The 57,671-nt window shown below is 74.1% G+C and carries 44 protein-coding genes (1 of these 44 running past the window's edge); 25 read left to right on the top strand and 19 right to left on the bottom strand.

The window, feature by feature from the left end:
* The 3 genes from J7I94_RS23160 to J7I94_RS39570 form a co-directional block, all read right to left on the bottom strand.
* Window positions 1-7,493, bottom strand: partial view of a non-ribosomal peptide synthetase/type I polyketide synthase gene (locus tag J7I94_RS23160; protein WP_215169562.1) — the 5' portion only. It extends 2,002 nt beyond the left edge of the window; only the first 7,493 of its 9,495 coding nucleotides appear in the window; it begins with the start codon at window positions 7,491-7,493; its stop codon lies off the left edge, out of view.
* A 279-nt stretch (window positions 7,494-7,772) separates the two neighbouring features.
* The gene (locus J7I94_RS39575; protein ID WP_374198413.1) at window positions 7,773-8,855 is read right to left on the bottom strand and encodes an amidohydrolase family protein; all 1,083 of its coding nucleotides are present in this window, start codon (window positions 8,853-8,855) and stop codon (window positions 7,773-7,775) included.
* A complete protein-coding gene (locus J7I94_RS39570; RefSeq protein WP_374198412.1) occupies window positions 8,828-9,052 on the bottom strand; it encodes a hypothetical protein in 225 nt (74 codons plus the stop codon). The genes J7I94_RS39575 and J7I94_RS39570 overlap by 28 nt, the downstream gene beginning before the upstream one ends.
* Window positions 9,053-9,531: 479 nt before the next feature.
* Between J7I94_RS39570 and J7I94_RS23150 the strand changes: the two genes are divergently transcribed.
* The 4 genes from J7I94_RS23150 (at window position 9,532) to J7I94_RS23135 (ending at window position 13,806) form a co-directional block, all read left to right on the top strand.
* Window positions 9,532-9,858: a hypothetical protein gene (locus J7I94_RS23150; RefSeq protein WP_215169560.1), complete on the top strand. Its 327-nt coding sequence runs from the start codon at window positions 9,532-9,534 to the stop codon at window positions 9,856-9,858.
* A 110-nt stretch (window positions 9,859-9,968) separates the two neighbouring features.
* Entirely contained in the window at window positions 9,969-11,222 is a 1,254-nt protein-coding gene (locus J7I94_RS23145; RefSeq protein WP_215169558.1) for a hybrid sensor histidine kinase/response regulator transcription factor, read from the top strand.
* A gap of 139 nt (window positions 11,223-11,361) precedes the next feature.
* The gene (locus J7I94_RS23140; protein ID WP_215169556.1) at window positions 11,362-12,477 is read left to right on the top strand and encodes a CPBP family intramembrane glutamic endopeptidase; all 1,116 of its coding nucleotides are present in this window, start codon (window positions 11,362-11,364) and stop codon (window positions 12,475-12,477) included.
* 243 nt (window positions 12,478-12,720) lie between these two features.
* Complete coding sequence (locus J7I94_RS23135; protein ID WP_251075585.1) at window positions 12,721-13,806, top strand: cytochrome P450; 1,086 nt, start codon at window positions 12,721-12,723, stop codon at window positions 13,804-13,806.
* A gap of 110 nt (window positions 13,807-13,916) precedes the next feature.
* Here the strand turns inward: J7I94_RS23135 and J7I94_RS23130 are convergent, their stop codons facing one another.
* Window positions 13,917-15,161, bottom strand: coding sequence for a wax ester/triacylglycerol synthase domain-containing protein (locus J7I94_RS23130; RefSeq protein WP_215169553.1), 1,245 nt, complete (start codon window positions 15,159-15,161; stop codon window positions 13,917-13,919).
* Window positions 15,162-15,477: 316 nt separating this feature from the next.
* Between J7I94_RS23130 and shc the strand changes: the two genes are divergently transcribed.
* The 6 genes from shc (at window position 15,478) to J7I94_RS23100 (ending at window position 20,937) form a co-directional block, all read left to right on the top strand.
* Window positions 15,478-17,520 (top strand): squalene--hopene cyclase, encoded by a 2,043-nt coding sequence (shc, locus tag J7I94_RS23125; RefSeq protein ID WP_215169551.1) that lies wholly within the window; start codon window positions 15,478-15,480, stop codon window positions 17,518-17,520.
* A 48-nt stretch (window positions 17,521-17,568) separates the two neighbouring features.
* Window positions 17,569-18,969, top strand: coding sequence for a cytochrome P450 (locus J7I94_RS23120; RefSeq protein ID WP_308114665.1), 1,401 nt, complete (start codon window positions 17,569-17,571; stop codon window positions 18,967-18,969).
* Window positions 18,970-19,117: 148 nt separating this feature from the next.
* Window positions 19,118-19,897 carry an SDR family NAD(P)-dependent oxidoreductase gene (locus J7I94_RS23115; RefSeq protein ID WP_215169547.1) on the top strand — a complete coding sequence of 260 codons (780 nt, stop codon included), beginning with the start codon at window positions 19,118-19,120 and terminating at the stop codon, window positions 19,895-19,897.
* Between the two features lie 155 nt (window positions 19,898-20,052).
* A complete protein-coding gene (locus tag J7I94_RS23110) occupies window positions 20,053-20,322 on the top strand; it encodes a hypothetical protein (RefSeq protein WP_215169544.1) in 270 nt (89 codons plus the stop codon).
* 71 nt (window positions 20,323-20,393) lie between these two features.
* Window positions 20,394-20,660: a hypothetical protein gene (locus tag J7I94_RS23105; RefSeq protein WP_215169542.1), complete on the top strand. Its 267-nt coding sequence runs from the start codon at window positions 20,394-20,396 to the stop codon at window positions 20,658-20,660.
* A gap of 25 nt (window positions 20,661-20,685) precedes the next feature.
* The gene (locus J7I94_RS23100) at window positions 20,686-20,937 is read left to right on the top strand and encodes a hypothetical protein (protein ID WP_215169540.1); all 252 of its coding nucleotides are present in this window, start codon (window positions 20,686-20,688) and stop codon (window positions 20,935-20,937) included.
* 86 nt (window positions 20,938-21,023) lie between these two features.
* On the opposite strand, the gene J7I94_RS23095 is transcribed toward J7I94_RS23100, so the two are convergent.
* Window positions 21,024-22,436 carry a pyridoxal-dependent decarboxylase gene (locus tag J7I94_RS23095; protein WP_215169538.1) on the bottom strand — a complete coding sequence of 471 codons (1,413 nt, stop codon included), beginning with the start codon at window positions 22,434-22,436 and terminating at the stop codon, window positions 21,024-21,026.
* Window positions 22,437-22,483: 47 nt separating this feature from the next.
* On the opposite strand from J7I94_RS23095, the gene J7I94_RS23090 reads away from it, so the two are divergent.
* From J7I94_RS23090 to J7I94_RS23075, 4 genes are all read left to right on the top strand, one after another.
* The gene (locus J7I94_RS23090) at window positions 22,484-23,410 is read left to right on the top strand and encodes a hypothetical protein (RefSeq protein ID WP_215169536.1); all 927 of its coding nucleotides are present in this window, start codon (window positions 22,484-22,486) and stop codon (window positions 23,408-23,410) included.
* A gap of 2 nt (window positions 23,411-23,412) precedes the next feature.
* On the top strand, window positions 23,413-24,837 hold the full coding sequence (locus J7I94_RS23085) for an ATP-grasp domain-containing protein (RefSeq protein ID WP_215169534.1): 1,425 nt from the start codon (window positions 23,413-23,415) through the stop codon (window positions 24,835-24,837).
* A 278-nt stretch (window positions 24,838-25,115) separates the two neighbouring features.
* Window positions 25,116-26,588 carry an aminotransferase class V-fold PLP-dependent enzyme gene (locus J7I94_RS23080; protein WP_308114664.1) on the top strand — a complete coding sequence of 491 codons (1,473 nt, stop codon included), beginning with the start codon at window positions 25,116-25,118 and terminating at the stop codon, window positions 26,586-26,588.
* A gap of 207 nt (window positions 26,589-26,795) precedes the next feature.
* The gene (locus J7I94_RS23075; protein WP_215169531.1) at window positions 26,796-27,287 is read left to right on the top strand and encodes a DedA family protein; all 492 of its coding nucleotides are present in this window, start codon (window positions 26,796-26,798) and stop codon (window positions 27,285-27,287) included.
* 789 nt (window positions 27,288-28,076) lie between these two features.
* Here J7I94_RS23075 and J7I94_RS23070 read toward each other — a convergent pair.
* The 3 genes from J7I94_RS23070 to J7I94_RS23060 are packed head-to-tail and all read right to left on the bottom strand — an operon-like array spanning window position 28,077 to window position 31,091.
* On the bottom strand, window positions 28,077-29,573 hold the full coding sequence (locus J7I94_RS23070; protein WP_215169529.1) for a tripartite tricarboxylate transporter permease: 1,497 nt from the start codon (window positions 29,571-29,573) through the stop codon (window positions 28,077-28,079).
* A gap of 1 nt (window position 29,574) precedes the next feature.
* A complete protein-coding gene (locus J7I94_RS23065; protein ID WP_215169527.1) occupies window positions 29,575-30,111 on the bottom strand; it encodes a tripartite tricarboxylate transporter TctB family protein in 537 nt (178 codons plus the stop codon).
* The gene (locus tag J7I94_RS23060) at window positions 30,108-31,091 is read right to left on the bottom strand and encodes a tripartite tricarboxylate transporter substrate binding protein (protein ID WP_215169572.1); all 984 of its coding nucleotides are present in this window, start codon (window positions 31,089-31,091) and stop codon (window positions 30,108-30,110) included. Before J7I94_RS23060 ends, J7I94_RS23065 begins: the two co-directional genes overlap by 4 nt.
* A gap of 248 nt (window positions 31,092-31,339) precedes the next feature.
* On the opposite strand from J7I94_RS23060, the gene J7I94_RS23055 reads away from it, so the two are divergent.
* Window positions 31,340-32,125 (top strand): response regulator, encoded by a 786-nt coding sequence (locus tag J7I94_RS23055; RefSeq protein WP_215169525.1) that lies wholly within the window; start codon window positions 31,340-31,342, stop codon window positions 32,123-32,125.
* 86 nt (window positions 32,126-32,211) lie between these two features.
* Here the strand turns inward: J7I94_RS23055 and J7I94_RS23050 are convergent, their stop codons facing one another.
* The 4 genes from J7I94_RS23050 to J7I94_RS23035 form a co-directional block, all read right to left on the bottom strand.
* A complete protein-coding gene (locus J7I94_RS23050) occupies window positions 32,212-35,121 on the bottom strand; it encodes an AAA family ATPase (protein WP_215169523.1) in 2,910 nt (969 codons plus the stop codon).
* 306 nt (window positions 35,122-35,427) lie between these two features.
* On the bottom strand, window positions 35,428-36,534 hold the full coding sequence (locus tag J7I94_RS23045; RefSeq protein ID WP_308114662.1) for a (-)-alpha-amorphene synthase: 1,107 nt from the start codon (window positions 36,532-36,534) through the stop codon (window positions 35,428-35,430).
* Between the two features lie 18 nt (window positions 36,535-36,552).
* Window positions 36,553-38,034 carry a cytochrome P450 gene (locus tag J7I94_RS23040; RefSeq protein ID WP_215169521.1) on the bottom strand — a complete coding sequence of 494 codons (1,482 nt, stop codon included), beginning with the start codon at window positions 38,032-38,034 and terminating at the stop codon, window positions 36,553-36,555.
* A 197-nt stretch (window positions 38,035-38,231) separates the two neighbouring features.
* Window positions 38,232-38,813 (bottom strand): TetR/AcrR family transcriptional regulator, encoded by a 582-nt coding sequence (locus tag J7I94_RS23035; RefSeq protein ID WP_215169519.1) that lies wholly within the window; start codon window positions 38,811-38,813, stop codon window positions 38,232-38,234.
* A 248-nt stretch (window positions 38,814-39,061) separates the two neighbouring features.
* Here J7I94_RS23035 and J7I94_RS23030 point away from each other — a divergent pair, with 248 nt between their 5' ends.
* The 4 genes from J7I94_RS23030 to J7I94_RS23015 are packed head-to-tail and all read left to right on the top strand — an operon-like array spanning window position 39,062 to window position 43,863.
* Window positions 39,062-39,628, top strand: coding sequence for a (2Fe-2S)-binding protein (locus J7I94_RS23030; RefSeq protein WP_215169517.1), 567 nt, complete (start codon window positions 39,062-39,064; stop codon window positions 39,626-39,628).
* The gene (locus J7I94_RS23025; protein WP_215169515.1) at window positions 39,625-40,617 is read left to right on the top strand and encodes a xanthine dehydrogenase family protein subunit M; all 993 of its coding nucleotides are present in this window, start codon (window positions 39,625-39,627) and stop codon (window positions 40,615-40,617) included. The genes J7I94_RS23030 and J7I94_RS23025 overlap by 4 nt, the downstream gene beginning before the upstream one ends.
* On the top strand, window positions 40,614-42,740 hold the full coding sequence (locus J7I94_RS23020) for a xanthine dehydrogenase family protein molybdopterin-binding subunit (protein WP_215169513.1): 2,127 nt from the start codon (window positions 40,614-40,616) through the stop codon (window positions 42,738-42,740). Before J7I94_RS23025 ends, J7I94_RS23020 begins: the two co-directional genes overlap by 4 nt.
* On the top strand, window positions 42,733-43,863 hold the full coding sequence (locus tag J7I94_RS23015) for an XdhC/CoxI family protein (RefSeq protein WP_215169511.1): 1,131 nt from the start codon (window positions 42,733-42,735) through the stop codon (window positions 43,861-43,863). Before J7I94_RS23020 ends, J7I94_RS23015 begins: the two co-directional genes overlap by 8 nt.
* A gap of 25 nt (window positions 43,864-43,888) precedes the next feature.
* Here J7I94_RS23015 and J7I94_RS23010 read toward each other — a convergent pair whose 3' ends face one another.
* The 3 genes from J7I94_RS23010 to J7I94_RS23000 all read right to left on the bottom strand — a co-directional run bounded on the left by J7I94_RS23010 (window position 43,889) and on the right by J7I94_RS23000 (window position 46,534).
* Window positions 43,889-44,620, bottom strand: coding sequence for a polysaccharide deacetylase family protein (locus J7I94_RS23010; protein WP_215169509.1), 732 nt, complete (start codon window positions 44,618-44,620; stop codon window positions 43,889-43,891).
* Window positions 44,621-44,721: 101 nt separating this feature from the next.
* Window positions 44,722-45,636 carry a DMT family transporter gene (locus tag J7I94_RS23005; RefSeq protein ID WP_215169507.1) on the bottom strand — a complete coding sequence of 305 codons (915 nt, stop codon included), beginning with the start codon at window positions 45,634-45,636 and terminating at the stop codon, window positions 44,722-44,724.
* A gap of 37 nt (window positions 45,637-45,673) precedes the next feature.
* Window positions 45,674-46,534 carry an SDR family oxidoreductase gene (locus J7I94_RS23000; RefSeq protein WP_215169568.1) on the bottom strand — a complete coding sequence of 287 codons (861 nt, stop codon included), beginning with the start codon at window positions 46,532-46,534 and terminating at the stop codon, window positions 45,674-45,676.
* 241 nt (window positions 46,535-46,775) lie between these two features.
* Here J7I94_RS23000 and J7I94_RS22995 point away from each other — a divergent pair, with 241 nt between their 5' ends.
* From J7I94_RS22995 to J7I94_RS22985, 3 genes are all read left to right on the top strand, one after another.
* Entirely contained in the window at window positions 46,776-47,861 is a 1,086-nt protein-coding gene (locus J7I94_RS22995) for a galactosyldiacylglycerol synthase (protein WP_215169566.1), read from the top strand.
* 70 nt (window positions 47,862-47,931) lie between these two features.
* Complete coding sequence (locus tag J7I94_RS22990; protein WP_215169506.1) at window positions 47,932-48,336, top strand: DUF2267 domain-containing protein; 405 nt, start codon at window positions 47,932-47,934, stop codon at window positions 48,334-48,336.
* The gene (locus tag J7I94_RS22985) at window positions 48,333-48,824 is read left to right on the top strand and encodes a DUF1360 domain-containing protein (protein ID WP_215169504.1); all 492 of its coding nucleotides are present in this window, start codon (window positions 48,333-48,335) and stop codon (window positions 48,822-48,824) included. The genes J7I94_RS22990 and J7I94_RS22985 overlap by 4 nt, the downstream gene beginning before the upstream one ends.
* Window positions 48,825-48,843: 19 nt before the next feature.
* On the opposite strand, the gene J7I94_RS22980 is transcribed toward J7I94_RS22985, so the two are convergent.
* Complete coding sequence (locus J7I94_RS22980) at window positions 48,844-49,233, bottom strand: DUF5997 family protein (RefSeq protein WP_215169502.1); 390 nt, start codon at window positions 49,231-49,233, stop codon at window positions 48,844-48,846.
* Between the two features lie 91 nt (window positions 49,234-49,324).
* On the opposite strand from J7I94_RS22980, the gene J7I94_RS22975 reads away from it, so the two are divergent.
* Window positions 49,325-50,092 carry a LysR substrate-binding domain-containing protein gene (locus J7I94_RS22975; protein WP_215169500.1) on the top strand — a complete coding sequence of 256 codons (768 nt, stop codon included), beginning with the start codon at window positions 49,325-49,327 and terminating at the stop codon, window positions 50,090-50,092.
* 13 nt (window positions 50,093-50,105) lie between these two features.
* On the opposite strand, the gene J7I94_RS22970 is transcribed toward J7I94_RS22975, so the two are convergent.
* The 3 genes from J7I94_RS22970 to J7I94_RS22960 all read right to left on the bottom strand — a co-directional run bounded on the left by J7I94_RS22970 (window position 50,106) and on the right by J7I94_RS22960 (window position 54,365).
* Window positions 50,106-50,846: a DUF4142 domain-containing protein gene (locus tag J7I94_RS22970; RefSeq protein WP_215169498.1), complete on the bottom strand. Its 741-nt coding sequence runs from the start codon at window positions 50,844-50,846 to the stop codon at window positions 50,106-50,108.
* 116 nt (window positions 50,847-50,962) lie between these two features.
* A complete protein-coding gene (locus tag J7I94_RS22965) occupies window positions 50,963-53,755 on the bottom strand; it encodes a beta-L-arabinofuranosidase domain-containing protein (RefSeq protein ID WP_215169496.1) in 2,793 nt (930 codons plus the stop codon).
* A 130-nt stretch (window positions 53,756-53,885) separates the two neighbouring features.
* Complete coding sequence (locus tag J7I94_RS22960; protein WP_215169494.1) at window positions 53,886-54,365, bottom strand: Lrp/AsnC family transcriptional regulator; 480 nt, start codon at window positions 54,363-54,365, stop codon at window positions 53,886-53,888.
* A 216-nt stretch (window positions 54,366-54,581) separates the two neighbouring features.
* Here J7I94_RS22960 and J7I94_RS22955 point away from each other — a divergent pair, with 216 nt between their 5' ends.
* Window positions 54,582-56,078 (top strand): FUSC family protein, encoded by a 1,497-nt coding sequence (locus J7I94_RS22955; protein ID WP_215169564.1) that lies wholly within the window; start codon window positions 54,582-54,584, stop codon window positions 56,076-56,078.
* Window positions 56,079-56,617: 539 nt separating this feature from the next.
* The gene (locus J7I94_RS22950) at window positions 56,618-57,658 is read left to right on the top strand and encodes a lactonase family protein (RefSeq protein ID WP_215169492.1); all 1,041 of its coding nucleotides are present in this window, start codon (window positions 56,618-56,620) and stop codon (window positions 57,656-57,658) included.
* Window positions 57,659-57,671: the final 13 nt, after the last annotated feature.

The following is a 57,671-nucleotide window of genomic DNA, read 5'->3' as shown; positions in this document are numbered from 1 at the left end:
GTGCGCCAGGACTCGTACGCCGAGGCGAGGTTGCGGTGACTGACCAGGACCGCCTTGGGGCGGCCGGTGGAGCCGGAGGTGTGGACGACGTAGGCCGGGGCGTCCAGGCCGACGTCGGGTTCGGGGAGGTCCGGGTCTGGCGTGGGCTCCGCGGTCAGGCCGGCCGGAGTGAGCACCCGGCAGGCAAGGCCCGCGAACCGTTCGCCGCCGGCGGAGTCCGTCACGGCCCAGGCGGTGCCCGTGTGCGTGATCAGGGACGCCAGCCGGTCGTCCGGGTCCCGGGGGTCCAGCGGCAGATAGGCGGCACCGGCCCTCAGCACCGCCAGGAGGGTGACGATCAGCTCGGGCGACTTCTCCAGGCAGACGGCCACCACCGCGCCGTCGCCCACACCCAGCTCGCGCAGCCGCCGGGCGAGGGCGCGGCTGCGGACGTCCAGCTCCCCGTAGGTCATCCGCCGGGCGGTGCCGTCCTCACCGGGTGCGGAGACGGCGACGGCCCCGGGCTGCTCGGCGGCGATCCGGCTGACGAGCCGGTGCACGGGCACGTCGGGTACGGCGGTCCGCCGCCCCGCCCCGCTCCAGTCGTCGACGAGCCGCTCGCGCTCGGCCGCCCCGAGCAGTTCCAGCCGGCGGGCCGGCTCCCCGGGGGCCGCGCGCGTCAGCGCGTCGAGCAGATGGACGTAGTGGGAGGCCATCCGCCGCATCGTCTCGGCGAGGAACAGGTCGGTGTTGTACTTGAAGACACAGTGGAAGCGGTGGTCGGACTCGTCCTCGTACACCGACAGGGTGAGGTCGAACTGTCCCTCCTCCTCGGGCAGTTCGATGTACTCCAGGCTGTAGCCGTACTTCTCGGTGGCCACCTTGTGGGTGAGGAGGATGAACATCGCCTGGAAGACCGCGGACCGGCTCGGGTCGTGGGTCAGGCCCAGTTCCTCGACCAGCAGCACGAACGGGTACTCCTGGTGGTCCAGGCCCCCGAGCACGACGTCGCGGACCCGGCCGAGCAGCTCGGCGACGGTCGGCCGGCCGGCCAGGTCGAGGTGGAGCGGCAGCGGGTTGACGAAGTAGCCGTAGACCTTGGCGAACTGCTCCTGGGTACGGCCCGTCACCGGACTGCCGACGATGATGTCGTCCTGCCCGGAGTACTGGTGGAGCAGCAGGTAGTAGGCGCTGATGAGCACCATGAACACGGTGACGTCGTGTTCCCGGGCCAGGGCGTGGACGCGGGCGCTCAGGTCGGCGTCGAGGACGAAGAACTCCGACGCGCCGTTGTGGGTCTGGACGGGCGGACGGGGCCGGTCCGTCGGCAGGGCGAGGGCCGGGATGTCGGCCGGCAGGTGGGCCTTCCAGTAGTCGAGCATCCGCCGGGCGTCGCGGCCGGCGAGGAACTGGTTCTGCCAGTTCAGGAAATCGAGGTAACGGGCGGGGACGGGAGGCAGCTCCGGTGCACGGCCGAGGCGCAGCGCCTCATGGACGGCGAGCAGCTCCTCGATGAAGGTGAAGGTGGAGATCGCGTCGGAGATGATGTGGTGGACGGCCTTCATCAGCACCCAGCGGTCCGGGCCGCGCCGGAACAGGCGCAGCCGGACCAGCGGGTCGTGGGCGAGGTCGTACGGCTTGCGGTACTCGCTGACGATCAGCGCGTGGATGTCGTCCCACGACCAGTCCTGGACGTCGAAGAGCGCGACGTCCGCCCGGGAGGCGGCGTCCTCGGCGGGAGCGGTCTTCTGCACCGGCCGGCCTTGGTCGTGGGTGAAGTTGGCCCGGAGGGCGGGGTGGCGTTCGATCAGGACGCGGAACGCCGCGAACACCATCTCGGGGTCGAGTTCCGCGCGGATCTCGACGGCGCCGCCGATGTTGTAGGCGAAGGCGTCGGGGTTGAGCTGCCTGAGGAACCACAGCGCCTTCTGGTTCTGGGTCAGGGGGTGCAGGCGCTCGTCGTGGAACAGCTCGACGGCGGCGGTGGCCTCGGTGTCGTCCGTGCCCGCCGCGACCTGGTTCGTGAGTTCCTCGTGGACCCGGCCGATCAGGTCACCGACGGGGGTGTTGCCGAGCAGCGCGACGACCGGGAGGGTGACACCCAGGTCGGCCTGGATCCGCGAGCGCAGCTCCATCGCCAGCAGGGAGTCCAGGCCGAGCGCGCCCAGCCCGGTGCCGGGGTCGACCTGTTCGGGCCGCATCCGCAGCACACCGGCGACGACCTGGGTGAAGCGGTCGGTGAGGAGGGCCTCCCGGGCGGCCGGGTCCGTGGCGGCGAAGACGGCACGGAAGGTTTCGAGGGCGCCGTCCCCGGTCGCCGGTGCGTCGGCCCCGTCGGCCGCCGCGGCCAGGTCGGCGACCAGCGGCGGCGGCTGCGGGTACCAGGCGAGGAAGACCGGCCAGTCCACGACGGTGGCGACGAGCAGCTGGGACCGGTCCTGGCCGATGACGCGTTCGAGAACGGCCATGCCCGCCTCGGGGGAGAGCGAGCTCATGCCCCGGCGGGTGCGGTAGTGCTCGACCAGCCCCAGCTCCTCGATCATGCCCGTGGCCCAGGGGCCCCAGTCGATGCTGAGGGCGGGCAGGCCGCGGGCACGGCGGTGGTGGGCGAGCGCGTCGAGGAAGGCGTTGCCCGCGGCGTAGTTGGTCTGGCCCGCGGTGGTCAGCAGAGAGGCGATCGACGAGAAGAGGACGAAGTGGTCGAGCGGCTCGTCGGCGAGATGACGGTGGAGGAGGTACGCGCCGAGGACCTTAGGGGTGTACACGGCCTCGAAAGCCGTCCGGTCCATCTCCGGCAGCAGAGTGTCGCGGACCTGGCCCGCGAGGTGGAACACACCGCGGATCGGCGGCGACTGGCGTCGCCGGTAGCCGGCGAGCCACGCGGTCAGGGCGGTCTCGTCGCCGATGTCGAGCGGGGCGAGCACCGGCTGGGCGCCGAGGGCCTCCAGTTCCTTGAGGAAGCGGATACGGTCGCCGGCGGGGGAGTCCGGGGCGACGGTGTGCCAGTGGTCCCGGTCGGGCAGCGCGGTACGGCCGACGAGGATCAGACGGCGGGCGCCGCGGGCGACGAGCCGACGGCACAGGATCCTGCCGAGGGCGCCGAACGCACCGGTCACCAGGTACGCGCCGTCGGCGCGGAGCCGCAGCGGCAGCGGGCGGGGCAGGCCGGTGACCGGGGCGAGACGGCTCGTGAGGCGGCGGCCGGCGCGCAGCGCGACCTCGTGCTCGCCGTCGGCCGCGGTCACCTCCCGCAACAGGGACTCGGCGTCCGCGGCACGGGAGGAGCCGTCCTCGCCGGTGGCGGGGTCGAGGTCGATGAGCGTGCCGCGGTGGTCGGGGAGCTCCTGCTGGCCCAGGACGCGGCCGATGCCCCAGGCCGGCGCGGACAGCGGCTCGGCCGGGTCGCCGGGGACGACGGCCTGGCCGCCGCGGGTGACGATGTGCAGCCTGCTGCCGGGCTGGTGGGCCGGGAGCGCGCGGGCCAGCGCGACCAGCGAGTAGCCGGCCAGGTCGGCGTGTTGCCGGATGTCGGCCGCCGTGCCGGCCGTGTCCATCGGCGGGAGGTCCAGACTCCACAGGTGCGCGACATGGTCGTACGGCGCCGAACCGTCCGCGCGCAGCTCGGTGAGGAGCCGCTCCAGGTCGGCGGTGGAACCGGGCCTGATCACCGACTCCCGCCGGTCCGGGGCCATGCGGTAGGCCGGGCCGGGCCGCACCAGGTGGCAGCGGCCACCGCGGGCGGTGACCCGGGCCGCCAGTTCGTCGGCGACGCCCTGCCCGTCGGCGAGGACCAGCCAGTCCCGCGGGGGACCGGTGAGCGGGTCGGTGGCGTGCGGGCCGGTGACGGGCGGAGCCTCGGTCCAGGTGATGTCGGTCAGCCAGGAGTCGATGGTGCCCAGGCCCACGGTGGTGGAGGCCGCCTCGACGTCGGCGGCGCGGAACCCGGTGACCCGGCCGAGCGGACGGCCGTCGTCGGCGTGCACCGCGATGTCGCCGACCAGCTCACCGTCCGCGTCGCGGGTGAGGACGGCGTGGGCCCACAGCGGCTGGTCCCCGACGGCGTCGAGGTCCACCTCGCCGATGGAGAGCGGCAGCCGGACCCCGGTGCCCGAAGCGGCTCCGGAGCCCTCGCTCGCGAGGAGCTGGGGTGTCAGCAGCGTCTGGAAGCAGGAGTCGAGCAGGACCGGGTGCATATGGTGGCGGGCGGCGTCGTCACCGATCGGCGCGGGCGGCCGGATGCGGGCGAGCGCCTCTCCGGGACCGATCCACACGTCCTCGATGCCCTGGAACGCCGGCCCGTAGTGGTAGCCGAGAGCGGCCAGCGCCTCGTAACAGGCGGCGCCGGTCAGGTGGCGTGTGCTGCCGCGACGGACCGTGTCGACGTCCAGCCGGGGGAGACGCCGGTGGTGTCCGCGCTGGGCGGAGCATACGGCACCGCGGGCGTGCACGGTCCGCTCACCGGTACCGCTCCGGGAGGCGGTGGCGATGGTGAACTCGGCGTCCTCGCCGCGGAAGGAGAGCTGCACCGGTGCCGACGGGCCGGTGGTGCTCTCGGGCCCGGTCGGCAGGAACAGCGCCTTGCGCAGCTCGATGTCGACGAGGGCGGCGCCGCCGCCGGTCGTCGCCCGGACGGCCTGCGTCGCCATCTCCACGTAACCGGCCGCAGGGAACACCGCGCTGCCCTGGATCAGGTGGTCCCTCAGATACGGCAGGGACTCGACGTCCAGCCTCGCTTCCCAGGTCGGTTCGGCCGTGTCGAGACGGCGGCCCAGCAGCGGGTGGTCCAGCCGGCCGAGCCGGACCCGCTCGACCGGCGCGGGCTCGGTCCAGTACCGGTCGCGCTTCCACGGGTAGCGGGGCAGGGGAACCGGCCGGCCGGTCGGGTGGACGGCGGCCCAGTCGATGTCGAAGCCGAGGTTGTGCAGGGTGGCGAGGGAGAGGGCGAACCGCTCCCGCTCGTCCTCCTGGCGGCGGATCGACGGCACGGTCCGCGCCTCGCCTCCCCGGGCGGCGAGGCATTCGCCGATCGAGTGACCGAGGACCGGGTGGGGCCCGATCTCCAGGAAGACGCCGTGGCCGTCGTCGGCGAGCCGGTCGACGGCGTCGGTGAAGCGGACGGTGTCGCGGACGTTGCGCCACCAGTACGCGGCGTCCAGCTCCGGGCCCTCGGCGTACCGGCCCGCCCACTCCCCGCCCGCGGTCAGGCAGAGGGGGACGCGGGCCGGCCGCGGCCGGAGACCGGCGAGCGCGGAAAGCAGGTCGTCCTTGATGGCGTCCATGCGCGCGCAGTGGTACGGCACCCGGACGGCGAGGAACTTGGCGAAGACCCCCTCGCCCCTCAGAGCGTCGGCGATCTCGGTGAGGTCCTGCTCGTCCCCGGCCAGGGTGAGTGCCGTCGGACTGTTGACGGCGGCCACCGACACACGGCCGCCGTGGGGCCGTAGCCGGCGCAGGGCTTCCGCCTCCGGCAGGCCCACCGCCAGCATGGTGCCGGTGCCCACCAGCTTCTGCTGGAGCCGGCTGCGGTGGACCGCGATCGCGGCGGCGTCCCGCAGGCTGTAGACACCGGCCTCGTAGAAGGCCGCGATCTCACCGGTGCTGTGCCCGACGACGGCGTCCGGACGCACACCGTGAGCGCGCCACAGGGCCGCCAGCCCCATCTGCACCGCGAAGTTGGCCGGCTGGGCCAGCCAGGTCTCGCTCATCCGGGAGTCGGCCTCGCCGGCGGTCAGCTCCTCCACCAGCGACCAGTCGGCGAACTCGCGAAGCGCGCGGTCGCATGCCTCGACCGCCTCCCGGAAGACCGGCTCGGCCTCGAAGAGCTGCCGTCCCATGCCCCACCACTGCGGCCCCATGCCGGTGAAGACCCAGACCAGCCGCCGGTCCTTCGCGGGACGCCGCTGGTCCAGCAGTACGCGGGGGTGGGCCTCACCGCGCAGGTGCGCGTCGAGGGCCTCCTTCAGCGAGGCGGGCGAGTCGTAGACCACCGACAGCCGCGCGTCGAGGTGCTGACGGCGGCGGGCCAGGGTGTAGGCGACGTCGGACAGGGAGGGCGCCGGGCCGTGGGCGCCGGACAGTTCCCGCCGGATGTTCTCGGCGACCTCGGTGAGGAGGGCGGGGTCGCGTGCGGTCAGGGGCAGAACGGCAGGGCCGGAACGCGCGCGGCGCTGCCCCGGCACACCGGCCGTCCCGTCCGCCGGGGCGGCTTCGAGCAGGACGTGCGCGTTGGTACCGCCGAACCCGAAGGAGTTGACCCCCGCACGCGCCGGTCCCTCGTGGTCGGGCCAGGGAACCGTACGGGTGGGGATCTCGTACGGCAGCGACGCCAGGTCGATCGCCGGGTTGATCTCGTCGAGGTTGATGTGGGGCGGGATGGTGCGGTGCTTGAGACACAGCACCGTCTTGATGAGCCCGGCGATGCCCGCGGCCGCCTCGCAGTGCCCGATGTTGGCCTTGACCGAGCCCACGTGGCACCGGGCGCCGGGTGCGCGCCCGATCGACAGCGCGCGGCCCAGCGCCCCCGCCTCGACGGGGTCGCCGACCGGGGTGGACGTGCCGTGCGCCTCGACGTACTGGAGGGAGCCGGGGGTGATGCCCGCCTCGGCGCAGACCCGCTCGATGAGCGCGACCTGGGCGTCGGCGTTGGGGACGGTGATGCCGTCGGTACGCCCGTCCTGGTTGACGCCGCTGCCGATGATCACCGCGTGCACGGGGTCGCCGTCGCGCAGCGCGTCGTCCAGGCGCTTGAGGGCGATCACGCCGACGCCTTCCGCGCGGACGTAGCCGTTGGCCGAGGCGTCGAAGGTGCGGGACCGGCCGTCGGGCGAGAGGAAGCCGCCCTTGGTCTCGGCGATGGTGTACTGCGGGGCACTGTGCAGGAGCGCCCCGCCGGCCAGCGCCAGCCTGCTCTCGCCGCGGCTCAGGCTCTGGCACGCCAGGTGTACGGCCACCAGGGACGAACTGCACGCGGTGTCGAGGGAGAGGCTGGGGCCGCGGAAGTCGAAGCAGTACGAGATGCGGTTCGACACCATCGTCATCATCGTGCCGGTCGCGGTGTGGGCCGTGAGCGTCTCGAAACCGAGGTCGGCGAACTGGAGGATCTTGTAGTCGAGGGTGAAGGCGCCCACGAAGACACCGACGTCCTGACCCGCGAGTTCCGCGGGTTTCTGCCCGCCGTCCTCCAGTGCTTCCCAGGCCACCTCCAGCAGCTTGCGCTGCTGCGGGTCCATATGGGCGGCCTCACGCGGGCTGATGCCGAAGAAGGCCGGATCGAACTCGTCGAATCCCTCGATGTATCCGCCGCGCCCGCCGACCAGTCTTCCGGGCTTCGTCTGGTCCTGGCTGGCGAGCGTCCTGACGTCGTACCGGTCGGACGGCGTCGGAACGATGCAGTCCTTCCCCTGGGAGAGGTTCTCCCAGAAGGTCCGGTAGTCAGATGCTCCGCCGGGCAGCCGGCAGCCCATTCCGATGATCGCGATCTTCTCTCGCGTGGCAGCGCGCTGTAACTCCGACATGGACCTTCCTTGAAACGGCGTGGAGCGATGGGGACAGAGCCGTTGCCGGCGAGGGGCGTGCCGGGCCACACGCTGGACCTGCGCGTGGCGGGCGACGACGGCTGTGGGTTCGAGCGGTCGCGGCAGGACTCGGGCCGCGGTGGATGGCTTGGCCGATGTCGGTGCGAACGAGAGGGCGCGGGGCAGTGGGTGATGCCTTTCTCGGTGGATTACCGCGCGTCCCGGTACATGGTCGGCGTCATCGGGGATGCGGCCCGCAAGAAATCCATGAGCGACGGTTCATATGGAGCGGCCGCTGTCGTTCTTGTTCAGTACGGGCGGCAACGGTATTGCGATGCCGGCGATGGCCGTTGCGCGAGCGTAAGGGATGACCGGATCGCAACCGAGCCGGGCAGGGCGCACTGGTGCAATCACGACGGCCGTCGTTGACAGGGACGCCGCAAGAGCGGAATGGCGCACGGCGCCACGGACACGTGCCTTCAACAGGATCCCCCCTCTGTGGGCGTGCCCACTCGTCAGGTAATTCCCCTTGCGGTGATGGGTAACCACCCACGAAATAAGTGTGAAAATAAAATGATCAGGGATATCTCGTGGCGCATTCCCGCGGGAGGAAGGAACGAGGCAGGTGGTCGGTGTACGTACGGTCCCGACACGCGCCGTGCTCTCGAAGCGCGGCACGCCGCTGTCCTGGTCGGCCCCGGCCACCGAGCTGGACACAGTGGCGTGCAGGCGGAAGCCCCAGCCGTTCTCCATGAGCAGGCGTACGGCCCTCTCGAACTCCACCTCGTAGTCAGGGGCGTGTTCGGGGCGTGGCTGGGCGAAGTTCTCGAAGTCGGCCGCCGCCCAGGTGAGGCTCTCGCCGGCGCCGTCGGGGCGGAGCCACTCGTCGCCGTCCTTGGGCCGGACCACTTGTCCAGCACCGGCGCCTTGGCCAGGGCCGAGTACAGGATCAGGGCGCTCGGGGCGGCCAGGAGCATGCCCGTGGGTTCGCCGCCCCGTCCCGCACGATCTGCCCGCCGGGGGGCGGTCGCAGCCCACGGCCCGCAGGGCCGCCCGGTTGAGGATCGCGGACCGGTACGGGTGCAGGACGAAGACCGGGGTGTCCGGTGCGGCGGCGTTCAGTTCGGCGACGGTGGGCAGCCGGCGTTCGGCGGACTGCTCGGCCGACCAGCCGCCGACCACCCGCACCCACTGCCCCTCGGGCGTGCGCGCCGCCTGCTCGCGCAGCATGGCCAGGCCCTGCCTCAGGGTGCGCACGCCGTTCCGGCGCAGTTCGCGTACGTAGTCGAGGCCGCCGCGGATCACGTGCAGGCGGGCGTCGCCGAAGCCGGGGATCATCCTGCGGCGGAGCGCGTCGACCACCCGGGCGGCGGCGGGGCCGACCTGGTGGCCACGTCCTTGTCACCGCCGACGACGGTGATGACGCCGTCGCGCACGGTGATCCACTCGGCCTGCGGGAGGCGGGGATCACCGGTGTGGATCTCGGCGTTGCGGACGACGAGGTCCGCCGCGTCGTCGGTGGCGCGGGGAATCAGCCCGCCCACCGTCATCGTGGACACCTATCGACAACCTCCCGCGTGGCGTACAGCGTGGCAACCGCGTCGGGACCGCGCGCCCGAGCCGGACGGAACGCCGGCGAGGTGCACGAAGGTCCGTGCTGCGGCTGCTTCGCCAGTCACGCCATGCCGGTCGGTCCTGGCCCGGTTCCTGGTGAGCGCACCGCGTTGTGCCTGGCAGCGCACTGGGCACCACCGGGGCGACCGGCCCGACGGCACCGGCGTCCGGCCCGGAGGCGGGTGCCCTTCTCCACCCCGGGACAGAGGCCCGCTTCCTCCCGCAGGCCGACGAACCGGCTGTCGCCGGGCGGGATGCTGAGGTCATGTCGGCGACGGGGCACGGGCCGGTTCCGCTCCCACGCGACCTGCCGGTCCGCGCCGCACGTGGCCGCCGTGGCCGACCAGGTCCCGGCCCGCCGCTCGCCCCGGTCCCCTTCGCGTCCCGCTCCGCAACAGCCCGGCAGGGCAGGAAAGTGGTCCCGATGTCTGTCAACCTCACCGTCGTGATGGCCGTGGTCGTCGTGCTCGCCCTCGGCGCCGCCGCGTTCGCCCGGGGCCGCTGGTCCGGCCCCTGGTGGCTGCTGCTGATCGGCGCCGTGGTGGTCCACCCCCTCCGCATCCCACTGGACCGCGCGGAGGGCGTCCCTGACGGCTGGCTCCGGTGGGCCTTCCAGGCGGCGTGCGGCCTGCTCGTGGCCATCGTGCTCGCCCCGGTGTACCACCGGCTGCGCAGGCCGGGCGCCGAGGACGGGCAGGGGAGCGGCGAGGGCGGCACCCGTCCGGCCGACGCGCCGAACTCTCCGTCCTGACCGGCCCGGGGGCGAACAGCACGGTGAACCGACACCGTCCGTACGCCAGGCACCGGGAACAGCCGCCGGTGCCGGACGCGCCGGGCACGTCCCTTACGCTCGCACCCGACATGGAACCCCTGCGCACCTGGCTCCTCCCGGCCGCCCTCTCGCTCCCCAACACGGCGATCCTGGCCTTCCTGCTGCTGCCGAGTGGCGCGCCGCACGGCGTGCTGCTCCCCGCAGGCATGGCGGTCGCCCTCGTACTGCAACTCGTCGCGCTGGGACGGCGCCGCCGCGCCCCGCTGCAGGCGCTGGCCGGGACGCTGGCCGGCATGGTGCTCGGCGCGACGGCGGCCCCCGAACACTTCGGCGACCTCTGCGCGTTCGCCGCGGTGTACTCCGTGGCGGTGCGCCGCGGCGGCCGGGTCACCGTGCTCGCCACCGCCGCCGCCGTCGTGTGCGGGTGGCTGCCGGGCGCCCTGCGCGGCGGTTCCGTGACGGCGTTGCTGACCGACCTGGGGGTCACCGCCTCCCTGTTCGTGGCGTGCGCCGGTCTGGGCGCGGCGCGGCGGCAGTGGCTGGGCGGCCGGTGGGCGGCGGCCGGGCGGCTGGCCCGGGCCGAGGAGGAGCGGCGGCAGGCCGCCGACACCGAACGCCACCGGCTCGCCAGGGAACTGCACGACGTCAGCGCCCACCACCTCACCTCGGTGGTGGTCACGGTCGACGCGGCCCGCCGGCTCGGCGCCAAGCGGCCCGAACTCGTCGCCGAGGCCCTGGCGTTCGCCGCGCGCAACGGCCGGGAGACGCTCACCGCCCTGCACCGCCTGGCCACCGTCATGCGCGACACGCGGGCGGCCGACCCACGGCCGGTGAGCGGACGGCTGAGGGAACTGGTCGCCGCGTTCAGTCGTCTCGGCCGCCCCGTCGACGCCGACCTGCCCGACGACCTCGCCGGCCCGGCGGCCGAAGCCGCCCTCGCCATCGTCCGCGAAGCCCTCACCAACGCGCTGCGGCACGCCCCCGGCGCACCCGTGCGGGTCCGGATCCGGCGTACCGGCGAGACCCTCGCCCTGACGGTGGACAACGGCCCGCCGCGCGCCGCGCAGTTCGCGCGCGGGGCGCCCGTGCCGCCCGAGATCTCGGGGCGGCTGGCGGGTCTGACGCCCCGGGAGCGGGAGGTGCTGCTGCTGATCGCCTCCGGGCTGACCAACGCGGAGATCGGCGACCGGCTCGGCGTGACCACCGGAACGGTCAAGTCCCACGTCAACGCCCTGCTCACCAAACTCCGGTTGCGTGACCGGGTGCAGGCGACGATCCTCGCCTACGAAACGGGCCTGATCCGTCCGCGCGGTACGACCGACGACCCGGCCACCGTGGCGTGAACGGCCGCCGGGCGGCCAGAGGCGTCCGTGACCGGAGACAGCTCATGACCAGACCCGAGACAGCTCCAACCAGAGATGGAGACGTCTTTCCTGCCGGTGGCTGACGTCCCGCGCGGACGGCGACGGCAAGCTGTTGTACATGACAGAACCCGCTTCCCCGACCTCCCTTCCGTACCACCGGCTGGCCCGCCTCACCGGCCGTCACCGATGGTGGCGACCGCTGCTGGGGCTGCTGCTGATGGCCGGCGGCTGGCTGCTGCTGATCGTTGTCGTCGACACCGTGGCCTACGGCGTCGGCGAGGCGTCCGGCCGGCCGGAACGGCCCGACGGTTCGGTGGACTTCGGCCCGCTGCCCAACACCGCGCTGGACCTCTCGTACATCGCCCTCATGCTGCCCATGGCCCTGCTGGCCGCGCGCTGGACGGACCGCAGACCGGCCGGCAGTGTCTCGTCGGTGGCCGGACGGCTGCGCTGGGGCTGGCTGGCGCGCTGCCTGGCGCTCGCGGTCCCCGCCTCCATGGTGCTGCTCGCGGCGTCGTTCCTCCTCCCCGCAGGCGAAGAGGAGTCCTCCGCGGCGAACGAGTGGGTGGGGCTGCCGACGTTCCTCGTCTCGCTGGCGGTGCTGGCGGTGTTGGTGCCGTTGCAGGCGGCGGCCGAGGAGTACGTGTTCCGGGGCTGGCTGATGCAGGCGGTCGGCGGCTTCCTGCGCTCACCGTGGTGCGCGGTGCTGCCGCAGGCGGCGCTGTTCGCCGCCGCACACGGCTGGGGCACCCCGTGGGGCTTCGCCGACCTGCTGGTGTTCGGCCTGGTCGCGGGCTGGCTGACCGTGCGCACCGGGGGCCTGGAGGCCGCTGTCGCCCTGCACGTCCTCAACAACCTGATGGGTTTCGGCCTCGCCGCCGCCGTCGTCGACGGTCTGACCTCCGAAGAGACCGCCGCCGACCTGCCCTGGCAGATGGCCGCCGTCGACACCGCGACGATCCTGCTGTACGCCGCCGCGGTGCTGTGGCTCGCACGCCGCAACCCGCCGCAGCGCCTCGCGACCCCCCTGCCCGTGGCCCCCGCTCACCCGGTGCCGGCCTACGGCCTGCCGCAGTACCCGGCGCCCGTCGGGTATGCCGCCGGGCCGTACCCGGCGCCGACGGCCGGAACACCGTACGGCGCCGCGCACCTCCCGCCACCGCCCTACGGGCCCGACGCACCGGCCGCCCACCCGCCCGCCCACCGTCCCGCCGACGGGCGTCCGCCGCAGTGACCGCTCGTCAGGGCTGTCGTTGACGTGGCATGGGTGCGGGTCTCGCTGATGCCGGTTCGCGGGTGAGTGAACCGAACACCGTGCATCAGCGACAAGGCGACCCGTCCGCGCCGCGAGGCTTGTCCTGGAGGATGCGTGTCCGAGGCGAGTGAAAACGTACCGTTGTTCCTGGAGCGATCGGAGTTCGGCCCCGGACCCGGCCTGCTGAGGGCGAGGGACGAGGAAGGGGTCCGCCCGGTCGCGATGCCGATGGGACTCGAGGCGTGGCTGGTGACGCGGCTGCGCGACGTGCGGCAGGTGCTCGACGACCCGGTGCGGTTCAGCAACGCCCACGACGGTCTGCTGCGTCCGGCCGGGGCATCGCCCCGGACCGAGGAGGCGGCCGCGGCGCGGGCGGGCAACCTGCTGGCCTGCGACCCGCCTGAGCACACCCGCTTGCGACGGATGCCCGCCCCGGCCTTCTCGGCGGGCCGGATGCGGGCGATGCTGCCGGCCGTCCGGCAGATCGTGGAGGAGCGGCTGGACGCGCTGGAGCGATCGGGGCCGCCCGCCGACCTGATGGCGGAGCTGGCCCTGCCGCTGCCGTCGCTGGTGCTCTACGAGCTGCTGGGCGTACCCCACGCGGACCGCGAGGAGCTGGCACAGCGCGCCGGCCTGATGCTGGCGGAGCCGGCCGCCGGCGACCGGTGGCTTCAGATGCAGGCGCGGTGGCGCCAGTACCTGGCGGCTCTGGTGGCCCGGGCGCGGACCGACCCGGGGACGGGCCTGCTGAGCACGCTGGTACGGCAACACGGCCAGGAGGTGACCACCGAGGAACTGGTGGGCATGATCGACCTGGTGGTGCTGGCCGGCCACGAAACCACCGCCCACATGCTGGGGATGGCGGTGTGTGCCCTGCTGCACCACCCCGATCAGCTGGAGCTGCTGCGCGCGCGGCCCCACCTGATCGACACCGCCGTCGAGGAGCTGCTCCGCTGGCTGAGCATCGTGAACTCCGGCAGTGCCAAGGTCACCACGGCGGAGGTGGAGATCGGCGGCCGTCGCATCGGCCCGGGCCGGCTGGTGATCTGCTCGCTGCCCGCCGCCAACCGGGATCCCCAGCTGGTGGCGGACCCGGACCGGCTCGACATCACCCGCGGTGCTCCCGGCCACCTGGCCTTCGGGCACGGCGTCCACTACTGCCTGGGTGCTCCGTTGGCCAGGATGGAGCTGCGCGTGGTGATCCCCGCTCTGCTGGAGCGCTTTCCCGGCTTGCGCGCCACAGCCGGGCCGGACTTCGGCAATCGGCACGCCGTGTACGGCTTGCGCTCCCTGCCGGTGACGTGGTGAGCCGTCGCGTCACCGCCCGGCCCTCGGGCATCGAGGGCGATCTCACCGCCCGGAGACGCGTCCCCTCGCCGGGTCCCTGACGCCGCGCCCCGGCCGTGTGGCGTCGCCTCTCATCCGGAGGCCAGACTCCGCAGGGAGGCGCGCCAGCGAAGGTGGAGCTGATCGAGCCCGGGTACCGCCGCGTCCGTCACGAAGCACGCCCCCGCGGAGTCACGGCAGGACATCAGGGCAACGGACAGGGGGGTGCCGTCCAGCGCGCACGCCACCGGCAGGACCCGGGTGACGGGCGCGCCGTGGAAGGCCAGCCCGCCGCGCAGGGCTACGTGGCTGGCGCTCACGCCGGCCCGGGTCGGGTCCTGGGCGACGCGGTGCAGCGCCGTGACCAGCCAGGCGGGCAGCATCGCGTCGTTGCGGCGCAGTGCCTCGCGAAGCACCGGTGACTTCAGCGGCGCGGTGACCCGGGCGGTGCGCCGCAGACACTGGGCGGGGGAGAGGCCGGCGGTGGCGACCCTGAGGGGCAGGACCGTGGTGCGGTTGCCGGGCATGCCCACTTCTCCGGGACGCCGGATGCTGACGGGGACGTCCATGCGGATGCCGGAGGCCGTCTCGGTGCCCTGCTCGGCGGCCCACCGCGTCACGGCGTGGGCCAGGGCGGCCAGATAGACGTCGTTGCGTGTGACACCGTTCGATCGGGCCGCCTCCGTCAGCCAGGCGGACGGCACCTCGGCCCAGCGGAAGACCCGATCGCCCGAGAAACGGTCCCGGTCACGGCCCCAGAACTGCTCCTTGCGCATCATCGTGGCCGTAGCGGCCGCCATGCGACCGCGGTCGCCCATCGTGGCGCGCACGGGTTCTTCGAAGCCCGCGAAGCAGGTGCGGGACCTGACCTCCGCGTCCTCGGCGAACAGGGTTTCCAGCGTGTGCAGCATGCCGCTCCCGTCCTGCAGAGCGTGATGCACCCGGTACAGGAGGGCGTACTGCCCGGCGGCGTGACCGTGGAGCAGCCACAGGCGCCACGGCGGGGCGGACACCGGCAGCGGGGCTCGGACCAGGCGTTGCAGGGCATCGTGCAGAGCGGCGGTTCCCGGGGGCAGCTCGATCTCGGCGAGGTGCTCCGACACGTCGACGCGGGTGGTCCTCCACACCGCGCCGCCCGGCGGCAGGTAGCAGGTCAGAGCGGGCAGCAGGGGCAGCCGCGAGGCGAGGTGCGCGGCCACGTCCTGGGGTGCGGGCGGCTCGCCTTCGAAGTGGAGCACGGTGCCGATACGGGGCCGCGTGTCAGGACCGGACGACAGACGGTGGAACAGTCGATCGAGCGGTACCGCTCGCAGGCGGTGGCTGTTGCCCTTGCCCATGTCTCCTACAGTGCGTGATGGTCGTGCGGACGGCTTCTCGCCGGTGCCTGGGCGGCCATGCGAGGTATGCCCCCCTGAGGCCGCGGTTTCACGTCATCCGCTCAGCCGTCGGACCGGGCAGGCCACCGGTTCCGCGGGCCGTGGCCCCTTGCGGCCCGGTGGGCACTCCCCTCACAGGTGCCCCTGCGTGGCGGGACGGTCACCATGAGCGTTCAATCGCAAGTGTGTGGTCTGCCTCCACGAAGACCCACGTCCTTGCGGGTTCTCCGCCGACGGCGGCGCGGTGCCCGTCCATGACGAGCTTTGAGGATGTGCCATGTCACCGCAGCATCACCAGGCTGAACCGGCCCTCTCCCCCGCGGGGACGAGGCCGGCTCTGGGCGAGCCTCCGGCCGTCGGCCTCGTCGGCGAGGATCCGGGCGAGCGGGACACCGCCCGGTCGGCGGCGCGCGCGGTGACACTCGCCGCCGACCGCCTGCTGTCCTCGCAGAGCCCCGAAGGATGGTGGAAGGGCGACTTCGAGACCAACGTCACGATGGACGCCGAGGACCTGCTGCTCCGTGAGTTCCTCGGCATCCGCACCTCGGAGCAGACCCAGGCGACCGCCGCGTGGATCCGCGCCAAGCAGCGACCGGACGGCACCTGGGCCACCCACCCCGACGGGGCGGCCGATCTGTCCACCACCATCGAGGGCTACATCGCCCTGCGGCTGGCCGGTGACGACCCGCGGGCACCGCACATGGCCGCCGCCTCCGCCTGGGTGCGCGAGCACGGAGGTGTGGCCCGCTCCCGGGTGTTCACCCGCATCTGGCTGGCACTGTTCGGATGGTGGCGCTGGGAAGACCTGCCCGACCTCCCCCCGGAAGTGATCCTCCTGCCCGCCTGGGCACCGCTCAACCTGTACTCCTTCAGTTGCTGGGCCCGCCAGGCCATCGTCCCGCTGACGATCGTCTGCGCCCACCGGCCCACCGCCCCGGCCCCGTTCACCATCGACGAACTGCACACCGACCCCGCGCGCCCCAACCCGCCCCGCCCCCGGGCACCCCTGACCACCTGGGAGGGCGTCTTCCAACGCCTGGACGGCGCACTGCACCGCTGGCACGCCGTCGCTCCGCCCGCACTGCGCCGCGCGGCGATCCGCGCCGCCGTCACCTGGATCATCCGGCGGCAGGAGGCCGACGGCTGCTTCAACGGCATCCAGCCGCCGCTGGTCTACTCGATCATCGCGCTGCGGCTGTGCGGCTTCAGCCTGAACCACCCCGTCCTGCGGTCGGCCCTGGAAGCGTCGGAGGCGTTCACCGTGCGCACCCCCGACGGGAGACGGTGGGTGGAGTCCTGCCAATCGCCGGTGTGGGACACCTGCCTGGCCGTCACCGCCCTGACCGACGCCGGCCTGGCGCCCGACAACCCGGCCCTGGTCAAAGCCGCCGACTGGCTGCTGGCCAAGGAGGTCACGGCGCGGGGCGACTGGTCGGTACGCCGCCCCCGTCTGGCCCCCGGCGGATGGGCGTTCGGCTTCCACAACCGCAACTACCCCGACACCGACGACACCGCCGAAGTGGTCCTCGCCCTGCGCCGCGTCCAGCACCCCCGGCCGGACCGGGTGGCGGCGGCGATCGGCCGGGCGGTGTCATGGAACCTCGGCATGCAGTCGAAGTGCGGCGGCTGGGGCGCCTACGACGCCGACAACACCAGCCGCTGGCCCGCGCGGCTGCCGTTCTGCGACTTCGGCGAGGTCACCGACCCGCCGTCGGCGGATGTGACCGCGCACGTGGTGGAGATGCTCGCCGATGTCGGACGGGCCGGCGAGGCGGCCACCCGCCGCGGCGTCGACTGGCTGCTGCGCCACCAGGAGAGCGACGGTTCCTGGTACGGCCGCTGGGGAGTCAACCACGTGTACGGTACCGGCGCCGTCCTGCCCGCCCTCGTCGCCGCGGGTGTGCCGCCCCGTCACCCGGCGGTCCGCCGGGGTGTGCGGTGGCTCGTGGACCACCAGAACCCCGACGGCGGGTGGGGGGAGAAGTGGGAGTCCTACACCGACCCCGCCTGGCGCGGGCGCGGTCCCTCCACGGCCTCCCAGACCGCCTGGGCGCTGCTGGGTCTGCTCGCCGCCGGACAACACGACCGTGCGGAGGTGGCCGCAGGCGTGCGCTGGCTGGCCCGCACCCAGCGCGAGGACGGCTGCTGGGACGAACCCGAGTACACGGGGACCGGCTTTCCCGGAGACCTGCCGCTCAACTACCACCTGTACCGGCTGGTGTTCCCGCTCAGCGCACTGGGCCGCTATCTGACGGCCGTAGGACACGGAGCCGGCGCCCAGGCGCATGTGCGGACCATCACCGTGCCGACGGGTACGTGAAGCAGGACCCTCTCTTCCCCTCCGCCGCCGTCGACGTGGAGTACTGTCGTGGACCCGACCGAGCAGCGCGCAGAAACACCATCCGACGAGTGCTCCGCAGAGGGCTTCGCCGTCGCCCCACCGGCCACCACCGCCGGCTCGGCCGCCCCCCTGGTGTCAGGATCTCTTCCCCTGCTGGGGCACATGCCCGCTTTCATGCGTGACGCCACCGCCGTTCTGGAGCGCGGGTACGCCGAACACGGGAGGCTGTTCCGGCTGAACCTCGCCGGCGTACCCGCGGTCGTCCTGCTGGACCCCGAACACCGCGGTGACATCATGACCCTGCCGGAGGAGACGCTGTCCATCGCCGCCTCCTACCCGTTCCTGCGGACCATGTTCGGGTCCGACTTCTACTTCATGGCCCCCACCCCGGAGTACCGGCGCCAGCGCGAGTTGTACGTGCCCGTCTTCCGGGCCGGTGCCCTCCACAGCTACCTGCCCGTGATGGAAAGACACACCCAGGAACTGATCCGTCGGCTGGGTGACAGAGGTGAAGTGGAACTCGTCCGCATGTGCGCCGAATTGAACCTGCGCGTCATCGCCGACACCTTTTTCGGTGAGGAGTTCGGCCACCGCCTCGTCGGCGCCCTGGACGAGTTCGAGGACTTCTCCGCCAACGTCAGCTTCCTCCTGCCCCCTTGGCTGCGCCCCCTGCGGTCACGGCGCAGCCGCAAGGCCCGCCGGCGCCTGCACGTCATCGTCCTGGACTGTCTCGCCCAGCGGCGCGCGCGTCCGAAGACGGAACCGGACTTCCTCCAGTCCCTGTGCCAGAGCCGCTACGCCGACGGAACGGCCGTACCGGACAGCTCCACCGTCCACCAGGCCCTCGGTCTGGTGTGGGCCGCCCGGGAGACCACCGCCGGGCAACTGGCGTGGAGCCTCGCCGATCTGCTGACCCATCCCCAATACCAAGCCGCCCTCCTGGCTGAACAACGCGAGCACGTGCCGGCCGGGCAGCCGCTCACCATGGAGGCGATGCATGCCCTCACCCACCTCGACCACCTGATGTACGAGTCCGAGCGGCTGCACCCGCTGGCCATCCTGATCGCCCGTAAAGCGATGCGTCACCTGCGCATCGGCCCGTGCCGCATCCGCCGCGGCACCATGGTCCTCACCTCGCCGTACCTCACTCACCGACTGCCCGAGGAATGGCCCGACCCGCAAGCGTTCCGTCCCGAGCGCTACGAGCGGGATCCCAGGGCCGCCCGGAACCTGCTGGGGTTCGGCTCGGGCATCCACCGCTGCCTCGGCCAAGGCTACGCCCGCCTGGAAACCAAGGTTTTCCTCACTCTCCTGTTGCGCCGCTACCACATGGAACTGCTCGACACCCCGACACCCGTGAGCGGCTTGTCCCCCCGGGGCCTGGCCGCGCCGTGCCGTATCCGCTACAGACTCCGCGACCTCGCTTGAGGCGGACCTGCGGTGGGGCGATCCGGAGGGTCAATTACTCGTTGAAACATGCGAGTTGGGGAAGGCGGGCGGGTGGTCGCAGGGCTTAGGATCCACGGTGAGCGCCAGCATGGTGATCTCCACCGGAGCATGTGAGGGGAACCCCGCGATGAGCGAGAACGGCCACTCGGAGACGTCCGCACCAGGCTCGTCGTGGGCACTGGTGACCGGTTCGACCAGCGGGATCGGCCGTGCGACGGCGGTCGGCCTGGCCCAGGACGGGTACTCGGTCATCGTCACGGGCCGGGACCGGGACCGGGCCGTCGAGACACGCCGAGACATCGAGGCGGCGGGTGGCCACGCGATCGAGCTGGTCGCCGACCTGGGTGATCCGGCGGCTGTGCGCGGCCTGGTCACGCGGATACGGGAGGCCGTCGACGGCCCGCTCGACGTCCTGGTGCACAACGCCGGTGGCGGAGGCTTCGCGCCGACCGAGTCCACTCCGGAGGAGATGTTCGACGCCGCCTTCAACCTCCACGCCAAAGCGCCGTTCCTCCTGACGGGCGCCTTCGCCCCGGCCATGGCCGAGCGCGGCCGGGGGGCCATCGTCAACGTAGGGAGCCTGAGCACCTCGATGGCGGCTGCCGGCACGTGCGCCTTCCAGGCCTCGAAGGCGGCGTTGTCCATGATGACCAAGTCGTGGACGGCGGAGTACGGTCCCCGAGGGGTGCGGGTCAACTCCGTCGACCCCGGCTTCATCCTCACCCCGGTGAACGAGGGTGTCCGCCACATGTACGGAACCTACCTCGCCTCGCTGCCGGCGGGACGGGGCGGAGACGCGGAGGACGTCGCGAACGCTGTCCGCTTCCTTGTGTCACCCAAGGCGTCCTACATCAACGGCGCGACACTGACGGTGGACGGCGGCAAGACGGCTGTCGTGGCCATGTGACGGTCAGCACCGCGTCCCGCGAGACAGGGCCCGGGGCACCCGAACGGATTGCCGGGAAAACCGCTTTTCACAGGGCAGTGTCCTCCGACCGGCCTACCCCGTTGTCACCACGTACCAGCTGTGACGTACCGGTGAAAGCGATGAGGATGGCGCACATGACGAACGGGTGCAGGCGCGTTGTGCTGACGCTCTGCTGCGGGCTGATGGTGGCGGGAGCGGGAGGGACGGCTCACGCGGACAGCAACGACAACCTGGCCGACCCGCCGATGACCTGCGGTGCGGGGCCGCTCTCGGTGAGCACCGAGGGGCAGTCGTGCGTCACGGACCAGCAGGTCGACCAGCAGATGGTCAAGCACCACAGCAAGAGCGCCGACCTCGTCGACTTCGCCGACGTGATCACGCCGGTCGACGGCCTGGTGCCTTGAGCATTCCGTCTTCCGCCGCCCGGGCCGGAGAAGCCGGGGCGGGCGTTCCCGTTCAGTTCAGGAGTTCATCGATGCGTACCCGTCAGTTCGTCGGAGCCGCGGCCCTGGCCGCGGGGGTGCTGGTGCTGCCCGCCGCGGGAGGGGCTACGGCGGACACCAACATCAACACCCACAGTCCGTCGATGCTGTGTGACACCGGACCGGCGGCCGCCACCACCGCTCACAGCTCGTGCGAGGCGCGGCAGAAGGTGAAGCAGGGCGTGCTGAAGACCCACACCGAGGACGTCGACCTGGTCAACCGGCTCGACGTCGCCGTCCCGGCCGCCCTGGGAGCCTGAGATGGCGGCAGGACGCCCCAGGGGTGTGATGCGTACGGCCGGCCTGTCGCTCACGGCGCTCGCCGCCGTGCTGGCGAACGGGACGGAAGCCGCGGCCGACTCCAACCAGACCGAGCAGAAACCGGTGATGCTCTGCAACATCGTGCTGCTCTCGCCCGGGGCCCAGGTAGGCGACGGATGCCGGGCCCTGCAGGCCAGCGGGCAGAGCATCGTGAAGGAGGACAGCGTCAGCCACACGCTGGTCGACTTCATCGGCGTCCGTCCGACCGCGTTGTGACGGAGCCGTCCGGCCCGCCGGGCACCGCCCGTCCGGGACGTGCCGGGGGAGTGACTCCGGCCGGTCCCGGCGGGCCGACCGGTCCGTCAGGAGACGGACGCGGCGCAGGCCCGGACGGTGTCCCAGGCCCGGCGGACGGTCGTCTCGTCGGCGTACGGGGAACCCAGGGCCGCGCGGAGCACCGGCCGGCCGTCCACGGTGGCGGGCGTGCACAGGACCTCCGGTTTCCCGGTGAGGCGCCGGGTGATGTCCCGGGTCACCTCGTCGGTCTCCGCGCGCAGCACGACGAGCCCCAGCCGGTGGGCCACGAGACGGAAACCGGGCTCCCGCTCGACCAGGGAGGCGAGCAGGGCGGCGAGCCGGACGTCGCGCCGGATCACCTCCCGCAGTCCCTCCAGCCCGTGGGCGCGCAGCACGTACCAGAGCTTCAGGGCCCGCATCGGGCGGCCGAGCGGAACCTGCCAGTCCTTGAAGTCGACGACCTGCCCCGAGTCGGTGGCGTCGTTGCGCAGATAGGAGGAGGTCGCGCCGAGGGCGTCGGTCAGGTCCTTGCGGTCGGCGACCCACAGGACGTCGCACGGAATGCCGGTGCGCATCCACTTGTGGGCGTTGACGGCGTAGGAGTCCGCGAGGTCCGACTCGGCATCCCCCGCCCGCAGTTCGGGGCAGAGCGCCGCGCTGCCCGCGTAGGCGGCGTCGACGTGCAGCCAGACGCCGCGCTCCCGGCAGACGGCACCGATCCGGGGTACCGGGTCGATGGCGCAGGTGGCGGTGGTGCCCACGGTCGCGACGACGGCGGCGGGCACCAGACCCGCGGCCCGGTCGGCGTCGAGGCGGTCGGCCAGGGCGGCCGGGTCCATGCTGTGCGTGCCGGGGACGGTCGGAACGAGGACGGGTTCGCCGGCGCCCGCGACGCGGACCACCTTGGGCACACTGTGGTTGGCCTGGTCCGTGCAGTAGACGCGCAGCCGGCCCTCCGTCCCGTGCTCGCGCCACCGGCCACCGGAGGCGCGGTGCAGGGCGGCGGCCACGGCGACCAGCGCGGCCGACGACGCCGAGTCCTGGATCACGCCGCCGCCCTGCCCGGACGCGTGCGTGAACCGGGACGGCAGGCCCAGGGCACGGGCGAGCCAGTCGCACACCCGCTGTTCCAGCTCCGTGGCGGCGGGCGACGTCGACCACATCATGCCCTGTACACCCAGACCCGCCGTGACCAGCTCGGCCAGTACGGAGGCGGGCGAGTTGTTGGCCGGGAAGTAGCCCAGGAAGTTCGGGTGCTGCCAGTGCACCAACTGCGGCACGATCGTGCGCCAGGTGTCCTCCAGGATGCCGGCCAGGTCCTCGCCCTGCTCGGGCGCCGTCTCCGGAAGCGCCTTGAGCGTGGTGCCCGGTGGACCGGGCGGCACCACGGGGAGTTCGCAGGAGGCCAGGGCCCGCCAGTGGTCGGCCAGGCGGCCGGCCGCGTCAGCCGCGGCGGTCTGAAAAGCGCGCTCGTTCATGTGCGGAAGTTAGACGCGCGACCTCCCAGGCCCACCCCCATGGAGTCATGATCACTCGTACGAGCCCCGTGTGGCTGCCCCCGCCCGAACTGCTGCCCGACGCTCGTTCGGCACTGCGTGCCGCGGCGGAGGAACTCCCCGCTCCGGGCGACGGCCACGGGACGGGCCCCGGCGCCGACCCCCGTCCCGGGGACGCCGAACCCCTCGCAGACCCCAGGGAGGCCGTGTACGACGCGCACTTCGGTGTGACCCGTACCTCCCGCGACCCGGCGCGCACCCTGCTGAGGGCACTGCTGCGGACCACGGCCGAGGCAAGTGCCTGGGTCCGCGCCGACGACCGGGCCGCCCTGCACACGGCGCTGACCGTCTGCGGGGCGAGCGCACCCGACCCCGCCGACGCACCGGCCGGGATTCCGACGGCCCGCTGGAGGGCGGGGCACCGGCTGTTCCTCGCGCTCACCGCCGCCACCGTCGTCGCCCTGCGGGACGCCACCGCCCGGCCTGCGGGACGTCACCCCGGGCCGGGCGCGACCCGGGACGCGGCCGTCCTGCTCCGGGCGAGTGCGGCCGCCATGGAAGCGACCGCGTCCTTCACCCCGCACGCCTACGAGACAGAGGTACGGCCGTCGATGGAACCGCCCGCGGAGCGGGACGGCTTCTCGGGGCTGTGGTCCGCCGACCACCGGGCCCTCGTACGGCAGTTGGGGATCTGGGGCAGGGCCCACGCCGACGCCTGCCCCGCGGGCTGTGTCGTGGGAGGTGTGCTCCATGCCGCCCTGGCGGACGTGCACGCCGCTCACCACGGCATCTGCGCCCGCTTCGTCGGCCACGGCCCCTCCCTGCTGGGGACCGGCGCCGACGCCCTGCACACCCTGGACCGCCTGGCCGCCTCCCGCGGCAGGCTGCTGCGGCCGGACGCCGCCCCGCCGCCCTTGCCCCACCGTTGCGAAGCCGCCGCCACCCGGAGGAGCTGATCGTGCGCCCGAACGCCCCGTCACCCGCCCGGTCCGGACCCGCGTCCGCCGCCCTTCCTCCCGTACGGGAACCGGACGGACCCCGCCCGGTCACGCTGGAAGGCGTCGCGGCCGACGAGGGGACGGCTCACCTGGAACGGCTGGCCGACGAGATCGTCTTCCTCGACCGCTCCGCGTTCCTGCCTGCCTCCTGCCGCCCCGCCACCGGACTGGTACGGCACGAGCCCGTCTCCCCACTGCTGACGGCTCCGCCCCCGCCGCGGCCCGCACACCGCACCGGCGGGCGGACGGTCGCCGTCGCCTTCGCCCCCGAACACGGTGACCACGCGCGAGCCTGGGCCCGGCAGCACGGCTGCCCGCTGCTCGCCCCGCCCGCCGGCATCACCGCCCGCGCCTCCGACAAGATCGACTCGTTGGACCTGCTGGCCGAGGCGGGCGTCACCGTCCCCGAGCACGTGGTCGTCCCGGCGCAGCGGTCGCCGTCGGCCGCCGTCCACTGGCCGGACGGCTGGGACGCCGCGGTGCTCCAGCGCCGGGAGAACAACCTGGCGGGCCGCGGCACCGTCCCCGTCGACACACCGGACGCGCTGCCCGCGGCCCTGGACGCGTGGGCCGGCCACACCCTGCGGCTCAGCCGGCGCGTGCCCGGACTGCCGCTGACCGTCAGCGCCTGCGCGGGAGCGGACCGGACCGTCGTATCCGCCGTCTCCCACCAGCTCGTCGGCCTGCCGGAACTGACCCCCGGATGGGGTACCCACTGCGGCAACCAGCTCCTGGACGGCTCCGACCTGCCCGCCCCGCTCCTCACCCGCGTCCGGGACACCGCCCGTGCCGTCGGCGACGTGCTGCGACGGTACGGCTTCCGGGGCGTCTTCGGCCTCGACCTCGTCGTCGACGGCGGGACGCCCGTGGTCATCGAGATCAACCCGCGCTTCCAGACGGTGGCGTCCCTGGCCCAGGCGGCCGAGGCCGCCGCCGGACTGCTGCCCCTGCTGGGGCTGCACGTACTGGCCTGCCTGCTGCCCGAACTGCCTCCCGTCCGCGCCATGACGTGCCCGGTACCGAGGCTCGCCCAGCTGGTTGTGCACGCCCGGCGGCCCGGCAACGTCACGGGTCTGCCTCGCCCCGGCCATTACCGGCTGACGGGAGAGGGGCCCCTCGAACTGCTCGGACCGTTCGAGGGGACCGGCACCCTCGACGAGACGGCTCTGCCGGATCCCCTCCCACGGCAGGGGGCCGGGACGGCCCTGCTCTGGCCGCACGCCTCCCCGGGGCCTGTGCTGCCCGGCGACGAACTCGTGCTGGTGCAGACCGGCCACCACCTCTGCGACGTGTCCCCGCGACCCGCCCTCGGCCCCTGGGGCCGGTCCTGGACCGAACGACTCCTCACGCAGGAGATCCGGACCACGACAGGTGATCCCGTATGACCCACGACGCCCCGTCCACCGGCACAGGCTCCGCGGCCGGTGGTGTCTCCCCGGCGGACGTTTCCCTGGTCGGTGCTTCCCGGGCCGGTGTCTCCTCGGCCGAGGTTTCCCCGGTTGGTGTCTCGGTGGCTGGTGTCTCCTCGGCCGAGGTTTCCCCGGTTGGTGTCTCGGTGGCTGGTGTCTCCTCGGCCGAGGTTTCCCCGGTCGGCGCTCCCCCGGCGGATGTCCCCCCGGTCGGTGTCTCCCCGCCCACCGGCCCGGTGCCGTCGGCCCGCTCCGTGAGCACCGGTGAGACCTCGCACCCCTACCGCCCCGGTGAACTCGCCCTGTCCGCCGAGGAGATGCGGGTTGCCGGCCGCCATGCCGTGGACCTCGTCGTCCAGCGGCTGTGCACGGTGGCGGACGGCCCGCCGCACGCCGTCGCCGGTCCCGCCGCACTCGCGGCACTGCTCGACGAGCCGCTGCCCGAGGAGGGCGGCGACCTGACCGGACTGCTCGACCACCTCGCCCAGGACGTCCTGCCGCTCGGCATCCGGTTCGACCACCCCCGCTGCTTCGCCTTCGTGCCCACCACCGGGAACTATCCCGCGGTCCTCGCCGACCTGCTCTCCACCGCCCACCTGAGCGTCCCCGGCGCGTGGCTGGTCGGTTCCGGCCCCACCCGGGTGGAACTGACCGCCCTGAACTGGCTGAAAGAGCTGCTGGGCCTGCCCGGACACTGGGGCGGCCTGTTCGTCAGCGGCGGCTCCGTCGCCAACCTCACGGCACTCGCCGCCGCCCGCGACCATCACCTCGCCGGTGATCTGACCGGCGCCCGCCTGTACTGCTCCACCCAGGCCCACCCCTCCGTCGCCCGCGCCGCACACCTGCTGGGTCTGGGTCGCGACCAGCTCACCGCCCTCGAACCCGACGCCGGCCAACGCCTCGATCCGCGGGCCCTGGCCGCCCGGATCGACGCCGACCTCACCGACGGCCTGCGTCCCCTCGCCGTCGTCGCCACCGTCGGCACCACCGGCACCGGCGCCGTCGACCCCGTCACGGACCTCGCGCGGCTCTGCCGCCGGCACGGGCTGTGGCTGCACGTCGACGGTGCCCACGGGGCGGCGTACGCCCTCTCCGAGCGCGGCCACCACCTGCGCGACGCGCTGGCGCACGCCGACTCCCTCACCTTCGACCCGCACAAATGGCTGTTCCAGCCCTACGAGACCGGCTGCGTCCTCGTCCGCGACCCGGAGCTTCTCAGGGCCACCTTCCGGATGGCCCGCCACCACCTCGACACCGGGTACCTCCACCCCGCCGAGGCCCGTCACGACGAGGTCAATTTCGACGACCTCGGCCCCCAGCAGTCCCGCGGCCTGCGCGCCCTGAAGGTGTGGCTCTCCCTCAAGACCTTCGGCGCCGCGGCCTTCCGCCGTGCCGTCGACCACGGCCTCCACCTGTCCGACCACGCCGCCGCCCGCATCACCGCCCACCCCGACCTCGACCTCACCAGCGCCCCCGGCCTCGGCATCCTCACCTTCCGCTGCCGGCCGCCGGGCTGCCCCGCCGACCCGTCCGCCGTCGACCGCCTCCAGCAGTCCGTCAGTGACGCCGTCCGCGCCACGGGCCGGGCACTGCTGCTGACCACCCGCGTCCACGGCCGGACGGTCCTGAGGATGTGCACCATCAACCCGGCCACCACCACGGCCGACATCGACGCCGCCCTCGAACTGGTGGTCCGGGCGGGCCGGGCGCTGAACGGTGCCGGGTGAGGCGTATCGCGGAAGCCGGCCGCCCGGCCGGTCCCGCGGGCCCTCCCGGAGAGGCGGTGACGAGGGTTCCTCACCCCGGCGCAGCTCAGCGGGGCCGGGTGCGACAATGGGCGCGGGGGTCGGAACCGGCAGCAGTGGACCGCAGGTGAGACATGGAGACCAGGCTCGTGCCCGTCGAGGGCCCGGTGGCGCCGAGGGCGAGGCGTCGTGGATGAGGTCGCGCTCACAGCCGCCGGTCTTTACGTCATCGTGCTGCTGCGGGCCGGAGGGACATACGCCGTCGGACGGCTCGCCGGCGCCGGCGCGCGGCGCAGCAAGCTCGCCGCACGGTACTCCTCGGGCAGGTTCCGGCGCGTCGAGCGGGCGATCCAGCGCTGGGGCGCGCCCGTGGTCGCCGTCTCCTTCCTGACCGTCGGTTTCCAGACCGCGGCCAACTTCCTCGCCGGGAGCATGCGCATGCCCCTGCCGCGCTATCTGCCCGCGCTCTTCGTGGGCGGAGCGGGCTGGGCGCTGATCTACGCGACCGCCGGGCTCGGAGCCCTCGAACTGCTGGGGCGGCTGTTCGCCGAGCGGACGGCGTTCGGGGTCGCCGCGGTCGCCGTGGTCCTCCTCGCGGTGTGCGGCTGGGTGGTGTACCGCCGTCGGCGGAAGGCCGCCGCTCCGGCGTTGCGCGAGGCCGTGGTCGAAGAACAGCACTGACGGCGGCTCGCGTCACGCGGTGATCCTCACCCCGCCCGGACGCCCGGTTTGCGGTAGCGCGAGTCAGGTGGGCCTCGATCGTCTTGCGGGACAGGAACAGCGACGCGGCGGCCTCCCCGTTGCTGAGTTCCTCGCCGACGGCCCGGGCGACCTGGAGTCTCTGCGAAGTGAGCTGGGCGAGCGGCCGGGGGGCGCTGCCGCGGACGGCCGCCGCAAGCGGCGCAGCACCTTACCGGCCATGACCGGGGTCACCCGTTCGCGGCAAGCCGCCGGGCCACGAACCGGAGGATCTGCCGCGACGGGGGATCGGCCCACTACAGGCCCTCGACCAGGACCAGCCGGCAGAGGCCGGTGGGTATCCGCGGCGGCCAGGACACCGAGCGCGCCCGCGCACACGGGTTGTGTCCGGCCGCTGGGCGGCACCCACCGGCCAGACGGTCGCCGAGGCGCTCGGCGTGGTGCCGCTCAGCGGCCGGAACTGGAACAGGCAGCAGTGAGGCGGTCGAGGACGCCCTTGAGGCCGGCGACCTGTTCGAGGCCACTCCGCTGTTGTTCTCCGTGCTGAAGGAGGCCGAGGTGCGCGAACTGGGCCGGCGGCTCGGCGAGGTCGGCACCGTGTCGTCGCCGAGACCCTCATCGGTCAGCTCCGCAACGACACCGGGTCCTCCGTCGATCAGCCGAGCTGGAGCCCCGCCCAGGGCGTCCGGCTGTTCACTGGCCGGCCCGTCCGCACCAACGCGGACTTCCTGCGGTCCGCCGGCGTCCTCTGATCATTCGAAACCGTCCGGGTCACGCCCCCCGCCCCCGTACCCGCCCCGCCGCCCGCCGCAGCAGCGGCCAGGCCAGCAGCAGCACGATCACCGCGTACACCGTCACCGAGAACGGCGTGTCGACCAGGCCGGTGACGCTGCCGTCGCTGATCTGCAGCGCGCGCCGCAACTGCTGCTCGGCGGCGGGGCCGAGGATCACGCCGATGACGGCGGGCAGCACCGGCAGCCCGTAGCGCCGCATGCCGAAGCCGACCAGGCCGATGACCAGCAGGGTCACCAGGTCGACGACCTCGCCGCCGACGGCGTAGGCGCCGACCGCCGCGAAGAACATGATGCCCGCGTAGAGGTAGGGGCGCGGAATGCGCAGCAGCTTGGCCCAGACCGGGGCCAGCGGCAGGTTCAGCGCGAGCAGCAGCACCATGCCGACGAAGAGCGAGGCGATCAGGCCCCACACCAGCTCGGGCTCGCGTTCGAAGAGCAGCGGGCCGGGCTGGATGCCGTACTGCTGGAACGCGGCCAGCATCACCGCCGCCACCGCCGTCGTCGGCAGCCCCAGCGTCAGCATCGACACCAGCGTCCCCGCCGCCGACGCGGACGCCGCCGACTCCGGGCCCGCGACGCCCTCGATGGCGCCCTTGCCCCACTCGTCCTTGTGCTTCGAGAGCCGTTTCTCGGTGACGTACGACAGGAAGGTCGGGATCTCCGCGCCGCCCGCCGGGATCGCGCCGAACGGGAAGCCGATGAACGGGCCCCGCAGCCACGACTTCCAGGTCCGGCCCAGATCCGCCCGGCCCAGCCAGGGCCTGCCCACCGGGATCGGATCGGCCGCCCCGCGCCGCAGATGGGCCGCCACCCACAGCGCCTCCCCGATCGCGAACAGACCGACCGCGACGATCACCACGTCGATGCCGTCGGCCAGTTGCAGCGAACCGAACGTCAGCCGCTGCTGTCCGGTCATCTGGTCCAGGCCCACCAGCCCGATCGTCAGGCCGATCAGCAGCGACGCCATCCCGCGCACGCGCGAGGAGCCCAGCACCGACGTCACGGCGATGAACGCCAGCACCATGATGGCGAAGTAGTCCGGGGCGCCGATTCCCACCGCCAGGTCCGCGACCGTCGGCGCCAGCGCGACCAGCAGGATCGTGCCGATCATGCCGCCCGCGAAGTGGCCCACGGCGGCCGCGGCCAGCGCCTGCGCGCCGCGCCCCGCCTTGGCCATCGGGTTGCCCTCCATGGCCGCTACCACGGCCGCGCTCTCCCCGGGCGTGTTGAGCAGGATCGAGGTCGTCGAGCCGCCGAACATGGCGCCGTAGTAGATGCCCGCGAACATGATGAACGCGGCGACCGGGTCCAGGCCGTACGTCACCGGCAGCAGCAGGGCGACCGCCATCGCCGGACCGATGCCGGGCAGGACGCCGATCGCCGTGCCGAGCAGCACACCGAGCGCGGCCCACAGGAGGTTGAGCGGGGTGAGGGCCGTACCGAAGCCGTCCCACAGCGAGTTGAGGGCGTTCATGTCACAGGACTCCCATCAGCGGGCCGCCGGGGAGCGGGACACCGAGCAACTGGTCGAAGACGGCGTACGTGACGACGGACAGCACCGCGGCGATCAGCGGGTCGCGGTCGAGGCGGCGGCTGCCCAGCGCGAACGCGGCGCCCCAGAACAACAGCGCCCCCGCGATCGGGAAGCCGACGGGCTCGATGAGGACGGCCGCGCCCAGGAAGACCCCGGTGAGCATCAGCACCGTGCGCCAGTCGGCGGGTTCGGACAGGTCGACGTCCTCGCCGCCCTCCGCCTCGCCCCGGCCGCCGCGCAGCACGTCCACCGCGAGCAGCGCGGCGATCAGCAGCAGCCCGGCGCCGACCGCGACCGGCACGGTCCGCGGGCCGACCGGGCCGCGCTGGGTGATGTCGACGTCCATGGCCAGCGCGTCGGTCAGCACCAGCACGCCGAGCGCCAGCAGCAGGACGCAGACGCCGAGTTCGGAGTGGTCGCGCAGCCATGAACGCCGGTCGGTGGCGGCGGCGGGGGCGGGATCCGTACGGGTACTCACAGGCCCAGCTCCTTCAGTACCGACACCACGCGCTGGTCCTGCGCGTCCAGGAAGTCACCGAACTCCTCGCCGGTGAGGAAGGCGTCGTCCCAGCCGTTGGTCTCCATCGACTTCCGCCACTCGGGCGAGTCGTGCAACTCCTCGACCAGCCGCACCAGTTTGTCCCGCTCGGCGTCCGACAGACCGGGCGGCGCGACGATGCCGCGCCAGTTGGTGAAGTCCACGTCGTACCCGGCCTCCTTCAGCGTGGGAGCGTCCAGCCCCTCGACCCGCTCGGGGCCGGTCACCGCGAGCAGCCGCAGCTCACCCGCCCTGATCTGGTCGAGGTACTCGCCGACGCCCGAGACACCGAAGGCCACCTTGCCGCCGAGGATCGAGGCGAGCAGCTCACCGCCGCCGTCGAACGGGACGTAGTTGACCGCCTTCGGGGCGATCCCCGCCGCCCGCGCCATCAGCATCGGCGCGAGATGGTCAGGACCGCCCGGTGACGAACCGCCGCCCACCGGCAGCTTGCCCGGGTCCTTCTTCCAGGCCCCGATCAGCTCGTCGATCGTCCGGTACGGGGAGTCCTTGGCGACCACCACGACGTCCTGCTCCTCGGTGAGGCGGGCGATCGGCGTGGTGTCGGCGAGGGTGCGGGGCGCGTCGTTGGAGCGGACGGCGCCCACCACGCCCAGGCCCATGGACATCGCGAGCCTGCCGTTGCCGTGCTCGCCCACCAGCCGGCTCAGCCCCACCGTGCCGCCGGCGCCGGGCAGGTTGAACACCTCGATGCCATGGGTCAGTCCGGCGTCCTCGGCGTCCTTCGCGGCCGTACGGGCCGTGATGTCGTAGCCGCCGCCGGGCGTGTTGGGGACCATGAGGCGCAGGCCCGGGATCTGCGTACCGGTCCCGTCGCCGCCGCCGGTGTCCAGCAGCGGCGGTCCCACGAGCACCAGCACGGCGGCCCCGAACAGGGCGAGGGGGGTGCGCAGGCGCACGATGCCACCACCTGTCGTCGCGTCGATGTGGGCCACATGGTGCCCGCTCCCCGGCGGCCCGTCGTCTTTGCGTCACCAACGGAGGTTGTGGTCTTTGCGGTCATCGTCACCGCTCACCCCTGGCGCCGGCCCGGCCGGTCTGCGAACGTCACGGCGGTGAGATCTCGGTGACCAGCGCCCCGACGGGCGCCGCGCACCGCCCGCACGACCGTCAGCCACCCCGTCGACGCGGTGGCGGAAGGAGCGACATGACGACCGGAACCAGCCGGACGGAGCCGATCGACACCCTCGTGGTCGACGACGACTTCATGGTGGCCCGGATCCACCGCGCCTTCGTCGAACGCGTCACCCCGTTCCGCGTCGTCGGCGCCGCCGCCACCGGCGAGCAGGCCCTCGCCGCCGTCGACCGGCTCCGCCCCGGCCTGGTCCTGCTCGACCTGTACCTGCCGGACGTGTTCGGCCTCGACCTCCTGCCGCGGCTGCGCGCCGCCGGCCACGACTGCGACGTCATGGTCGTCAGCGCGGCCCGCGAGACCGACACGGTGCGCGCCGCCGTACGGCAGGGCGTCGTCGACTACCTCCTCAAACCCTTCGAGTTCGAGGACCTGCGGCTACGCCTGGAACGGTACGCCGTTCAGCGCGGCCGTCTGCTGGAGACGGTGGTCCGCGGCCAGGCCGACGTGGACCGGGTCCTGGCGGGCGCGGGCGGCCCCGCGCCCGGCCCGGCGCTGCCCAAGGGCATGAGCGTGGAGACCGCCGAGCTGATCGAACGCGCCCTCCGCGACGCCGACGGCACCCTGTCCGCCAGCGAGTGCGCGGCCCGTACCGGCGTCTCCCGGGTGAGCGCCCGGCGCTACCTGGAGTACTTCCACACCGTCGGCAGCGCCGAGGTCTCCCTGCGCTACGGCGTCGCCGGCCGCCCCGAACGCCGCTACCGCCACCGCGACCGCGATCGCCCGGTGGGCCCCGGGGGTTGGCCGTCCACCGGTCTGCCGTCCACCGGTCTGCCGTCCACCGGCGGGGTCCGGGCGTGAGTCGGTTCTTGATCGTGAGGTGCCCCCCGGGTGAGGTGCCCCCGGGGGGGTGAGGTGGCCCCACGGGCGAGGTGGCCCCGAGCCGGTCAGTAACGCGGCCGGGTCGAGATCTCCAGGGCCCTGCCCAGTCCCTCGGCGTCGGTGCCCAGTTTGCGGTAGACCGAGGAGAGCACCTGCCGCACGCCCTGCTCGGTCAGGCGCAGTTCCTTGGCGACCACGTCCGGCGGATCGTCACGGGCGGTCATCTCGGCCGCCCGGCGTTCCCGCGCGGTGAGCGTGTCGGTCTGCGCGTACCGCAGCGGCAGCGACCGCAGCCCGGCCGCGGACAGCTCCGCCCTGGCCCGGCCGGCCAGCCCCTCCGCGCCGCAGTGCACCGCGCGTTCCAGCCCTTGGTAGAGCCGGTCGGCGGCCTCCTGCACCCGGCCGTTGCGGGACAGCAGCGCGCCGTGGCCGACCAGCGCGCGGGCCAGCTCGTAGGCGGCGGGCGACGCCTCCAGCCGCCGCACGGCCTCGTCGTACAGCTCCAGCGCCACCGCCCCGCCGGTCACCTCCGCCTCGGTGTGCAGGGCCTGGCCGATCACCGACGCGGCCCCGAAGTCCCGGGCCCGCTTGACCGCCTCCCGGGCCAGCCGCACCGCCCGGCCGGGGTCGGCGCGGGCCACGGCCCGGGACAGGTGCAGCTGCCAGGGACACCAGGAGGGGTTGCGCCAGGCGCGTTCGTCCAGCCGCTCGCCGACCTCGGTCAGGACGCGCGCCGCCGCCCGGTCCCGGCCCTCGGCCAGCAGCAGCTCGGCGTGGACCGTGCGGGGATCGGGATAGATGACGGCGTTCGGCACGGCCTCGCCGTAGCGGTACCGGTCGGCGAGCCGGCGTGCCTCGGCGGTCCGGCCCCGGGCCAGCAGCGTCTGGACGAGGATGCCGACGGCGAACCACTGCGCGGGCACCGCCCCGTCCACCCGGTCGGCGATCGTGAGGCCCGCCCGTACCAGGTCCTCCGCCTCGGCCAGCGAGCCGCGCCGGTAGCGGATGTACCCCAAGAGGGCCTGCCCCAGCGCCAGGTGGGAACCGCGCCAGCCCTTGCTCTGGCACTCGGCGATGCCCTGGGCGAACAGTTCCTCCGCCCGGCCCGGCTGGTCGCCGTACATGAACACCAGGGCGACGGAGACGGGCACCTCGAAGCCCTGGTGCTCGCTGGTCCAGCTCAATCCGCCGCGCAGCGCCTCCTCGGCGAAGGCCAGGGGGATGTGCCGGGGTTCGCCGCGCAGTACGGCGTCCCAGGCGCGCATCCCGAGGATGTAGCGCTCCTCCAGACCGCGGCCGGGCATCCGCTCGGCCAGCCGGGCCAGGACGCGGGAGCGCGCGGGGGAGTCCGGCTCGTCGGTGCGGGAGGCGCTCCACACGTAGTGGTCGGCCAGCATACGCAGCCGGATGCGGGCGTTGGTGGCCCGCCGGGCCTCCTCCCCGGCGACCGCGGCGGCCTCCGCGACCTGGTCGGTGTGGGCCAGCGCCTGGGCCAGCCGGAAGACGATCGAGGCGCGCAGACCGGGGTCGATGTCCGGTTCCGCCAGCGCCGCGCGGAGGTGACTGACGGTGGCCGCGGGGTCGATCAGGAAGGTGGCGCGGGCCAGTTCGTGGAGCAGGGCGGCCCGCTCCTCGGACGGCGGCGGCTCGTGGAGCGCCCGGGTCAGGACCCGCTGGGCGGCCTCCGGCGCGCCGGCCCGCAGGTACTCGCGGGCGGCCGCCCGCAGACAGGCGACGGCGGCCGGCTTGCCCTCGCAGGGCACCTCCAGGAGGTGCCGGGCGGCGGCGGTGGGGCCGAGCCCGGCGGCGAGGACGGCCTCGGCGGCGGTGTTGTGCATCCCGACGCGCAGACCGGCCGGGACGTCCCGGTACACCGCCCGGGCGATCAGGGGGTGGACGAACTCCAGGCCGCCGCCGGCCCCGGTGCCCGGGGCGAGGATACGGGCGGCGCGCAGCCGCTCGGTCGCCGCGGCGCCCTCCTCGGTGCCGACCACCGCGAGGGTCGCGGCCAGCTCCGGCGGGGCCGGTGAACCCAGTACGGCCACGGCCCAGGCGAAACGGACGGTGGCACCGCCGAGCCGGTGCAGCCGGTCGGCCAGTCCCGGCCCCTTGACGGCCGAGGCGAGGTTCCGCATCGCCGCGAGATCGGACGCGGTGCCGGTCAGTCCGGCCTCGTCGAGCCGTACGGCCAGTTCGACGGTCTCGAAGGGGCTGCCGCCGGTGACCGCCCAGCACTCGGCGCAGAACGCGTCCTCGGCACCCTCGCCCACCCTGTCCCGCACGATCCGGGCCACGGCGGTCTCGGTGAGCGGGGACAGGCTGTGCGGGCGCTGCCCATGACGTTCCGTCAGTGCCCGGAACGCGTCCGCCTCGGAGGGCAGTTCGTCGGGCCGGTAGGCGGTGACGATCAGCAGAGGGAGGTCCTCGGCGCGGGGTGCGAAGGAGGCGAGCCAGCCGAGGGACTCGACGTCCGCCCAGTGCGCGTCGTCCAGCAGTACGACGACCGGCGCCTTGCGCACGGTGAGCCGGGTCATGACCCAGTCGAGGCCGTCGCGGACGCTCAGGGGGTCGGGGGCCCGGGCGGCACCGGCCGCCTCCAGACCGAGGGCGGCGGCGACGATGTCGTACCAACTGCCCAGGAACGCACGGCGCTCGTGGCCGTCCAGCGCCGCCAGCGAGGGCTGGAGCAACTGGCGCAGCACCCGGAACGCCAGCTCCTGCTCGTTCTCCCCGCCGCGGCCGGACAGCACCGTGCAGCCACGGGCCACCGCCCGGGCCCGGGCCTGGGACAGAAGCGTCGTCTTGCCCATCCCGGCCGGTCCCGTGAACGCGACCACGCCGCCCCGCCGCCCGCGTGGCGTGTCGCCGTCGGTGTCGCACAGCCGGGTCAAGGCATCGTCGAGAGCGCGCAGTTCGTGCGCGCGTTCCAATAATGAACGGTTACCGGTGCCCGGTTGACGCAGTCCAGTCGCCATCTGCCGTACTGCTTCCTGTCGACGGCCGTCGGAGGACAGCGCCGAGCGTACGCCCTGGCGGAGCCGGACTGCCCGGATTCTGAGACAGGTTCGACGAGGATGGGTGAATCCGGCTCCGCTGGTGTATGGGGCGGGCTCCGGGTGGGTAGCGAGGCTCGGATCGCCACCGCGCGGACCCCGTGGGCGCGACGCCGACCGCGCGGCGCGCCCCCCCCAGGGAGGCTGTCCGCACGGCGGTCGCCCGCACGGAGACTGTCCGCGCGGCCGCCGTCGGCGTCAAACGGCGTCAGGCGGCAGCGGGCGGTGTCACGACCCCACGGGCGCCACCGGCCCCACCGGCACCTCCGCCGTCTCCGCGTACCGCGGCACCACGCGCGACCAGTGGTAACAGCCCCGTATCCACCCGGCCATGCCCTCGATGTACCCGGCGCCGGCGGGGCTCAGTTCGGGGGCGATCACGTGGCGCAGCCGCTGGAACTCCTCGATCGTGGCGTTGATCCGCCGTACCGCCAGGGTGACGGCCTGGGGCAGGGAGCAGTCCTGGGTCCGCCGGTAGGCGAGCGCGAGGTTGATCAGGCCGCCGGTCCGGTGCTCCTTCACCGCGGAGAACAGGTCGGGTATCCACACCGCCGCGTCGGCCGAGAGCCTGGCGAGGCGCCGCATCACCGGGTGGTGCAGTTCCCGCGCGGTCAGTTCCTCGGGCTGCGCGGCCTCGCACAGCGGATAGAACGGCTCCACCCCGGCGATCAGCGCCCGGATGGAGGTGACCAGTGCGATCCGCGGCGGGAGCGAGTGGTTCTGCGCCACCGCCTCGTACAGCAGCCCGTGCACGTACTCGCGGCTGTTCCAGGCCCAGCGGGCCGCCTGCGCGGGCGTGCACCGCTCCCGGACGCGCCGGTGGAGGTCGGTCAGGGCCGCCCCGAGCGGGGTGACCGGCGGCTCGCCGTCCCGCAGGATCGCCACGCTCTCGCAGACCATCGGCAGCAGCGCGTCCGGCCCCGAGCGGCCCAGTTCCTCCGCCCGGTCGTCGAAGACGAACTGGTACGCGATCTGATCGGCCACCAGCTGGAGCAGACCGGCGTCCATCGTCGGGCTGTTGTACGAGGCGAGCTGCGCCGGACGGGTCCGGACGATCATGTCCGCGACCGCCGGGTCGTCGGTCAGCCCCCAGCGGCGCAGCCAGGTGTCGACGCCGGCCGCCGCCCGCTGCTCATGGGGGTTGGCCAGGAGCGGGAAGGGCATGTGGAGCGTGGTCTCGATCAGTTCCTTGAGGCTGCTTCCCGGCGTCCCGGCCGGGACCTCCTCGCGCGCCTGCTCCGTCGCCTTCGTCATCGGCACCGTGCTCGTCGGCTTCGTCGTCCGCACCGTGCTCGTCGGCTTCGTCATCCGCACCGTGCTCGTCGTGTTCGTCACCCGTGTTGTCATACGTCGTCACCTGCCTGTCGGGAGTCCGGTCCGTGGGGCGCCGTCCAGGGGCGCGGGTGCTCTGCCCGGCAGGTGTGCCCGTGGTGCGCAGACCAGTACCAGCGACCGGGGACCCAGCGTGGCCGCCGGACGCGGCCGGCCGACCGGACCCGACGGTGAGCGCAGCCGCCAGCGACGGGCGATGACGGCCACGGCGGTGACGGCCTCGGTCATGGCGAACGTGTCGCCGATGCACTTGCGGCTGCCCGCGGCGAAGGGCAGCAGCGCCCCGCCCGCCCCGTCGGCCGCCTGTCCCGGCAGCCACCGCTCCGGACGGAACCGCTCGGGCTCGGGGAACGAATCGTCCCGGTGGTGCAGGAGGTAAGGGCTGTAGAGAACGGTGGCGCCGCGCGGCAGGCGGTGCCCGCCCAGTTCGGTCTCCCGGGTGGTGAGCCGGGTGAACAGCCAGCCCGGCGGGCGCAGCCGGAGGGTCTCGGTGACCACGGCGCGGGTGTGCACGAGCCGGGTCAGCTCCTCGGGGCCGGGCAGGGACCGGCCGTCCAGGACCGTGTCCAGCTCCTCGTGCAGCGGGCGCTCCGCCTCCGGGTGGTCCGCCAGCAGGCCGAACACGGAGGCCAGGCACATGGCGGTGCTCTCGACGCCGGTGAGCAGGAGCGTGACCAGCTGGTCGCGGACCTCCCGCTCGGTGAGCGGTTCGGCCGGTCCGGGCGACGCCGCCGGTCCGGGCGACGCCGCCGGTCCGGCACCCGGCGCGCCGTCCGCGCGCGTGGCCGCCAGCAGGGTGCCCAGGAGGTCGTCGCGGGGTACGCCGCGGCGCCGCTCGGCGACGATGGCGTCGACCAGCGTGTGCAGCTGTGACACCGCGCTCCGGTACCGCCGGTTGGCGGGGGTGGGCAGGCGGAACAGGGCGTCGACGGGCAGGACCGTCCGGACGAACAGCCCCCGGACGATCACCGCGAGACAGTCGCGCACCGCCGCGGCCCGGCCGGCGTCCAGGGAGTCGGAGAAGAGCAGCCGGCTGGTGACGCCCGTGGTCAGGGCGACCATCGCCGCCGTCACGTCGACCCGCTGTCCCGGCCGCCACGAGCCGCCCACCGACGCGGCCTCCGCGCCCATGACACCGGTGCACCGGGCCACCCGCGCGGGACTGAACGCGGGCTGCAGCATCCTGCGCTGCCGTCGGTACTCGTGGTGGGGGCAGGTCACCAGGCCGTCGCCCATGAGCCCGCGCAGCCGGTCGTACAGCGGGCCGCCCTTGTCGAAGGTGCGCGGGTCCTTGAGCATCCGGTGGACCAGGGCCGGGTCGCAGACCATCCAGGCCCGGCGCGGTCCCAGACGTATTTCGACCAAGTCGCCCCGCGCGGGCAGGGTTTCCAGAAAGTCCAGCGGGCGCCGGAACAGTGCGATAGCGTTTCCTAAGAACGGTAATATGCCCGGCGCAACACCGGTCGTCCAGACGCGCTCCGTCGCGGATACGGCCTCGCTCATGGGACACCACCTGCCTCAGCCGACGTACGGACGGGCCCGGTGACCGCTCACCGGGCCGCTGCTCGATTCATTGTTCTGCCCGGCTCAACGGCTCGTGGCCGCCCCGTGTCCCCCCATGCGGGGGCGCACAGGTGCACGAAGGGGCGTCCGCACCCTCGGAAGGGACGGGGGGCCACTCAAGGGGACGGGGACGGCATTCACCTCCCGGGCGCGCCCGCCCGCAGCCCGTCCATGACGAAGTCCAGCAGCCGGGTGGCACGCGTCTGCCAGTCGTGGTGCGGCTCGATCTGCCACAGCCCCGCGATCGCGAGATAGAAGTCGTCCGCGGTGACACCGGGGCGGATGGTGCCGGCCTCCTCATTGGCGCGCAGCAGGAGTTCGGCCGCGGCCAGCACCGGGGAGGGCTCCGGCTTGGCCGGGCCGTCCGGGGCGCAGGTGGCCTGCCGGATGGCCTCGGCCAGACCCGCCTTGGTCAGGGCGAAGCGGGCGAGGTGATCCAGCCACGCGCGCAGGGCCTGTTCGGGGTCCCGCTCCGCGAGCAGTGCGGCCGCGCTGTCGGCGACCTGTCCCATCTCGTGGCGGTAGATCTCCAGGACCAGCGCCTCCCGGTTGGGGAAGTTGCGGTAGAACGTGCCCTGGCCGACCCCCGCCTTCTTGGCGATGGCGCTCAACGGAGCGTTGGCACACCTCGTCAGCTCGGTCAGTGCCACTGCGAGGATCCGCTCACGGTTGCGCTGTGCGTCCGAACGCAACGGCGCCTTGTGCCCCGGCTGTTCCACCAGTCCTCCTCACGGGTTCCTGTCCGAATCCCGTCCTTGCTAACCGGACAGCTGTCCGTTACGTTTTTTCCAGCGGACAGCTGTCCGGTTGACGTCAGCATATCCACAGGCGCGGCACGCGCCAGAGGCCCCGGCCCACCGGCCGCGGGCGGCCCTCGCCGTGTCGCGCCTCCCCCAGATGCTTCCCGAGCCCACTCTCTCGTACAGCGCCACCCCCTCGTACCCTGACGCATGAAGAAGGCTGACCCATGGCTTCAGCGCCCTCGCCGACGTACAGCGCCATCACCTTGAACATCAACGGCGAGAAGCACCCCCTGACCGTCGACCACCGCATCACCCTGCTCGACGCGCTGCGCGAGCGGCTCGACCTGACCGGTACCAAGAAGGGCTGCGACCAGGGACAGTGCGGCGCCTGCACGGTTCTGATCGACGGGCGGCGGTCGGTGGCCTGCCTGCAGCTCGCGGTCGCGGCCGACGGGCGCGAGATCACCACCGTCGAGGGCCTGGCCGACGGCGACCGGCTGCACCCGGTGCAGCAGGCGTTCCTCGACCTCGACGGCTACCAGTGCGGCTACTGCACGCCCGGCCAGATCTGTTCGGCCGTCGGCGTCATCGAGGAGCACGCGGCGGGCTGGCCCAGCGCCGCCACCGACGACGTACGGCCCGAGGCCGGGCCGCCCGAACTGACACCCGAGGAGATCCGGGAGCGGATGAGCGGAAACCTGTGCCGCTGCGCCGCGTACGTCTCCATCGTCGACGCGGTGGCCCGCGCCGCCGAGGAGCGCACGCACGGCACCGAGGAGGCGGCGGCATGAGGGAGTTCGGCTATCAGCGCGCCGACGACGTCCCCGGTGCGGTGGCCCTGCTCGCCGCCGACCCCGACGCCCGTTACCTCGGCGGCGGCACCAACCTCGTCGACCTGATGAAGACCGGCGTCGAACGGCCCGGCCTCCTCGTCGACGTCCGCGAACTGCCCCTGGACGGCATCGAGCCGACCCCCGACGGCGGACTGCGGATCGGCGCGACCGTCACCAACAGCGACCTCGCCGCCCACCCCGAGGTCCGCCGCCGCTACCCCGCGCTGTCCCAGGCGGTCCTCGCCGGCGCCTCCGGACAGCTGCGCAACATGGCCACGGTCGGCGGCAACCTGCTCCAGCGCACCCGCTGCGGCTACTTCACCGACACCGCCCGGCCGTGCAACAAGCGCGTCCCCGGCAGCGGTTGCTCCGCACTCGGCGGCGAGCACCACAACCACGCCATCCTGGGCGCCTCCGACCACTGCGTGGCCACCCACCCCTCGGACATGGGCGTGGCGCTCACCGCGTTCGACGCCGTCGTCTCCTACGAGACGGCGGAAGGACCGGGAGAGCTGCCCCTCGCCGACTTCTACCTGCCCGTCGGCGACACCCCGCACCGGGAGACCGCCCTGCCGCCGGGCGCGCTGATCACCGGCGTGACCCTGCCGCCCGCCCCGGTCGCCGCCCGCTCCCGCTACCGCAAGGTGCGCGAACGCGCCTCCTACGCCTTCGCGATCGGCTCGGTCGCCGCCGCGCTCGACGTACACGACGGCGTCGTACAGGAGGCGCGGCTGGCCTTCGGCGCGGTCGCCTCCCGGCCCTGGCGGGCCCACGCGGCCGAGCGCGCGCTGACCGGCGCCCCCGCCGACGCGGAGACCTTCGCCGCCGCCGCGGACGCCGAACTGGCGGCGGCCCGGCCCCTGCCCCACAACGGATACAAGGTGACCCTCATGCGCAACCTCGTGGTGGCCGTCCTGACGCAGCTCACCGAGGAGGCCGCCCGATGACCACGGCCACCACCGGCCGTACGACGCCGAAGGGCGCCGTCGGCACCGCCCACACCCGCGTCGAGGGCCGCGACAAGGTCACCGGGGCCGCCCGGTACGCCGGGGAGATCCCCTTCGCCGGCCTCGCCCACGGCTGGCTGGTCCTCTCCACCGTCGCCCGCGGCCGCGTCCGCGCGATCGGGACCGGCCCCGTCCTGGAGATGCCGGGCGTGCTCGCCGTGCTCCACCACGGCAACGCGCCGCGCGTGGAGACCGACTACATCGGCATGCTGGGCGTCCCCGACCCGACCGCCGCCGTCTTCCAGCACGACCGGGTGCCGCACGTGGGCTGGCCGGTCGCCCTGGTCGTCGCCGAGACGCCCGAACAGGCCCGCGAGGCCGCCGAGTCCCTCGTCGTCCAGTACGACGAGGAGTCGCACGACACCGCGCTCTCGGCGGACCGCCCGGACGCCTACCCGGGCGACGGGTTCATGCCCGCCGTGGCGGAGAAAGGCGACCTGGAGGCCGGACTGGCCGCGTCCGCCCACGTCGTGGACGCCGAGTACACCACCCCCGAAGAGCACCACAGCATGATGGAGCCGCACGCGGCCACCGCCCACTGGGACGGCGGCCGGCTGGAGGTGGTCGACTCCAACCAGGGCACCACCTGGGTCCAGAGCGATCTGGCCAAGATCTTCTCGCTGGACGAGTCCGCGGTCCGGGTCCGCTCCGAGCACATCGGCGGCGGCTTCGGCAGCAAGGGCGTCCGCGCCCACCAGGTGTCCGCCGTGATGGCCGCCACCGTCCTCCAGCGGCCGGTCCGCGTCGTCATGACCCGCCGCCAGATGTTCTCCCTCGCCGGCTACCGCAGCCCCACCGCCCAGCGGGTCCGGCTCGGCGCCGGCGCCGACGGCCGGCTGCGCGCCCTGGAACACCGCTCGCTGAACCAGACGTCCACCGTCTACGAGTTCGTCGAGCCCAGCGCCGCCGTGGCCCGGGTGATGTACGACGCCGACGCCCACCGCACGGTCAACGACGTCGTACGGCTCGACGTGCCGTCCCCGACCTACATGCGCGCGCCGGGCGAGGCACCCGGGTCGTTCGCCCTGGAGGCGGCCCTCGACGAACTGGCCGAGAAGTGCGGCCTCGACCCGGTCGAACTGCGCCTGCGCAACGAGCCGGAGACGGGACCGGTCTCCGGCATGCCGTTCAGCAGCCGCAACCTGGCCGCCTGCTTCCGCGAGGGCGCCCGCCGCTTCGGCTGGGCGGACCGCGACCCGCGTCCCCGCGTGCGCCGCGAGGGACGCTGGCTGCTCGGCACCGGCACGGCCGCCGCCTCCTTCCACGCGGGCGCCCTGCCCTCCACCGCCCTGGTGACCGCCGAGCCCGACGGCACCTTCACCGTGCGGATCGCCGCCGCCGACATCGGCACCGGCGCCCGTACGGCCATCACCCTGGTCGCCGCCGACGCGCTGGAGACGACGCCGGACCGGGTCCGGGTGCGCATCGGCGACAGCGACTTCGGGCCGGCCGGGATCGCCGGCGGCTCCATGGGCACCCGCTCCTGGGCCTGGGCGGTGCAGGCCGCCGCCGCCGAACTGCGGGAGCGGCTCGCGCTGGGCACCGGCATCCCGCCCGAGGGCATCACCGTACGGTCCGACACCACCGAGGCGCTCCAGGCCCTCGCGCAGAAGGAACGGCACTCGTTCGGGGCGCAGTTCGCCGAGGTCGCCGTGGACACCGCCACCGGCGAGGTACGGGTGCGCCGGATGCTCGGCATCTTCGCGGCCGGCCGGATCGTCAACCCGCTCACCGCCCGCAACCAGCTCCTCGGGGGCATGGCCTGGGGCATTTCCATGGCCCTGCACGAGGAAGCGGTCCGCGACCACGCCTTCGGCGGTCTCTACGGACCCGACCTCGCCGGCTACCACGTCGCCACCCACGCCGACGTCCCGCGCCTGGAGGCCGACTGGGTGGACGACCCCGACCCGGAGGACCCGGTCGGCATCAAGGGCGTCGGTGAGATCGGCGTCGTCGGAGCCGCGGCGGCCATCGCCAACGCCGTCTGGCACGCCACGGGCGTCCGCCACCGGCACCTGCCGATCCGGCCGGACCGCGTCATCGAGGCGGGCGGACATGTTTGACATCGCCGGCGAGCTGCACCGCTGGGCCGCCGAGGGCCGGGACTTCGCCGTCGCCACCGTCGTGTCCGTCGGCGGCAGCGCCCCGCGCGGTCCGGGCGCCGCCCTCGCCGTCGACGGGGAGGGCACGGCGATCGGCTCCGTCTCCGGCGGCTGCGTGGAGGGCGCGGTGTACGACCTGTGCGTCCAGGCCCTCCAGGACGGCCGGACGGTGCGCGAGCGGTTCGGCTTCAGCGACGAGGACGCCTTCGCGGTCGGGCTGACCTGCGGCGGCATCATCGACGTCCTGGTCACCCCGGTCCGCGCGGACGCGCCGTCCCGCGCGGTCTTCGAGGCGGCCCTGACGGCCGCCACCGGCCAGGGCCCCGCGGCCTTCGCCCGGGTCGTCGAGGGCCCGGCGGAGCTGCTGGGGCACGCCCTGCTGGTCCGGCCCGACGGATCCCACGAGGGCGGCCTCGGCGGCCACCCCGACCTGGACCGCACGGCGGCGGCCGAGGCCCGCGCCCTGCTGGACGCCGGCCGCACCGGGCTCGTCGGTCTGTCGGAGGACGGTTCGCACTGCCCCGGCGGGCTCTCGCTGCTCGTCGAGTCGAGTGTGGAACCGCCCCGGATGATCGTGTTCGGCGCGGTCGACTTCGCGGCGGCGCTGGTCCGGGCCGGCAAGTTCCTCGGCTACCGCGTGACGGTGTGCGACGCCCGGCCCGTCTTCGCCACGGCGGCCCGCTTCCCCGAGGCCGACGAGGTCGTCGTCGACTGGCCGCACCGCTATCTGCGGGGCACCGCCACGGACGGGCGGACGGTGCTGTGCGTGCTCACGCACGACGCCAAGTTCGACGTGCCGCTGCTGACCGAGGCGCTGCGGATGCCGGTCGCGTTCGTCGGCGCGATGGGTTCGCGCCGCACCCACGCCGACCGCACCCGGCGGCTGCGCGAGGCCGGCCTGACCGACCGCGAGCTGTCCCGGCTGCGCTCGCCGATCGGCCTCGACCTGGGCGCCCGTACTCCCGAGGAGACGGCGCTGTCCATCGCGGCGGAGATAGTCGCCGCCCGGCGGGGCGGCACGGGCGTACCGCTCACCGGTTCGGCCGCGCCGATCCACCGGGACCTGACGGGGGCGGCGGCCTGAGACGCGGGGCGGGGGTACGAGCGGCTCACACCGTGCCGTGCCCCGCCAGCGGTCCCACGGTCAGGCCCGCCGCGCGGCAGTCGGCGACGACGGCGGGCAGGGCGCCCAGCGTGGCGCGCCAACTGCCCGGGGCGCACGCGTGGTCGCTGTCGTGCAGCAGCAGCGTCCCGCCGCCGCGCAGGTCCGCCGCGGCCGTGCGGCGCACCGAGGCGGGCGTGGCGTCCCGCCGCCAGTCCTTGCCCCACGCCGTCCACAGCACCGGCCGCAGCCCCGCGCGCCGGGCGGCCGTCCAGCGTCCGGTGGTGAGGATGCCGTAGGGCGGGCGGTACCAGTACGGCCACCGGCCGGTGACGTCGCGCACCGCCCGCGCGGCCCGCACCAGCTCGCGGGCGTCCCGGGCCGGTGAGGGCAGCCAGGGGCGGTCGTGGGCCCAGCCGTGGACGGCGAGTTCGTGCCCCCGGCGGACCGTCTCCGCGGCCACTTCCGGATGGCGGGCGACGCTCTCGCCGAGGAGGAAGAACGTCGCCCGCACGCCGAGATCGTCCAGTGCGCCGAGGAAGCGCGGGGTGGAGACCGGGTCGGGGCCGTCGTCGAAGGTGAGGGCGACATGGCCGGGGTGGCCGACGCCGGCCAGACCGGGCAGCCAGCGGCGGCGCGGCCCCGGCAGCCAGGTGGCGGCCGGACCGGCATGGGCCAGCGCCACGGCGAACGGCACCACGGCGCAGGCCGCGCGCAGGACACGGGACCGGTCGCTCATCCGTCGGGCTCCTTTACTGAGGCAGGGGGCAGAGGGCAGAGGGCAGAGGGGTGGGGCTGTGCCAGGGCCGGGGCCGGCGTGCGGACGGCCCACGTCCCGCATCATCTCCGTACCCAGCCGCTCCCGCCGCCCGGACCGTCGCGCGCCGCCGCCGCGGTGTCCCACGCGCCGTGCACCGACGGCGCGCGGGCCAGCCCCAGGCTGCCGAGGCCGATCAGGGCCACCCCGATCAGCTCCGGCAGGATCCGCACCCCGAGGGCGATCTCCTCCCCGAACAGCGTCCAGCCCAGCGCCACGCTGGTCAGCGCGTCCCCGAGAGTCAGCGCGGGCTGGGAGGCGGCGAGCGTCCCGGCGCGCAGCGCGCTCTGGAGCAGCAGGAAGCTGATCACGCCCACGAACCCGGTGGCGTACAGCGGCCACTGCGTCAGTACGGCGCCCGCGCCCTGGGGGAACCGGCCGGTGACCTCCTTCAGCAGCGCGGCCGTCCCCCCGAAGGCCACCGCGGAGGCCGAACCGAACAGCGCGGCGCGCGGGGCGCCACGGGTCAGTCGTCCGGCCGCGGCCAGCGCGGTCACCGCACAGAGCACCGCCGGCCCGGCCGCCGCCCACCGGCCCGGCGTGGCGGTGTCCTGGCCCTCGGCGGGCGAGGCCGCGCCCAGGAACAGGGCCAGCCCGACGGCCAGCGCCCCGAACGCCAGCCAGGTCGTCGAGTCGGGGCGATGGTGGAACACCACGCTGCCGACCACCAGGGTGAACAGCAGCTCACTGGCCATGAGCGGCTGGACGACGGCCAGACTGCCGACCGCGAGCGCCGCCGCCTGGAGCACGGTCGTCACCGCGAGCAGTGCCGCACCGCCGACCCAGTACGGGTCCCGGAGCAGCCGCAGCAGCCAGCGGACCGGGTGGCCCGGCGCCGCGTCGTCCGCGTCCTGCGCGGCGGCCCGCCGCTGCAGTACCGACGCGGCGGCGTTGGACAGCGCGGCGAACAGCGCGAGGACGACGGTGAGCGCACTCACCGTCGCGCACCCCCGGCCACCGGAGCCGGCCGCCCGCTCATCCGAACCGGGCGGCCAGTCGCCGGTAGAGGCCCGGTGCCGCGCCGTGGATCCGGCACGGCAGACGCAGCCAGCCCGGCACGTACACCTCGTCCCGGCCCCGGAGCGCCGCGTCACGGATCGCGTCGGCCACGCGTTCCGGTGGGACGGGGCGGGGCCGGGACCGCCGGTAGGGCGTGCCGCGGCGTTCGAAGAAGGGCGTGTCGACGACACCGGGGATCACATGGCTGACGCCCACCCCGGTCCCGCGCAACTCCTGCCGCAGGGCGTCCGCGAAAGTGCCGAGCGCCGCCTTGGCGGCGGAGTACACGGCCTCGCCCCGCACCCCCACGCAGCCCGCCAGCGACCCGACGAGCACCACCCGCCCCGTCCCCGCCGCCACCATGTCCGGCAGCAGCAGCCGCACCAGCCGCACCGTGGCCACCAGGTCGGTGTCGATCACCTCGCCGATGGCGTCCGCCGGCATCTCGCGGAACTCCCCGGCCCAGCCGATCCCGGCACCGGCCACCAGCAGGTCCACCGGCCCCAGCGTCGCCAGGGTGAAGCCGGCGAGCCGGCGGTCGGCCCCGGGAGCCGTGAGGTCGACGGCGAAGGAGGCGGCCGAGGCGTCGTGGGCGACGGCGCGCAGCCGCCGCGGATCGCGGCCGGTCAGCACCAGCTCCCAGGTGCCCTCGGCCCCCAGCCGCCGGGCCAGGGCCGCGCCGATGCCGGAGGAGGCCCCCGTCACCAGCGCCGTACGCGTCCGCGGGTCCACCGCGCCCGTCCGCCGCGGAACCCGCGCCACGGCCGCGTCGGACGCGTCGGGCGCGGCGGCCGACGGCGCGGCCGGGAACCGGGGGCGGGAGAACGCGGAGACCATGTCGACCACCTCGGCAGCGGGCCGGATCACCGTGCGGGCGTTCGGCGCCGTGGCGATCGGCGGGACGGGCGGTGACGGAGTATCCAGCCAGGACCGTCCGAAACGCCCGGCTGGCGGCGGTTTGGCCTGCGGTGGGCGGGCTACTCCCTCAGCCGTGCGCCCCAGCAGCCCGTCCACGTCCCGCCGGCCGGCCCCGGCGTCCTCCCGGCCCGCCGGGCGGCTGCTGGTGGTCAGCGCCGCGATGGGCGCCGGACACGACACGGTCGCCGCCGAGCTGGTACGCCGGGCCCGCGAACGGGGCGGCGACGCGGTGGTCGTCGACGTGCTCACCCTGCTGCCGTACGGTCTCGGCGGCGGGCTGCGGCACTTCTACCGCGGGTCGGTACGGCACTTCCCCTGGGCCTACGCCGCCCTGTACCGGCTGTTTCTGCGCCCCGGCCCCGGACGCCGCCCCAGCGGCACCGCCCTGGCCCGCCTGGCCGGCGACCGGCTGAGCCGGCTGGCCGAGCGGACGGAGGCCGACGTCGTGGTCCCCGTCTTCCACCTCGGCGCCCAGCTGACCGGCCACCTCCGCGCCCGGGGCCGGCTGTCGGTCCCCAGCGCCGTCTTCGTGATCGACTTCGTGGCGCACCGGCAGTGGCTGCACCCCGGCAACGACCACTACCTGTGCCTCACCGACGAGTCCGCCCGCGCGGCCCGCCGGAGCACCGGGGCGCCGGCCCTGACGTGCGGTCCCGTCGTGGACCCGGCGTTCCGCACCGAGGCCCCCGGGGCCGCCGAGTGGCGGCGCCGGTTCGCCCGGCACGGCCCCGGACGGCCCCCCGTGGTGCTGACCTCCGGCGCCTGGGGCGTCGCCTCGCACCTCGACACCACCGCCCGGCTGCTGGCCGGCCACGGCTGGCTGCCGGTGGTGCTGTGCGGTGCCGACGAGCGGCTGCGCCGCGCCCTGTCCCGCGTCCCGGGCGTGCTCGCCCTGGGCTGGGTGACCGACATGCCCGGCCTGCTGCACGCGGCCCGCGCCCTGGTCGACAACGCGGCCGGCCAGACCGCCGTACAGGCGCTGGCCGCCGGACTGCCGGTCGTCGGCCACCGGCCGATCCCCGGCCACGGCGCCGACGGCGTCCGCGCCATGGCCGCGCTGGGCGTCTCGGAGGCCGCCGCGGACGACCCGGAACTGCTGGCGGCGCTGGGCCGGCTCACCCCCGACGGCCCCGCCCGCCGGGAGCGGGTCGCCGCCGGACGGGCCCTCTTCCGGGACGATCCCGTGGACCTGGCGCTCGGCCTCACGCACCGCACCCGTCCGCGACCGTCGCGCGGGTCCGGATGAGAGCGGTGCCGCCGGTTACTCCGTCCGGGGAGCGGGCACCCGGGCGGAAGATCGAGCGAGGAGGCAGGCCGTGAGGGTGGACGAGTTCCTGGCCCAGGTCCGTGACCGCGGGGAGTACCACAGCCAGGAGGAGGCCGAGCAGGTCACCGAAGCGGTTCTGTGGGTCCTCGCCTCCCGGATCGTGCCGGAAGAGGCCGGTGACCTGGCAGCACAGCTGCCCGCACCGCTGGACGACGCGCTGCGCCTGGAACGAGGGCGCCCCGAGTCGTTCGACCGGGAGGAGTTCCTCCGGCGGGTGGCCCGGCAGACCGGCGCGCGCCCGCGTACCGCCGAATGGGATTCGAGCGCCGTCCTGTCCACGGTGGCCGACACGGTCTCCGAGGGACAGGTCGGCCACCTGCTGGAACAGCTCCCGCCGGACTGGGCCGACCTGTTCGGCAGGACCGGCGAGACGGCCACGGGGAGGCACGCATGACGGACAACGAACGGATCTACGGCGACGAGGAAGGCACGCCCCTCGGCGGCTACGCGACGCTCGCGAGCACCTTCGCGACCGGCCTGGGGCTGTTCGCGTGGACGGCGCGCCGGCGCGGGGTACGCCTGCCCGACGGGGTCCCGCCCTGGGACCTGGCCCTGCTGGGGACGGCCACCTTCAAGGCGTCCCGCCTGCTGACCAAGGACAAGGTCACCAGCTTCCTGCGGGCGCCGTTCACCCAGCGCGAGGCCGACAGCCACGGCACCGAGGTCAACGACGCGCCGCGCGGCAACGGCCTGCGCCGGGCCGTCGGTGACCTGGTCTCCTGCCCGTTCTGCACCTCCGCCTGGGTGGCCGGCGGGCTCGTCGCCACCTACGCCTGCGCTCCCCGGGCCGCCCGGCTGGTCTGCGCGGGGCTCAGCGCCGTCGCCGTGTCCGACTGGCTCCAGTACGCGTGGAGCCGTACGGAGCAGAAGGCGGAGGGCTGAACGCGGCGGCCGGGCCGGTTCAGTCCCGCTCGGCCCGCTCGGCGTGCAGCTTCTTCACCCGGGCCGTCTCCTTGCGGACCTCGGCCTGCGTGGCGCGCTCCCGCCGGAGCCACTCGGGGTCCTCCTGCTTCAGCGCCTCGATCTGCTCGGTGGTGAGGGCGTCGTCGACGCCGCCGCGGCGCAGTCCGGCGATGGAGACGCCCAGCTTGGCGGCGACCACCGGCCGGGGGTGCGGGCCGTCGCGCCGCAGGTCGCGCAGCCACTGGGGCGGGTCGGTCTGGAGTGCGTTCAGCTCGGCGCGGGAGACGGTGCCCTCCTGGAAGTCGGTGGGCGTGGCGTCGAGGTACACACCCAGCTTCTTCGCCGCGGTGGCGGGCTTCATCGTCTGGGTGCTCTGGTGCTCGGTCATGGCGTCCAGGGTATCGAGCGGGTGACCGAGCGCCGACCACGTCCGGCGACCGGGCCGGGTGGGAGGGCCGGGCGGCCGGTAACCTGGCCGGGTGACAGCCTCGGAAGACTCCCTCTCGTTCCGCCTCGCCTACGTCCCCGGGGTGATGCCCGGCAAGTGGGTGCGCGTGTGGGGCGAGCGGCAGCCGGACGTCCCGCTGTCCCTGCACCAGGTGAGCGCCGCCGAGGCGCCCGGCGTACTGCTGGACGGCGTCGCCGACGCGGGCCTGGTGCGGCTGCCCGTCGACCGCGAGGTGCTCAGCGCCATTCCCCTCTACACCGAGACGACCGTCGTGGTGGTCCCCAGGGACCACGTCGTCACGGCGGCCGACGAGGTGACCCTGGCGGACCTGGCCGACGAGATCGTGTTCCACCCCATGGACGACGTCCTGGGCTGGGAGACGCCGCCGGGGCGGCCGGCCCTGGAGCGCCCCGCCACCACGGCCGACGCCGTCGCACTGGTGGCGGCCGGGGTCGGCGTGCTCGTCGTGCCGCTGTCGCTGGCCCGCCTGCACCACCGCAAGGACCTCACCCACCGCCCGGTCACCGACGCCCCCCGGTCCGGCGTGGCGCTGTCCTGGCCCCAGGACGCGCACACGGACCTGGTCGAGGACTTCATCGGCATCATCCGCGGCCGGACCGTGAACAGCACCCGCGGTCGCAAGCAGGCCGAGCCGCAGCCGCCCAAGTCCGCGCCGAAGAAGAGCGGACGTGCCGACGGGCGCCGCAAGCCCGGCACCGGCGCCGGCAGCGGCAAGCAGGCCGCCCCGGCCAAGCGGGGCGGCGGCGCCCGGCGCGGCAAGCCCCGCCGCCGTTCGTAGCCGCCGACCGGACTCACCGCACCGTCGGGCTCGGCGTCGGCGACACCGTGTTCACCTCCAGCCCCGGCGGCTCGGTGAGCGACACCACCGGTTCCCCCGGCTGCGGCGCCGGCGGCGTCGCCTGGGCCGCGGGCAGCTGTGGCGGGGCGGTCTGCATGAGGTTGGCTTGGTCGAAGTTGACCAGGCCGGTCCTCTCCAGGACGGTGATGTGGTCCAGGACGGTGTCGTTGGCCTGGTCGGCCAGCTGACGGACCAGGCTGTTCTCGGTGTTGGCGCGGATCTTGGCGATCGCCGGGAAGATCTGCCCGTGGGTCACCCGCATGATGTTGACCGCGGTCGTGTCGAACTGCTTGCCCGTCGTCCCCTCCACGGTCGCCACGAACTGCTGCTGCTGGGGCGAGGCCCGGTTGGGCAGCGCGACGCCCAGCTCCGGCGCGATCTTGCGGCAGGTGGCGTCGAGCCGGGCGTGCCCCACGACCAGGTGCTCACCGGCCTCCTTCATCTCCGGTGTCGTCCCCCGCTCCATGGCCAGCAGCCCCAGCGGGTGTTCCCACAGCCCCGCGGCCCGGACCTTGACCACGAAGTCCCGGTCGGCCTCGGTCAGCGGGCCGTACCGGGTGTCGGCGATGACACGGTCCGGGCCACCGGTGGTGTTCCGCACGCCGAGCATGGTCGGGTAGGCGAGCGCGGTGAGGGTGAGCAGCAGGGCACCGCACACGAAGGCGGTGCCCGCGGTGGCGCGCGTGAGACGCATCGTGCCTCCTGGGGTCGAGGCGGGCTGGGACACCAGGAGATACGGACGCGCCGCGCCAACCGATCAGCGTTCCGGGCAAAACCTCGTACGGCCGAGGACAGAACCTCGTACGGCCGTCAGTCCGCGTACGACGCCCGCCGCGCCGTCGCCACCACACGCTCACCGTCGGCCCGCCCGAGCAGCCCCTCGGCGACCCACCCGGCCACGACGGACCGCACCCGCCGCACCAGGGCGTCCTTGCTCCGGAACGGCGCCCCGGCCCACACCTCGTCCAGCAGCGTGGTGCCGTCGGCCCGCGCGGGGTTGGCGACGCCCGCGTCGGTGCCGCCGAACACGATCCGGGGCTCGGCCCGCCGGACGTAGACGTGCGTCGGATCCTCGGTCCCCTCGGCGAACGGTGCCCACTGGACGCCGTCGAGCCCGTCCAGCGTGAAGTGCAGCGGCGCGCCGGGCACGGGGGTGAGCGCGGGCAGCAGGTCGCCGGAGAGCCCCGCGCCGCCGTACAGGCCGACCTCCAGGAACCCGGTCGAGGACGAGCGCGCGACCAGGTTGACCGGGCCGAGGAACAGGGCCTGCGTCGACGGGTCGTCCAGTGCCCGCTCCACCCGCAGCCGGAACGGCATGGCGACGCGCACGGTGTCGCCGCCCCGCCAGGTCCGCGACACGGTGAAGTAGCTCCCCGGCCGCGGAGTCCCCGGCACCGCACGCCCGTTGACGGTCACCCGGAACCCGTCGACGGCCCAGGACGGCACCCGCAGCCTCAGCGCGAACGAGCCCCCGGACCCGCCGACCGTCAGGACGCTGCCCTGCTCGCGCGGGAAGTCCGTGACCTGCGTGACGGTGACGCCCTTCTCCGCCCAGGTCACCGTGGACGGGACGTAGAGGTTGACGTGGAGGGCGCTGTCGTCGGCCGCCGCGAAGTACACCGAGTCCTGGTACTTGGTGGCGCTCTCCATGCCCGTGCCCTCGCAGCAGGTGGTGCCCTGCTTGGGCGTGTAGTCCCGCACCTGTCCGGGTGCCAGCCCGATGAAGTAGGTGACGAGCGGCTTCTCCGCGTCCGGGCGGTCCTGCTTGGAGCCGAGCACCTGGTTGAACAGGGCCCGCTCGTAGTAGTCCATGTACGACGGGTCCTGCTCGTGCAGGAACAGCGCCCGGCTCAGCTTGAGCATGTTGTACGCGCAGCAGGTCTCGGCGGTCGTCTCCCCGAGGGTCCCCGCGATCACGTCCCGCGCCTTCCAGAACTCACCGCTGCTGGTGCCGCCGATGGCGTACATGCGGTGCGGTACGACCATGCCCCAGAAGTTCCGCGCGGCGGCGAGGTAACGCTCCTCGCCCGTCTCGTCGTACAGCCGCAGCACGCCGGTGAAGATCGGTATGTGCTGGTTGGCGTGGAGGCCGTCCAGGACGTCGGTGCCCGCCGCGCAGGCGTCGATGAGCCGGTCCAGGTCGAACAGCCGGGCCAGCGCGAGGTGTTCGGCCCGCCCGGTGAGCGCGTGCAGATCGCAGATCGCCTCGACGATGCCGCCGAACTCGCCGCTGGAGAAGATCCCCCACATCCGCTGGAGCGTGGCGGCAGGCAGCGCCGACAGCCGCGCGTGCATCCAGTCGCCCATCCCGGCCGCGAGGTCCAGGGCGCGCTCGTCACCGAGCGCGAGATACGCGTCCAGCAGCCCCCGCAGGATCTTGTGCGCGGTGTAGTACGGCGCCCACACCCGGCTGTAGTCGCTGCCGGTCATCGACTCCAGTTCGATGAACTGCGTCTCCGGATACGCGGCCAGGAACCCGGGATGGCTGGGCCCGCCCCAGGTCCGCCGCAGCGTCGCGGCCAGCCCCCGCCCGGAGGCGTCCGCGAAGGAGCCGCCGCCGGTCTCGTCGAAGGCGTACGAGACGAGGTCGCCGCCGCCCGGACGGTTCAGGGCCCCGGCGATCTCGTCGGCGCCGAGCGCCCGCGACCACACGTCGAACCCGCCGAAGGCGCCCGCGAACACCGGGTCCGCGGCGAAGTGCGAGCGGCCCAGCCAGTGGTGGGCGAGGCCGCCGAGCGCGGCCGGGGTGAGCGGCAGGTCCGTGTTCCGGTCCACCTCGACGCCGTCGACGTACAGCGTCCCGGTGCCGTCGGCCAGGGTGACCGCCAGGTGGCTCCACTCGTCCAGGGGGAGCGCGGCGATGCCGCTGAGCGCCTGCTCGGCGCCGGGTCCGCCGTCGGTGATCGCGAACCGGGGCACACCGGCGGAGTCCCGGACGGCCAGGTACAGATAGCGGGTCGTGTCGTCGCCGAAGTCGAGGACCCGCGCCCAGGCGCCGTCGTGGGTGGGCTTCACCCAGGCGGCCAGGGTGAGCGCGGGAGCCTCCCCGAGGACGCCCGCGGGCAGGTCGACGTACTGGTACGAACCGCGCACGTTCTCGACGGCCCCGCCCCGCGGCCCGTCGACGCTCAGCACGGCCGGGTCGTGCCGCAGCGCCTCGCGTACGTCGGTGAGCGCCTCGACCACGGTGGTGATGCGGTCGGCGAACACCGGCTCACCGGTACTGCGGTACGCCTGCGCCAGCATGGTCAGGAAGTGCCCGGTGTAGTGGCCGCGCAGATTGCCGTTGGCCTCGCCGTCCAGCCCCTCCCAGCCGCCGGGCGCGACCGCGCCGAGCGTGGACAGGCCGGCGTTGGCGCGGAAGACCTGGAGCAGCCGGTGCACGTCGTAGCCGCGGGCGTGGTCCAGCATCAGCCGCCGCTTGTCGGCGAAGACGCCGGGCCCGAGCGTCACGTCCTCCAGCCCGAAGGGCCGGACGGTCCAGGACGCCGGTGCCGCGAGGGCGGCGGCCCGCCGGTCACCGGCGGCGTACGACAGTCCGGGCGTTCCGGCGGTGATCGCCGCGGCCAGCAGGAGGGACCGCCGGGAGAGGGGCGCTGCCATGGGCTCCTCGTTCCTTCGCACTCACGGTGCGGTCGGTGTCATTCGGTGTCATTCGGTGTTCTTCGCGCGTCCGATATATCGGACGACGTTCGAAAGATCGTCCAGAAGATAGGCAAGGGGCGGGAGGGCGTCAACGGTACTGACGGGTACGCCCGATCGACTCCACCAGCGGCAGCAGCCGGTGCGGGACCCGCTCGCGCAGCGCCACCTCCGAGCGGGTGCGGACCACGCCGGGGAGGCTGATCAGCTTCTGGATCACGTCCTCCAGGTGGGCGTTGTCCCGCGCCACCACCCGGGTCAGCAGGTCCCCGCCGCCCGTGATCGAGAACGCCTCGACGATCTCGGGGACCTCGGCGAGCGCGTCCCCCACGTCGTCCAGGTGCCCCTGCGTCACCTCGATGTGCACGAAGGCGAGCACCGGGTGCCCGAGCGCGGCGGGGGAGAGGACCGGGCCCGTGCCGGTGATCACGCCGTCCCGCTCCAGCCGGTCCAGCCGCGCCTGCACGGTGCCGCGGGCGACACCGAGGATGCGGGCGTACTCGCGGACGCTGGTGCGCGGCTGCTCCAGCAGCAGCCGCAGGATGCGGGTGTCCAGCTCGTCCACGGCCATGACGTCCTCCGTCGCGCGTGCGGTGCCTGGGCCGTTGGCCGGCCCCTGGACATCGTAAGACCTCATCTGCTGTGCCATTGGACCAGTGGAAAAGGAAACTGTTGATCCAGCTGTGGGCGGGATGCTGTGATGGACGGGTCGATGGCGCTGCGGAGGAGTCCGCGGCGCCTTTTTGCTGCCGGTGGACCGGACGTACGCGGAAGGGGGAGGCCAGTGGTGCTGAAGAGGATGTTCGTCGCGCCGGACCCGGGACGGACGCGGCTGCGGTTCGCGGCGCGGGCCGTGCTGGGCATCGGTGCCGCCGTCGCCGTCTGCGGGCTGGCCGGACAGCCGCTCGCCGGGGCGATCGCCGGCGGTCTCGCCGCGCTGCTCGCCCTGTTCACCGTCACCGACACCACCGTCCGCGGCCAGGCGGTCACCACGGCGCTGCTGCCGGCCGTCGGCCTGCCGGTGCTCGCCGTCGCGGCCGTCCTGCACGACCAGCCCGTCGCCCGCGACCTCGCCTTCCTCGCCGTCACCGGCGCGGGCGTGTACGCCCGGCGCTGGGGGCCGCGCGGCCACAGCCTCGGTGTCTTCGCCTTCATGACCTACTTCGTGGCCCAGTTCCTGCACACCACCCCGGGACACCTCCCCGGGCAGTACGCCGCCGTCCTGCTGTCCGTGGCCACCGCCGCGGCGGTCCGCTTCGGGCTGTGGTGCTACGAGCGCCGCCTCCCAGCGCCCGTCGTGCCCGTCCTGCCCGGCGGCACCGGACTCGCCCGCGTCACCACCCGTCAGGCTGTCCAGGCGACGGCCGGCGCGGGCTTCGCCCTGGTCGTGGGGCAGCTGGTGTCCGGGGAGCGCTGGTACTGGGCGGTGGGCGCGACCTGGTGGGTCTTCGTCAACACCACCTCGCGCGGCGAGACCCTGGTCCGCGGCTTCCGCCGGGTCGCCGGCACGGCGGTCGGCATCGGCCTCGGCCTGCTCGTCGCCGTCCCGGTGGACGGGGCGGCCCTGCCCAGCGCCGTCCTCGCCGCCGCCTGTGTCTTCGGCATCTTCTACACGGCCGCCGTCTCGTACACCTGGATGATGCTCTGCGTCACCCTGCTCGCCGAGCTGCTCTACGGGCTGCTCGACGTGCTCACCCCGGCCCTGCTCGCGCTGCGCCTGGCGGAGACCGCCGTGGGCGCGCTCGGCGCGGTGCTCGCGGTGCTTCTCGTCCTGCCGGTCACCACCCACGCCGTCACCGACGGCTGGATCCAGCGGGCCCTGCGCTGTGTCCACCTCTGTACCGTCGAGGCGGCCGCCCGGATCGCCGGGATCGAGGGCGCCGATCCGGCGCCGCGCGTGGCCGAACTGGAACGGCTGCTGGGCCGGGTCCGGCTGTCGGTGGCCCCGCTGACGCACCCGCTCAACCCGCTGCGCACCCGCAAGCGGCGTGCCCGCCGGGTGCTCGCGCTGCTCGACGACTGCGCCCGGGAGATCCACGGCCTGGTGACCGTCGCCGCCGACCCGGAGGCCTCGCACGACGCCCGGCTGTCCGCCGCGTGCCGCCGGGTGGAGGCCGCCGTCGAGGCGCTCACCGGCGGCGGAGCCGCCGTGCCCGCGCGAGCGGAACGGGCGGGCGCGGGGGAGCCGGTCCTGATCCATCTGCACGGTCTGGAGCAGGCGCTGGCCGAACTCGCCGCGCCCCTGCGCGGTCCGGCTCCGCTCGGTATGGACCGGGCGGCCTGACCGGTCACCGACATCTTCGTGGTGCACTCGGTCCAGACCGGAAGTGATCGCTGCTACCGTCGCCCGGAACGACGAGGTGTGCCTGACATGGCGGGCGCGCGGCCGTGACGGCGGCGCGCGGCCGGAAGGGCCGGGCGCGGCCGGGACGCTCGGGGGTCTGAGGACGTTCGGGCTCCGGGGACGCTTGGGCCCGGGGACGCTTGGGCCCGGGGACGCTTGGGCCCGGGGACGTGCGGGGCTCGGGGATGTTTGGGCCCCCGGGTCTCCGGGCCCCCGGGTCTCCGGGCCCCCGGGCCCCCGGGTCTCCGGGCCCCCGGGTCTCCGGGCCCCCGGGTCTCCGGGCCCCCGGGTCTCCGGGCCCCCGGGCCCCCGGGTCTCCGGGCCCCCGGGTCTCCGGGCCCCCGGGCCCCCGGGCCCCCGGGCCCCCGGGCTCCGGGGACAGCCGGGACCTCCGCGGCACCCGGCCCCGGGACCTTCGGGATACCCGGGGCCTCAGGGACAGCAGCGCAGCAGCGGCAGCGTGACGAGAGGGGACAGCGGTGGCACAGGGCGGCGGCACGGGCCGGCAGCGGCGGGCGTTCATCGGTTCGTTCACGGCGGCCGGCGGCCCCGGTATCGTCACCGCGGCCGTCGACCCGGACAACGGCGCGCTGACCGCCCTGGGCACCGTGAACGGCCTGCCCGACCCCTCCTACCTGGCGCTCGCGCCCGGCGGCGACACGCTGTACGCCGTCAGCGAGACCGCCGACGGCGCGGTGGCCGCGTACCGCGTGACCCCCGACGGCCCCGTACCGGCCGGGCCGCGGGTGTCCGTCGGCGGCAGCGGACCCACCCACCTCAGCCTGTTCCGCGGGCACGTCCTCACCGCCAACTACGGCTCCGGCAGCGTCACCGCCGTCCCCGTCCGGCCCGACGGCACCCTCGCCCGCGCCGCGTCCGGCGTGCTCCGGCACACCGGCTCCGGCCCGCACGCGCCGCGCCAGCAGGGCCCGCACGCCCACCAGGTGCAGCCCGACCCGAGCGGACGCTGGGCCGTCAGCGTGGACCTCGGCACCGACTCGGTGCGCGTGTGCACCCTTGAGGACGGTGCCCCGGCCGTCCACCGGGAGACCGCTCTGCGTCCCGGCTCGGGCCCCCGTCACCTGGCCTTCCACCCGGACGGCACCCGCGCCTACGTGGTCAACGAACTCGCGCCGACCGTCACCGTCTGCCGCTGGAACGCCGACCAGGGGGCGCTCCGGCCGCTCACCGAGGTCCCGGTGCTGCCCGGTGCCCCGGCCGGCGACGCCTACCCGTCCGGCGTGGTCGTCTCGTCCGACGGCCGGTTCGTGTGGACCGCGACGCGCGGCGCGGACGTCCTGACGGCGTTCGCCGTCGAGGGCGAGACGTTGCGGCCGGCCGGCACGGTGCCCTGCGGGGGTCACTGGCCGCGGGCGCTCACCGAGGCCGGCGGTTTCCTCTACGCGGCCAACGAGCGCTCCGGGGACGTGACCTGGTTCGCGGTGGACGAACGCACCGGCCTGCCGCGCCGCGCCGGCGCGATCACCGTCCCGGCGGCCTCCTGCGTGGTCTTCGGCTAGGGCCTGTCGTTTG

Source organism: Streptomyces sp. ISL-12 (genome assembly GCF_018614415.1).
Classification (GTDB): Bacteria; Actinomycetota; Actinomycetes; order Streptomycetales; family Streptomycetaceae; genus Streptomyces.
Note: the sequence above shows the minus strand (reverse complement) of the source record. Positions and strands in the feature narration are given on the sequence as shown.

What these genes read in the sequence shown, in the direction of transcription:
- J7I94_RS23090 (WP_215169536.1), top strand. Translation starts at nt 22,484, where the DNA reads ATGATCACTCGTACGAGCCCCGTGTGGCTGCCCCCGCCCGAACTGCTG.
- J7I94_RS23130 (WP_215169553.1), bottom strand. Translation starts at nt 15,161, where the DNA reads ATGGGCAAGGGCAACAGCCACCGCCTGCGAGCGGTACCGCTCGATCGA.
- J7I94_RS22970 (WP_215169498.1), bottom strand. Translation starts at nt 50,846, where the DNA reads ATGCGTCTCACGCGCGCCACCGCGGGCACCGCCTTCGTGTGCGGTGCC.
- J7I94_RS23105 (WP_215169542.1), top strand. Translation starts at nt 20,394, where the DNA reads ATGCGTACCCGTCAGTTCGTCGGAGCCGCGGCCCTGGCCGCGGGGGTG.
- J7I94_RS23025 (WP_215169515.1), top strand. Translation starts at nt 39,625, where the DNA reads ATGAGGGAGTTCGGCTATCAGCGCGCCGACGACGTCCCCGGTGCGGTG.
- J7I94_RS23135 (WP_251075585.1), top strand. Translation starts at nt 12,721, where the DNA reads ATGCCGATGGGACTCGAGGCGTGGCTGGTGACGCGGCTGCGCGACGTG.
- J7I94_RS23050 (WP_215169523.1), bottom strand. Translation starts at nt 35,121, where the DNA reads ATGGCGACTGGACTGCGTCAACCGGGCACCGGTAACCGTTCATTATTG.
- J7I94_RS23070 (WP_215169529.1), bottom strand. Translation starts at nt 29,573, where the DNA reads ATGAACGCCCTCAACTCGCTGTGGGACGGCTTCGGTACGGCCCTCACC.
- J7I94_RS23040 (WP_215169521.1), bottom strand. Translation starts at nt 38,034, where the DNA reads ATGAGCGAGGCCGTATCCGCGACGGAGCGCGTCTGGACGACCGGTGTT.
- shc (WP_215169551.1), top strand. Translation starts at nt 15,478, where the DNA reads ATGTCACCGCAGCATCACCAGGCTGAACCGGCCCTCTCCCCCGCGGGG.
- J7I94_RS23095 (WP_215169538.1), bottom strand. Translation starts at nt 22,436, where the DNA reads ATGAACGAGCGCGCTTTTCAGACCGCCGCGGCTGACGCGGCCGGCCGC.
- J7I94_RS23140 (WP_215169556.1), top strand. Translation starts at nt 11,362, where the DNA reads ATGACAGAACCCGCTTCCCCGACCTCCCTTCCGTACCACCGGCTGGCC.
- J7I94_RS23055 (WP_215169525.1), top strand. Translation starts at nt 31,340, where the DNA reads ATGACGACCGGAACCAGCCGGACGGAGCCGATCGACACCCTCGTGGTC.
- J7I94_RS22985 (WP_215169504.1), top strand. Translation starts at nt 48,333, where the DNA reads ATGACGGACAACGAACGGATCTACGGCGACGAGGAAGGCACGCCCCTC.
- J7I94_RS23000 (WP_215169568.1), bottom strand. Translation starts at nt 46,534, where the DNA reads ATGGTCTCCGCGTTCTCCCGCCCCCGGTTCCCGGCCGCGCCGTCGGCC.
- J7I94_RS23015 (WP_215169511.1), top strand. Translation starts at nt 42,733, where the DNA reads ATGTTTGACATCGCCGGCGAGCTGCACCGCTGGGCCGCCGAGGGCCGG.
- J7I94_RS22965 (WP_215169496.1), bottom strand. Translation starts at nt 53,755, where the DNA reads ATGGCAGCGCCCCTCTCCCGGCGGTCCCTCCTGCTGGCCGCGGCGATC.
- J7I94_RS23115 (WP_215169547.1), top strand. Translation starts at nt 19,118, where the DNA reads ATGAGCGAGAACGGCCACTCGGAGACGTCCGCACCAGGCTCGTCGTGG.
- J7I94_RS23150 (WP_215169560.1), top strand. Translation starts at nt 9,532, where the DNA reads ATGTCTGTCAACCTCACCGTCGTGATGGCCGTGGTCGTCGTGCTCGCC.
- J7I94_RS22980 (WP_215169502.1), bottom strand. Translation starts at nt 49,233, where the DNA reads ATGACCGAGCACCAGAGCACCCAGACGATGAAGCCCGCCACCGCGGCG.
- J7I94_RS23110 (WP_215169544.1), top strand. Translation starts at nt 20,053, where the DNA reads ATGACGAACGGGTGCAGGCGCGTTGTGCTGACGCTCTGCTGCGGGCTG.
- J7I94_RS23030 (WP_215169517.1), top strand. Translation starts at nt 39,062, where the DNA reads ATGGCTTCAGCGCCCTCGCCGACGTACAGCGCCATCACCTTGAACATC.
- J7I94_RS22995 (WP_215169566.1), top strand. Translation starts at nt 46,776, where the DNA reads ATGGGCGCCGGACACGACACGGTCGCCGCCGAGCTGGTACGCCGGGCC.
- J7I94_RS23145 (WP_215169558.1), top strand. Translation starts at nt 9,969, where the DNA reads ATGGAACCCCTGCGCACCTGGCTCCTCCCGGCCGCCCTCTCGCTCCCC.
- J7I94_RS23020 (WP_215169513.1), top strand. Translation starts at nt 40,614, where the DNA reads ATGACCACGGCCACCACCGGCCGTACGACGCCGAAGGGCGCCGTCGGC.
- J7I94_RS23010 (WP_215169509.1), bottom strand. Translation starts at nt 44,620, where the DNA reads ATGAGCGACCGGTCCCGTGTCCTGCGCGCGGCCTGCGCCGTGGTGCCG.
- J7I94_RS22960 (WP_215169494.1), bottom strand. Translation starts at nt 54,365, where the DNA reads ATGGCCGTGGACGAGCTGGACACCCGCATCCTGCGGCTGCTGCTGGAG.